Here is a 57245-nt window from a genome sequence, read left to right on the forward strand (position 1 = left end):
CGAGACCACGACCGCCAGCGCGAGCGCCGCCGCGATCAGGATGATCGCGGAATGCCGCAGCCGATCGGACCAGGGCTGGACCGAGGGAGAAGGGTGTGCGTCGATCGCCATCGGGGCAGGCTTCTCCTTGGGGATTGTCGGCCGGTCAGACGCTCTTGTCGCTGCGCTCTCTCACATAAGCGGCTTCGCGCGCGGGACCGGGATCGAGCTTGAGGGCAGCCTGCTGCAGGCGTTTCGATCGAGCGCCGATGATAACCTCCCGAAACGTCAGCAAGATTACAGATATGACAAAAGGCGAAAGATAATAGAGGACGCGGAACAGCAGCATTCCGCCGAGGAGTTCCTCGCGGTCCATCTGCCACAGCCCGACCAGCATGGCGGCGTCGAACACGCCGAGGCCTCCGGGCGAATGGCTGGCGAAGCCGAGCAGCGTGGCGGAGACGAAGATCACCGCAACGACGACAAAGCCGAGGTTGGGCTCGTCGGGGACCAGCACGTACATTGCGAGGGCACAGAAGCCGAGATCGACGATGCCGATCGCGATCTGGAGCAGCGTCAGCGGACCGCCCGGCAGCACCACCGTCCAGGGACCACGACCGACTACGCGCGGCTGGGTCCAGACCCAGACGACATAGGCGACCAGCGCCACGATGATGGCCATCGCGACCAGCCGGTTGAGCCAGGGCGGGAGTTGATCGATCGAGGCCGCAGCCTCGGGGTGATAGGTGATACCGAGACCGAGCACCGCGGCGTTGCCGAGCCAGAAGGTCAGGCCGGCGAGGAAGCAGATCTTGGCGACGTCGATCGCATTGAGGCCCCAGGCCGAGTAGATGCGATAACGCACCGCGCCGCCGGTGAAGACGCTGGCACCGACATTGTGGCCGATCGAGTAGCTGGTGAAGGCGGCGAGCGCATTGATGCGGTAGGGCACATGGGCGTGGCCGATCGCGCGCGTCGCAAACAGATCGTAGAAGGTCAGGGTGAAATAGCCGGCGGCCACGAACAGCGCCGCCATCGCGATCTGGCTCGGCTCGGTGCTCTTGATCGCCTCGACCACCTCGTTGAAGTCGATGCCGCGCAGCATGTGGTAGAGCACGTAGCAAGCGATGCCGATGACCGTTACGCTGATCACGACGCCAAGCTTATGCAGGATTTGCTTCTGGCGCAGAAACGTCATCGCCCTGCGTATGGCTTCCAGCATCTAGACCTCGAACTACGCTTCCGCGGCCGTGTCGGCCGGCGAATTGGCGGACGTGCAGGTGGTCGGCAACCCCTTGGCACCGGCTCCAGCTACGCGCATGCCCCCCGTCCCTCCAGTAGCGCGTTTTGGGCCGGAGTGGAATTCGCCAATAAGCACAAAAACGCGTTTCTTCAATATTTTAGGCGGGCGTCCGCGCTTGTCTTGCACCGTTTGGCTCTTTCTCGCCGCGGCCTCTGCCGAATCTCTATCGTGATCCTGCGTATGGGCCGTGAAGTTTTGATGATTTCAGGCCGGCAATGTTCCACCGCGGCTTAAGCCGGCGTCAATCTTTCGGCCCGCGATCGGCGGTGGAAAGGCAGGCGGGAGCGCTGGTTTGGCATGCGCCGAAGCGCCGCGGCCGTGTGCGGCGCCCAAGGTGCAGTCACCAGGGCAGTCAGCACTGCCTGGCGCATAGGCAGCGCGCAGTCGCAAGGCTCAAGCCGCGGGTGCGCTGCGAGAGACGACCCAGTCGCGCAGACATGCACCAATGGTGCAGCCGACGAGATAGCAGCCGAACATGACGAGGCCGAGGTCGAGCCAGTAGCCGAAACGGCCGGGGATCACGCGGGCGAGCGAGGCCGCGACGAGGGCGGCCACGAGGACAGCGAGCCAGCGCGCCAGCACTTTCGAGGTGCCGTTGCCGCGCTGGACCACCGAGATCCAGCCCATCGCCAACCCGAGCAGCAGCGATCCGACCAGCCAACCCCAATGGAACGACAACAGAAAGGACATGTCACCTCACCAGAAATTCGATGCGGCGGTTTTGCGCCTTGCCTTCGTCGGTATCGTTGCCGGCGACCGGCTGCGTGCTGCCATAGCCAACCGCGGTGAAGCGATCGGCCGGCAGGCCCGCCTTGACGAGATAGTCGATCACGGCTTGGGCGCGCTTTTCCGACAGCGCCTGGTTGAAGGCGTCCTCGCCGTCGGAATCGGTGTGGCCGGCGACTTCAATCGTGGTATTCGGGCAGCGCAGCGCCGTTTCGATGAGGTGATCGAGCAGGCCCGCGGAATCCGGGTCGATCGTGGCGCGCTTCGGCTCGAAGCGGATGTTGCCCTTGGTCAGCAGCTCGGAAAACAGCTGCTGGCAGACCGTGCCATCGACCGGGCCTGCGGCGGGCTTCACGGTGATTTCCGGCTTGTACTGCCAGGTCTTGGGAAAATCCTTGCCGAGGCCTGCGCGGATGTCGGCGGCCGCGCCCTCATAGAGCGCATCACCCGACAGTTTCACCTCGCGATCGGTCACCACCAGCGTACCGGTCGACAGCCGTGACAGGGCCCCAAGCGCGGCGACCACCGAATTGCCGAACGAAGCAGGCGCGCCGATGCTGGCCTTGAGATTGTCGACGACCTTCTCGCCGAAGAATTTTCGCCCAGCCGCCGTCGCGATGGCCGCATGGATATTGTTGTCGGGGACGTAGCCGGTCAGCGTCACGGTCGCGGCGACCGGATCCTTGTAGGCCTGGAAGATATAGGGCGGTGCCTTGATGTCGTTGGCGGCGACCGAAAAGCCCTCAGGCAAATTCTTCAGCGCCGCCGCAATGGCCTCGCGGCCGCCGAGCTCGCGCGCCATGCCGGACAGGCTGACCTGGCTGTCGGAGATCGTGATCTTTCCGTCCTTGAGCTTGCCGACCTGGTCGAGCAGGAGCATCGCGGCAGTCTCGAAGCGTGGTGGCGCGCCGCGCGCCAATCCCATCTGATCGGCGACCTCGATGCCGCCGAGGTCTTTGCGGGCGGCCTCCACCAGGCGGCCCTTGACCCCCGGTAGCGGCGCGCTGCCGGACAGCGTGACCCGAACGACGTCCCGCTCGGCGTTCCAGACGAAGGGCTTGGCCTCGGGAACCAGCCGCGTCTGGTCATCGACCAGGCGCACGCCCGGCACGGTTTCGACCGCCATGACGGCGTCGCGGCGGCCCTCCTCCGAGAACGCTTCGGCGGCAAAGCCGACGTCGCGGCCGGCCACGGCAATCCGGGCCTTGTCCAGGACGGTATTCTTGAGCGCGGCGGCCGAGCGGGCGGACAAATCGGCTTCCAGCGGCAAGGTGTTATTCCAGGCCGCAATTCCCCACATGACGGCCAGGGGGATCAACCCCGGCCACCATTTGCTGGCCCACCTGAAAAGCTTCTGCATTCGACGACCCGAACTCTGGAACCGGAGACAAAACAAACCCTTGGCGGGCTGTCAAACCGGAAATGGCGGCCATGTGAAGGCTCCGGGTAAGCAACCGGACTAACTTTTTCTTCAAGGGTTCCCCCCTAGGTTGACCACGGACTGCCGGGGGTCGACCAGCCTTCAATGAAACAACTGCGCAACAACGTCATCCGCGTCGGGCTGGAAGCACTCTATTTCAGCGGGGCGCACCATCTGCTGCGGCCGCTGCTCGCCGGCGTCGGTGCCATTTTCATGCTGCACCATGTGCGGCCGCCCCGGGAGGATGCGTTCCAGCCCAACCGGCATCTCGAAGTCACGCCGGACTTTCTGCGCGCCACGCTGCGCCATCTGCGCTCGCACGACATCGACATCGTCTCGATGGACGAATTGCACGCGCGGCTGGCGCAGGGGCGGTTCACCCGCCGCTTCGCTGCCTTCACGTTCGACGACGGCTATCGCGACAACCGGGATTTTGCGCTTCCCCTGCTGCGCGAATTCGGCGCACCTTCGACCATCTATGTCGCGAGCGATTTCGCCGAGGGCACCGGCCGTCTCTGGTGGATCGCGCTTGAGACCATCATCGCCAAGGCGAGCGATATCGAGGTGCAGATCGGCAACGCCGCATTACGGCTCGATGCCACGACCGCACCTGCAAAGCAGGCGGCATTCGACCGCCTGCATGACTGGCTGCGCGCGTTGCCGGGCGAGCACGACCTCGAGCGCGAGATCACGGCGCTCTGTGCGAAGTACGATGTCGACATGCCGGCGCTCTGTCGCGACCTCTGTCTGTCCTGGGACGAGCTAAAGGCGCTGGCCGCGGATCAGCAGGTCGCGATCGGCGCCCATACCATCAGCCATTGCAACCTCGCGAGGCAGACCGAGGAGATCGCAGCGCAGGAGATGGCGGTGAGCCGCGTGCGGATCGAGAACGCAATCGGCCGCCCTGTGCAGCACTTCGCCTATCCCTATGGCGACCGTCATGCCGCCGGCGAACGCGAATTCGCGCTGGCCGCGGCCAGCGGCTTCAAGACTGCGGTGACGACGCGCCCCGGCATGCTGTTCGCCGAGAATGCCGGCCACCCGACCGCACTGCCGCGCGTTTCGCTCAACGGCAACTACCAGGACGCCCGCATCCTGCCGGTGCTGACCTCGGGCGCTGCCACCGCAATGTGGAACGGCTTCCGCCGGTTTGCGGCGGCGTAACTGTCGTCCTGGCTTTCGCCGGGACGACATCGCGGGGGTTCCTTGACTCCCCTTCCCGCCCCGCCCACAACGAGCGGCAACCAAGGGAGGCGTCATGTTCACGGATCTGTTCTCACTCAAGGGCCGCGTTGCGCTCGTCACCGGCGGGTCGCGTGGCATCGGCAAGATGATCGCGGCAGGCTTCCTCAGCCAGGGCGCGGCGAAGGTCTACATCACGGCGCGCAAGGCGGCGGCGTGCGAAGCGACTGCCAACGAGCTGTCCGCGCAATATGACGGCGAATGCATCGCGCTGCCGATCGACATCTCGACCGTCGAAGGCTGCAACAAGCTCGCCGGCGAAATCATCAAGCTGGAGCCGAAGCTCGACATCCTCGTCAACAATGCCGGCGCCGCCTGGGGCGCGGAATTCGACGATTTCCCCGAGAGCGGCTGGGACAAGGTGATGGACCTCAACGTCAAGTCGCTTTTCTTCCTGACCAAGGCGCTGGCGAAACCGCTGCGCGCGTCGGCCTCGCACGAGCGTCCCGCCAAGGTCATCAACATCGCCTCGGTCGACGGCATCTTCGTCAATCCGAGCGAGACCTATTCCTACGCCGCCAGCAAGGCCGCCGTGATCCACCTGACGCGTCGCATGGCGACGAAGTTGATCAAGGACAATATCAACGTCACTGCGATCGCACCGGGCGCGTTCAAGTCCGACATGAACCGGGCCGCGCGCGACCATTCCGAGGATGTCGCCAAGCGCATTCCGTCACGGCGTATCGGGACCGACGAGGACATGGCAGGCGTAGCGATCTATCTCGCCTCGCGTGCGGGCGATTACGTGGTCGGCAACACCATCGCGGTCGATGGCGGCGTGGTGTACGCCAATGCGGGGCTGGAGATCGCGGGATAAGGCGGGGCAGTTCGGCAAATAACCGCCTCACACTCCGCCGTCATGCCCCGGCTTGGCCGGGGCATCCAGTACGCCGCGGCGTCTCGATTTATCTCTGCCGTCTCTGGAATACTGGATCACCCGCTTTCGCGGGTGATGACCCCATTCGTGCTGCGCGGTCGTCGCGCCTCGGTGGCAGTCCCTACGACTCGATCTTCACGTACTCGAAATCGCCGGGCTTGTTGTCGATGCCGACTTTCGGCGGCGAGATCCAGGAGGCGAACTGGCCGATCTCGGTGACGGGCTTCATCAGGGACGCGATGAAGTCGCCATCGTTCGCCGACGGCAGCCAGTCGTCCTTGCGCTTGGCCCAGTTGGCGTCGTCGATCAGGATGCCCTCGGGCGTCGCCTGCACGTCCTTGAACTCGCCAATGTGGCGATTGAAGGCAACGTGGGGCACCGTCAGCCTGAAGTCATAGCCGGCCGTCGAGATCACCTTGTTCCAGCGCAGCATGCCCTTGACGCAGTCCTGGGTGTAGTCGTCGCGCAGGCGCATGTTGAGCGCGGTGAGCGCGGGCTCGTCGACCATCTTGATCTGGCCGTCGACGTACTTCATGACCGGGTAGGTCGCACTCTTGAGCTGGTGATCGTCCTCGATCGAGGTTTCCTTGTAGCGGCCCTTGATGCCGGCGTTGAACGCGTTGGCGGCGTTGGTCGACACTTCCGAGCCGAACAGGTCGAGCGACAGCGAATAGTGCAGGTTCAGCTTCTTCTGGATGGTCGGCAGGTCGATGACGCCGAGCGCTCGCACCTTGGCGATCTCGGTGGGATCGGAGATGCCGGCCTCGCGCATCGCCTCGCAGGTCCGCTGCACGACGCGGGTGATGCCGGTCTCGCCGACGAACATGTGGTGCGCTTCTTCGGTCAGCATGAAGCGGCAGGTGCGCGACAACGGATCGAAGCCCGACTGTGCGAGGCTGTGCAGCTGCATCTTGCCGTCACGGTCGGTAAAATAGGTGAACATGAAGAAAGACAGCCAGTCCGGCGTCGCCTCGTTGAAGGCGCCCAGCATGCGCGGCGCATCCGCATCGCCCGAGCGACGGCGCAACAATTCGTCCGCCTCCTCGCGGCCGTCGCGGCCGAAATATTTCTGCAGCAGGTACACCATCGCCCAGAGGTGACGGCCTTCCTCGACATTGACCTGGAACAGGTTGCGCATGTCGTAAAGCGAGGGCGCGGTCTTGCCAAGATGTCGCTGCTGCTCGACGGAGGCGGGCTCGGTGTCGCCCTGGATCACGATCAGGCGGCGCAGCATCGCGCGATGCTCGCCTGGGACCTCCTGCCAGGCCGGCTCGCCATAGTGCTCGCCGAACGGCACGACGCGATTTTCTTCCTGCGGAGCAAGCAGAATGCCCCAGCGATAGTCGGGCATGCGCACATAGTCGAACTTGGCCCAGCCGCGCGGATCGACCGAATAGGCGGTGCGCAAGTAAACGAGCGATTCCTGGAAGCCCTCCGGGCCCATGTCACTCCACCAGTCCATGTAGCCGGGATGCCAGCCCTCCAGCGCCTTGAGCACCTGGCGATCTTCGGCGAGATTCACGTTGTTGGGAATCTTGGTCGAGTAGTCGACGTTCATGATGTTCATGTTCATGGCCGTGCTCCTTGCGATCTCTTTCCGTCATGCCCGGCCTTGTGCCGGGCACCACGTTCTTGCTTCCTTGAGCCAAGCACGTGGATGGCCGGGACAAGCCCGGCCATGACGCAGCAAATTCGTTACACCCGCGTCATATCGAATTTCGGCTTCTGGCCGCTGCCGTAGCGGCGCAGCGCGCCTTCCTCACCGACCGCGTTCGGGCGCTGGAAGATCCAGTTCTGCCACGCGGTCAGGCGCGCGAAGATTTTTGACTCCATCGTCTCCGGACCAACGAAGCGCAGGCTCGCTTCCATGCCCGTGAGGCTGTCGGGCGAGAAGCTCGCGCGCTCCTCGAGGAAGACGCGAACCTCGTCGTCCCAGTCGATGTCATCGAGCGCGAAGGTGACGAGGCCGAGCTCCTCGGCCGCCTCGGCGTCGAGGCTGGTACCGACGGTGGCTTCCGCGCGCTCCACATCGGACGGATCGGCCTGGAAGCGCGATTGCAGGCGGGTCAGCCCGTGGCTCATCGGATAGGGCCCGAAATTCATCGCGGAGAGCTCGATCGACGGAGGCGGACGGTTGTCACCCTGGCGCGCGCCGATCAGCATGTAGGAGCGGTCGGCAGCGAAGACGAGCTCGGCGAGCGTGCCGGCAAAGCAGGAACCCGGCTCGACCAGTGTCACCAGCGTGCGCGAGGTGACGTCGATTCGCTTGAGCACGCGCTTCCAGTAATGCCTGACCTCGTTGACCAGCCAGTGCGCCTTGTTGGCTTCGAGGAAGGCATCGGACGCAAGCACATGGGCGCGCTCGCCGTGGCTCTTGAACACGAGCATCGCGATCTCGAGTTCGTTGATGCGCAGGTGCAGGATCGCATCGTCGAGCTCGCGCGCCACCTGGAGCGGCCAGAAGGACGGGCCCTGCGCCATCATGCCGTCGATATCGCCCGGCGGCGCGGCCTCCGGCGCCTTGATCGAGATGGTCGCAATGCGTGCGGCGCGGTCGATATCGACGCTGACGAAGCCGTAGCGGATACTGGTCTCATCGATGATGCGCTCGAGCGGCGTCAGTGCGATGCCCTTGCCGCTGCCCTTGCGTTTCGAGGCGACAGCAAATTCCTTGGCTCGCTCGGTGATCTTCGCCTCGAGCTTGGAGTTCGGCGCGATCTCGTCGACCAGCCGCCAGGCGACGGCGCGCTTGCCCTTCACGCCTTCCTCGATGGTACAGAAGAAGTCGGCGTGATCGCGGCGCACCTTGCGCTTGTCGACGACGCGCGTAAGCCCGCCGGTGCCCGGCAGCACCGCGAGCAACGGCACTTCGGGCAGCGCCACGGCAGAGGAGCCGTCATCGGCGAGGATGATGTGGTCGGTGGCGAGCGCCAGCTCGTAGCCGCCGCCGGCAGCCGAGCCGTTCACGACGGTAATGAAGCGCTGGCCGGAATTCTCCGAAGAGTCCTCCATGCCGTTGCGGGTCTCGTTGGTGAATTTGCAGAAGTTGACCTTGTGGGCGTGGGTCGAGCCGGCGAGCATGCGGATGTTGGCGCCGGCGCAGAACACGCGGTTCTTGGCCGAGCGCATCACGACGACCTTCACGTCCGGGTGCTCGAAGCGCAGCCGCTGGATCGCATCGGCAAGCTCGATGTCGACGCCGAGATCGTAGGAATTGAGCTTGAGCTGGTAGCCCTCGAACAGGCCGCCATTCTCGTCGACATCCATGGTCAGCGTCGCGACGTCGCCCTCGACCGCGAGCTTCCAGTGCCGGTAGCGCGATGGATCGGTCTGGAAATCGATGAATGTCGCACCGCCTGCGAGGCGACGATCTTCCCCGGCCATGAGCCACCCTTGAGTTTTGATTATGCGCGTCTGTTTTTAACCGTTATATGCACAATAATGCATATTTTGGCGCGCGTCTAGTCCTTGATGGATCTTACATGCATTTTGCTTCATGATGGTCGCTCAGGCGCGCGGGATCGTCTCGAGCGGGACCCAATCGGCCTTGGAGAGCAGGGGACGACCGAGCTTGGCCTGGAGAAGAGCGACCAGCGCCTCCGTCGGAAAACGGTCGACGAAGCCGCCGCCTGCGGACGCCTTGCGCGTCCGCAGCTCCCGCAGCTCCTCCAGCGCCTCACCGAACAGGCGCGAGGCCGAATGCGGCCTGACGATGCGCAGCCGCAGGTTCGCATTGGCGACATAGATGCACGCGCGAAGCAGGATGCGCTCGCGGCCACGCTGGGGAGCCGCCGCCCACACCGCTTCCAGGATCTCCTGCGATTCCCAGAAATAGCCGCGATCGTTCAGCGCGAGCCCATAGCGCAGCGCCGGATGCCGTGCCGGCACATGGCCCCGGAACGCCGGCGGCACCAGCGCCTTGACCACGTCAAGCGTTTCGCAATCGGCGTCGAGATCGGTTTCACCGGGCACATAGGCCCATTGCGGCCACGGCAAGGAGCCGGCCACGAATGGTCGCGCAATCATCGGAGCGGAGCCTCCGATGATTCATGCGGCATGTCCCTCAAGGCCCCGGTCGGCGCGCAACGCCGCCTGGGCAAATTCTGCAATAGCGTCAAGCGTCGCCCTCGGCGCTTCACGATGCGGAGCGTGCCCCGCCTCTGAAATGACTTTCAAATCTACCGGACAATAACACTCTTCCTGCGCAATCTCGACCTGTCGCATGGTCCCGTATTGGTCATCCACACCTTGCACGATCAGGATGGGCACGCGGATATAAGCGAGGTACTCGGAAATATCCCAGTTGCGGAATTTTGGATCGAGCCAGGCGCCGTTCCAGCCGTAGAAGGCATTGTCGGCGTCCTTGTGCCAGCGCTCCAGTTTTGCCTTGAGATCGGTGGTCTCGTAAATCGTCTTGATCTCGGCGATCGACTTCACCGAGATGTCCTCGACGATGAAGTGCGGCGCGACCAGCGCGATGCCTTGCAGGCGATGGTCCTGATGTGAACCGGCGTAAATAGTCGCGATCGATGCGCCGTCGGAATGGCCGAGCAACAGGCCCCGGTTGAAGGGAATCGTGTCGAGCAGCTTCGGCAGCACATCCAGCGCCTCGCGATGCATGTAGTCGAGCGGCCGCGGCAGGGTCACAGGGCTCGACTGGCCATAGCCCGCGCGGGAATAGACGAAGATGCCGGCGCCGGTCGCCGCTTGCAGCTTTTCCGGAAAGTCTCCCCACAAGCCGACCGAGCCGAGCCCCTCATGCAGCAAGACGATGGTGGGCGCATCAGCGGATTTCGGCGCAAGCCATTTGTATTCGAGGCTGGCGTCGCCGACGGTGAGGAAGCCTGTTGCGGTGAGGTTGGTCATGCTGTCACTCTTCTCCGTCGTCATGCCCGGGCTTGACGACCTGTAGCTAGTTCGCCCCTTCGCGCAGCTTGAACCGCTGGATCTTGCCGGTTGCCGTCTTCGGCAAGGACTCCACGACGTCGATCCAGCGCGGATATTTCCAGGGGCCGATCTTCTGCTTGACGTGCTCTTTCAGCATCTCCTGCAAACCCACCGTTTTCGTACCCGGACGCAGCACGACGAATGCCTTTGGCTTCAACAAGCCTTCGGGATCGGCTTCGGGCACGACGGCGGCTTCCAGCACGGCCGGGTGCGTGATCAGCGCACTCTCGACCTCGAAGGGCGAGACCCAGATGCCGGAAACCTTGAACATGTCGTCGGAGCGTCCGCAGAAGGTGTAGCGGCCGTCGGCGTCGCGGACATATTTGTCGCCAGTGCGCGTCCACGGACCTTCGAAGGTGCGACGGCTCTTGTGGCGCTGGTTCCAGTAGCCTTCACCGGCCGAGGGTGCATCGACCAGCAGTTCGCCAACCTCGCCGTCGGGCACATCCTGGCCGGCTTCATTCACCAGCCGCACTGCATAGCCCGGCACGGGCTTGCCGGATGATCCGTATTTGATGTCGCCGGGCGCGTTCGACAGGAAGATATGCAACAGCTCGGTCGAGCCGACACCGTCGAGGATGTCGACGCCGAAGCGCGCCTTCCAGGCATTGCCCACCGACTCAGGTAGTGCCTCGCCGGCGGAGGTGCAGATGCGCAGGGCCTTGCCGCCGCGCTCCTGCTTGCCGGCTTCGTCATTGAGCATGGCTGCAAATAGCGTCGGCACACCATAGAAGATGGTCGGGTTGTATTTGTTCATCAGCTCGAACATGCGCGCTGGCGTCGGCCGCTCGGTGTTCAGCACAGTGGTGGCGCCGACCGACATCGGAAAGGTCAGCGCATTGCCGAGGCCATAGGCGAAGAACAGCTTTGCAGCCGACAAGCACACGTCGTCCTCGCGGATGCCCAGCACCTTCTTGGCATAGGTATCGGCGGTCGCCTGCAAGTTCGCGTGCAGATGACGCACGCCCTTGGGCATGCCGGTCGAGCCGGACGAATAGAGCCAGAACGCCGGCTCGTCCGGATGCGTTGCCGCGGTCGCGAAATCGTCGCTCTCGCCCGTGAGTTCTTCAGCAAGTTGCTTGTGACCGTTCTGCTTCTGACCCGACACGACGACATGCTCGAGATCCGGCATCCGGCCGACGATGTCCTTGATGACGGGATAGAGCGCCTCGGAGACGAACAGCACACGTGCGCGGCAGTCGGCGAGGATGTAGGCGTATTGCTCCGCGGTCAGCAGCGTATTGAGTGGCACCGGCACGATGCCGGCGCGGATCCCGCCCAAAAACACGATCGGAAAATCGATCGTGTCCAGCATGATCATCGCCACGCGCTCCTCGCGGCGGACGCCGAGACGGCGCAGCATGTTCGCCGCGCGCCGGGTCTGTTGCTGAAGCTCGGCATAGGTCAGACGGGAGACGGTGTCGTCGAAGACGAGCTTGCTACCCCTGCCCTCGCTGACGTTACGGTCGAGCAGCCAGGTCACCGCGTTGTAGGATGCCTCGCTCACGGACTTCTCCCCCGATTTTTGAATTATAATTCATAGAAAGACACTCTGTCGGCTTGCTGTCAATGCCATCAGGCATTATGTTTCCGATAATTGCGCCGCCGGACATCCGCTAAAGAAAGCAAATGACCGAAAGTCCCGACGCCGAATCCCAATTCCTCGAACAGCTTGGCCAGCGCGTGCGCACTATGCGCGCACTGCGTGGCATGTCGCGCAAGGTGCTCGCCAAGGTCTCAGGCATTTCCGAACGCTACATCGCCCAGCTCGAGAGCGGCAAAGGCAATGTCTCGATCGTGCTGCTCAGGCGCGTGTCGAATGCGATGGGCGCGCATCTGGAAGATTTGTTGCCGACAATCGAGCCTACGCCGGACTGGCAGATGTTCCGCGATCTCCTGCGCAAGGCGACGCCCGGCCAGATCGCGCAGGCCAAGGACCTGCTCGCCGGCGGCAGCGCGTCGGCGCCGCGGCGCGCGCCGTTCTGCGGCATCGCGCTGATCGGCCTGCGCGGCGCCGGCAAGTCCACGCTCGGAAAGATCCTGGCGAAGAAGATCGGCTGGAGCTTCGTCGAGCTCAACAAGGCGATCGAGGAGCAGAACGGGCTGTCGATCGCCGAGATCATCGCGCTCTACGGCCAGGAAGGCTTTCGCCGCATGGAGCAGGCGGCGCTGCAACAGCTCCTTGCGCGCAACGAGCTGATGGTGCTCGCCACCGGCGGCGGCATCGTCTCGGAGCCACTGACCTTCGACCAGATCCTGTCCTCGTTCTACACGATCTGGCTGAAAGCCGAGCCCGAAGAGCACATGGCCCGCGTGCGCCGCCAGGGCGACCTGCGCCCGATGGCCGACGACCGCTCCGCAATGACGGAGCTGCGTAACATCCTGCTCAGTCGCGAGCCGCTCTATTCGCGGGCGACGGCGGTGGTGGATACGGCAGGGCTGAGTGTCGACGCCGCAGCAGCGCGGCTGATCGATGCGGTGCGGCCCGTGCTTCAGAACGAAGCGCGGTCATTTGGGCTGCGCAGCGTGGCGCTGTAGGGTGCGCGACGACGAAGGTCTCGCTGACGCCATATCGTCATTGCGAGCGCAGCGAAGCAATCCAGAATCTTTCCGCGGAGACAGTCTGGATTGCTTCGCTGCGCTCGCAATGACGGAGATGAGTAGACTGCGTACGTCATACAAGCGCCGTCGATTGCGTCCCGGGCCTAATCCACCTCGAGATAATCCACACCCGGCAATTCCGGGAACGGGGCCGTCGGCAGTGTCTGGTACCAGAACGCGACTGAGGCGACGTCGTCCTGCAACGGCAGGTATTTCGGCTCCTTCACGCCGGAGCGCCAGCCGAGCGCCTGCATCGTCACGCGCAGATCGCTCTGGAAGCGCACGGGATCGGGGATGTGCCAGCGGTACATGCCAAAGCGCTGTTGCGATTTGTAGACGCCGTCGGGACGGATCACCTGCGGCAGGCCGGCATAAGGCGTGGTGAATTCGAGATAGCGCGACGCTGGCCCGCTGCTCGCGCCGGGATTGGCGAGCTGCCACGGCACGCGCGGATCGAAATTATAGGCGCCGCCAAAATAATCCTCGGTGCCGGTGCCGCAAATGGTCGGGAATTCACCGTCGCCGTCGATGAAGAATTTTATCTCGCCCTCGCCCCACCAGCCATTGTTGTTCGAACCCCAGGCCATGTAGGTGCCGATATAGTGGCCGTGCCCGGCGACACCATCGAGCAGCGTGTGGACCTCCTTGTACGGCACCGGATTGCTGCGGCGGAACTGGGCGTGGAAGTAGGCGCAATCTTCCGGCACGTCCGTCAGCGTGTAGTTGATCTGGTAGTAGATGGTCTGCGCCTCCTCGTTGCGATTCTCCAGCGTGATGCGGGCGCGCCTGCGAAACGGCATTTCCCAATAGCAGTTGAAGCCGCGGCCCGGATTGACGCAGACCGCAAGCGAGGAGACCTGCGCAAATTCCTCCCAGCCACAGGCAAAGAAATCGCCGACCGGGCATTCGACGCTGGGTTGCGTTTGGTCATCCCAATAGATGCGCAGGATGGAGCGGCGCAGACGGCCGCGCGAAATCGTCATCCAGATCTGCTGGATCGCGCCCGCGCCTTCGATATCGGCAAGCGCGAAGGTCGCGCCAGGCTCGATGACGACATAGGGCGAGATCTTCCAGCCTCGTCCGAGGTCACGCGCCTGCGGCGCCGCCGGGCCATCGACGGCCATGCCGCCCTTGCCTTTCTCGCCGGTGAAATTTTCCGGGCTGATCGAGCGCGACTGCGCGTTCGACAGCCGCGAGAGGTTGCCGAGATGGAGGCCTAGTCCGGAGAATGTCATTGTGGGTCTTACCTTGCTGCACGTCGGTCGGTCATCGAGGCACGAAACTAGCCTAGTCAGTGCGGCAGCATGCAAACAGGTCGTAGGGTGGGTTAGCGAAGCGTAACCCACCTCTTTCGTTTCCGCGTTTACAGAAGTGGTGGGTTACGCCTTCGGCTAACCCACCCGACACAGCCCAGCTACACCGACCAGTAGTTCGGGTGCTGATAGGCTCGCGACCGGTCGCCCCAGTCGAACTCCTCGCCGTCGAACTCGCACGGGCCGGCGCTCAGCTCATCCAGCGTCACCTCGACCTGGAAGGCCTGGCGACGCGGATCGTATTTCAGCGCGCTCCACTGGACGGGGTAATGGTGATGCGTGCCGAGCAGTCCGCCGGTCTTGATCACGGCGTAGGCGACCGTTCCGCTCAGCTTGTCGAGCATCAGGCGCTCGATCGTGCCGAGCTTTGCGCCGTCGCGTCCGAAGACGGCGACATGCTCGACGCGATCGCTGGGAACCATGGTATGCATGGCATGCTCCCTGGGGTTCTTGTGTCGTGCGCATTATAGCACAGGCAGCGGGAATGCAGGGTGGGTTAGCGCCAGCGTAACCCGCCTCTTTTTGCATTCAACCGGGAGAGGAGCAGTTTGCGAGGACCCGTTGGGTAGTGCTTGCTGCCAAGCCAGGGCGTGCCATAATTCACCCATTCGTTCAACAGGCGAGCATTAGAGTTCGGTTAGGCGGGCGTGCTCGCGCACTCCCACCCCGCACGCGGGGAGAGGTAAGGAAAAGTGCACCCACCGGACTTGCTTGCTCGAGCAAAGAGGACGCGAACGCCATGATCAGCCAGGAGCAGAACGACCTGATCACCCGCACCGGGCCGAAAGACCCCTGCGGCAGACTGATGCGGAGCTACTGGCAACCGGCGGCGCTGGTGGATGAGCTGGAGGGCGCACGACCGGTGCGGCCAGTCAAGCTGCTTGGCGAAAACCTCGTGCTGTTCCGCGACGAGAGCGGCCGCTACGGCCTGATCGACCGACACTGCGCGCATCGCGGCGCCGACCTCGCTTTCGGACGGCTCGAGAATGGCGGTCTGCGCTGCGCCTTCCATGGCTGGCTGTTCGATGCGGCGGGGCAGTGCATCGAGACGCCGGCCGAGCCGAAGGATTCAAAGCTCTGCCAGAACATCCGCCAGCGCTCTTATCCCGTGGTGGAGAAGAGCGGCATCCTCTGGGCTTTTCTCGGCGAGGGCGCCCCGCCCGCTTTTCCGGAGCTCGACTGCTTCGTCGCGCCGGGCACGCACACTTTTGCCTTCAAGGGCCACATGGCCTGCAACTGGCTCCAGGCGCTGGAGGTCGGCATCGATCCCGCGCACGCCTCCTATCTGCACCGCTTCTTCGAGGACGAGGACACCTCGACCGCCTACGGCAAGCAGTTCCGCGGCGCATCTGCCGGCAGCGACCTGCCGATGACCAAAATCCTGCGCGAATACGACCGCCCGATCATCAATGTCGAGCACACCGAGTACGGGCTGCGGTTGATTGCGCTGCGCGAGATCGACGACGAGCGCACCCATGTGCGCGTCACCAACCAGCTTTTCCCGCACGGCTTCGTTATCCCGATGAGCACGGAGATGACGATCACGCAGTGGCACGTGCCGGTCGATGACGAGAACTGCTACTGGTACGCGATCTTCACCAGCTACACGAATCCGGTCGACAAGCAGAAGATGCGCGACCAGCGGCTCGAACTCTATGAGCTGCCGGATTACAAATCACGCAAGAACAAGGCCAACGATTACGGATTTGATCCGCACGAACAGCAGACCGCGACCTATACCGGCATGGGCACCGACATCAACGTCCACGACCAGTGGGCGGTGGAATCGATGGGCGCGATCCAGGATCGCACCAAGGAGCATCTCGGGCAGAGCGACAAGGCGATCGCGCAATATCGCCGCCTGCTGCGGCAGGAGATCGAGAAAGTTATGGGCGGCGAGAAGCCGATGCTGTTTCTCGACGACGGCAACGCACGCAGCATCCCGGGGCCGGCGACCATGGACGGCATCGGGCCGACCCAGGGCTGGGAGACCTACTGGATGGAAGTCGACGTCAAGCGCAGGCGCGGCGCCCCCTGGATGGCCCCGGTGCCGAAGGACATTGCCGATAACGTGCACCGGCTGACGGCGGCGGAGTGACGATGCCGTTTCGCGTCGGCGGGACACGACGGAGGCTCCACGTTCTCCGCTGGCATGCACCGCGAAAGCGGGGCATCCAGTATGCCGCGGCTTCTCGTGGACACACGACCGTCTCTGGAATACTGGATCGTCCGCTTTCGCGGACGATGACAGCGCGGGCTATACTTTCGCCGAGCGAGAAGGAACTATCAAAGTGACTTTCGTCGCGCGTCACGGGCTTTGGTCGGCTGAGCAGAAGGACGCCGCGCTGCGTGTGCGGCGGATGATCGAGGAGAAGAACCTCGAAGTCGTCCGCCTCGCTTTCCCCGACCAGCACGGCATCCTGCGCGGCAAGACCATCATCGCGGCCGAGGCGATCGCGTCGCTGGAGAGCGGCTGCTCCATCACCACGACCATGCTCGCCAAGGACACCTCGCACCGCACGGTGTTTCCGGTGTTCACATCGGGCGGCGGCTTCGGCATGAAGGAGATGGAGGGCGCGGCCGACGTGCTGATGGTCGCCGATCCCACCACGTTCCGCGTGCTGCCCTGGGCGCCGACTACGGGCTGGCTGCTGTGCGATCTCCATTTCAATGACGGGCGGCCGGTGCCGTTCGCAACGCGCGGGCTTTACAAGCGCGTGCTCGACGAGCTCGGCGCGCGCGGTCATGATTTCGTCGCCGGCCTCGAAGTGGAATTCCACATCTTCAAGCTCGACGACGCACATATGCGCGCTGAAGATGCCGGCCAGCCCGGCACGCCGCCCTCGGTGAGCCTGCTCAGCCACGGCTATCAATACCTCACCGAACAACGTTTCGATCAGATGGAGCCGGTGCTGGAGATCCTGCGCCGCGATATCGTCGCGCTCGGGCTTCCCTTGCGCTCCGTCGAGGTCGAGTTCGGGCCGAGCCAGTGCGAGTTCACCTTCCAGCCGAAGAAGGGCATCGAGCCTGCCGACAACATGGTGCTGTTCCGCTCTGCCGTGAAGCAGATCGCGCGCCGTCACGGCTATCACGCCACCTTCATGTGCCGGCCAAAACTGCCGAACGTGTTCGCGAGCGGCTGGCATCTGCACCAGTCGATCGTCTCGCGCGCGACGGCCGAGAACCAGTTCATGGCGGAAGAGACCGGTCAGCCGCTGAGCGAATTCGGCCGCGCTTGGCTCGCTGGCCTGCTCGATCATGCCCGCGCCTCCGCCGTTTTCACCACGCCGACCATCAATGGCTACAAGCGCTATCGCTCCTATTCGCTGGCGCCGGACCGCGCGATCTGGGGCCGCGACAATCGCGGCGTGATGATCCGCGTGCTCGGCGGTGCAAATGATCCGGCGACCCGGCTGGAGAACCGCATCGGCGAACCCGCCGCCAATCCCTATCTCTACATGGCATCGCAAATCCTCTCGGGGCTGGATGGTGTCGACCGCAAGCTCGATCCCGGCCCGTCGGCTGACACGCCCTATGAGACCAAGGCGCCACCGTTGCCAAAATCCCTGCGCGACGCCGTCGGCGCGCTGAAGGACGACCCATTCTTCCGCGAGAAGCTGGGGGCCGAGTTCATCGACTACTACACCCACATCAAGAATGCCGAGATCGACCGCTTCCTGGCCGAGGTGACCGACTGGGAGCATCGCGAATATTTCGAGATGTTCTAGCCTAGTGACCGTCATTCGTGGCGGTCCCCAGGACCGAACCCGGAAAGAGGGGACGGAGAGCGCCAAGCCTCACACGCCTGTGAAGCGACTTCGTCCCGACTGTTCCGACGACATCACGTCGCCGCCGGACGAAGCCATTTTCCGCATCCCTCGAAAACCGGCTGAAAGACTGTAGCGCTAGCCTGCGATCATGTGATCAGACCATGGAGTTCGGTCATGTGGGGTCAATTGTTCAGCCTGATTTACCGCCTGTCCTGCCGCACCACCCTGATCGAAATCGGCGTGCACCGCCTGTCGCGCTGAGGGCCACGAGCGTCCCTTAGGTAAGAGGGATTGACCCGATGTCAGGGTTTCGACCCGGAGGCTCATACTGGCCGCCGGACCGAAACGGTCCATTCACCAGCGGTAGCCGAGCGTCGCGATAACGGTCAGCGGCGCACCGCGGTAGCAATATCCGACCTGGCACGTAGTGTAGTGCAGGTTGAACAGGTTCTTGGCATTGACCTGGAATTGCACGCCCTTCAATTCCTTCGCCGTCTGGCCAAGATCATATTTCAACGCCGCATCGACCAGGGTGACCGCGCTGTTCTTGAAGGTATTCTCGTCGTCGCCAAAGCTCCAGGACATGTAGCGCACGCCTGCGCCGACGCTTAAGCCGGCGAACGGACCGGCCAACGGCAGGGCGTAGTTGCCCCACAACGTCGCGGTGTGCGGGGGGTTGCCGGATGGAAACTTACCGAGCGTCGAGCTGTCCGCAGCCTGCTTGGTGACCATGTCGAGATAGGTGTACGACGAGGTGATATCAAAACCACCGCCGAGACTCGCAAGCCCCTGCAATTCAAAGCCGCGGCTTTGAATCTCGCCGCGCTGGATCGTGACCCCCGTCCCCGTCGTCACGAGGCCGCCATCCTGGGTGAGGTCGAAGACGGCGGCGGTGATGAAGCTCCTGGTACCGGGCGGCTGATACTTCACACCGACCTCGGTCTGCCGGCCGGTGGTCGGCTTGAAGAAGGCGCCGGACGGATCGACGCCGAGATTGGGAAAGAACGACGTCGAATAGGCAACGTAGGACGCGACGCCGGAATCGAACACGTAGGTCAGCCCGGCTCGCCCGCTATAGGCCTGATCGGACTGCACTTGCCGGGTCACCGCGAACAAATCCTCGCCCGCGGTGCGCACCCAGTCACTGCGACCGCTCAGCGTCAGGATCCAGCGATCGAGCTTGGCCTGGTCCTGGACATAGACGCCGGACTGGATTTGCCGCTCTGCCGTCGAGGACGAGATCGCCGGATCAGGAATGGATTCGGGCGCATAGACCGGCGCGGCCAGATTGAGATCGGACACGCCGAAGCCGAATCCCTGCATGTCAGAGAATTTCGACCAGGTGTAATCGGTACCGATCAGGAGGGTATGCTGCACAGGTCCCGTAGCGACCTTGGCCTCGACCTGGTTGTCGACGATGGCGGATTGCAGCCTGTCGTGGACATAGCCGGTATAGCGCGAAACGACGTCGCCCACGGGAGCACCGAGAAATCCGACATAGCGGGTGACCGCGTCCACATCCGTGTAACGGAACTTCTGCCGGACGGTGACGCTGTTGTCGAACGCATGCTCGAAGATGTAGCCGACGCGCCCCTGCTCCTGATCCAGCGAATTGTAGGAGGGACTGCCAGTGTAGATGTCGGTGGTCGTCCCGGTCCCCGAAGAGTAGGTGAACATCGACCCCGGCGTCTTCGATTTCTGGTAGGCACCGAGGACCGTGAAGGACGTCGATTGATCGGGCTTCCAGGTGACGGCTGGCGCCACATAGACGCGATCATCCTTGCCGCCAGGCACGAACACGTCGGCGTCGCGAACGACCCCGGTCAACCGATAGAGAAACTGGCCGCTGGCATCGAGTGGCCCGGAAAGATCGAAATTGCCCTGAAAGCGACTGCGGTCGCCGAACAGGGTCTGCACCTCGTGAAACGGCTGGCTGGTCGGCAGCTTGCTCTGCAGATCGATCAGTCCACCGGGAGAGCCGAGGCCATAAAGCGCTGAGCTCGGCCCGCGAACGACGGTGATGCTGTCAACGCCATAAGGCTCCGTCTTGAACACGCCGAGACCGGCACCGACGAGGCGCAGTCCGTCGAGATAGGTGCCGTTATAGGTGATGTCGAAACCGCGGATTGAGACCGAATCGAAGCGGGGATCATAGCCGGCAGCATCGATACGGACGCCCGGCTCGTAGCCGACCGCCTCCGTCAGCGTCTGCACGGCGCGATCGTTGAGCTCCTTGCGCGTCACGACCGAGATCGACTGCGGCGTTTCGAGCAATGGCGTGTTCGTCTTCGTCCCTGCCGAGCTCGTGCCCGCAACGTAGCTGCTCTCGCTTGACACATTGCCGCGACCGGCGCCGGCCTCACGCGCGTTTGGATTTCTGGTATCCACGGGCCCGGCGTTGCGCTGCGTCGGGTTGCGCCCGCGCGGCGACTGCGAAGCTCGCTGGGCGCGCGGACGCGCCTGTCCGGGTGCATCCACCGTGACGGGAGGCAATGAGCTCCCCGCGCTCGGGCTGGATCTCGACTCGGCTATCTGCGCGATCGACGGCGTTGAATGCAGGAGCACTCCGAGGCCGGCCATCCCCAGGCCCAGGCCTGATCTCACCACCCGCTCCCAAGCCAACTTATGCCCGTCCTCGCGTCTCATCGTCGTCCCCGAGTTCCATCTTCGAACGACTGGGGAGTAATCAGATCGCGGCGCGCACCGCCTTTGCGGGCGCGCAAATCACCTTTGATTCCACGTGGAGCTTCTCAAGCCTGCGAACGGAAAGACCTTCGCTGCCGACGAGATGGATAGGTCGTGCAGACGCATGCAGGTGCGTGCAGAACGTCCGCGCGCTCAGTCGAACTCTGCTACTGGCAGCAGCTCGGCGAATAGCCGAAGCGTCTGCGGAAGGCGGTTGCGAAATTTGCCGGATGGGCATAGCCGACGCGATAGGCCGCTTCGGTGACTGACAATCGCTGATGAATCAGAAGGGCACGTGCGGCATCCAGCCGGCGCGCCCTCAAATATTCGATCGCGCTTTCGCCATACGCCATCTGGAATCTCTGGTTGAACGAACGGCGGCTCAGTCCGGCGTTCCGCGCCAGCTCGTCGATGCTCCAGGGGTGGGCCAGATCGGCGTCCATCCGCGCCTTGACCGACTGCAACCGCATCCGCTGGAGATCGGCTGCCGGATCGATCCGGCCACGCTCACCGACCAGCGCATGAACGATGATCTCCGCGGCGTGTGCCGACAGCAACAATCTTGCGGCGCTTCCGGCGATCGGCGGCGAGAACATTTCGGCCGCGATGGCCTGTATGCGCGGCGATGCCTTCAAGGAGACCGCGCGGGACTCGTCTTTCCCGAACAATGCCCGGACATCATGCTCGAGACCAAGGCCATCGATGGAAGCTTGGGGCAACGCCAGGCCTATCGCTGGCCTTTCATCACACGGGATCAGGCGCGCGACTGCAGTAGCTTCGCGGACGGCGATTGCCGTGATCTGCTTTCCGTAAGCCCGACCGTGCGCCAAATTGCCGCGGCCTTTCCCGTCGCCGAACGCCACCGAGACGAACAAGCCCGGCGTCGCGATCGCACGCCGGTCGACGCCGGCTGCGGCTTGAAACTCACCTCTCACAAACAGGCAGCCTGGGAAGTCCAGCCATTGCGTCGCCATCGAAGCGCCGGGCCGCGTGGCGTCAACGTCGTCCTCACGCCGCCCGACAATATGATCATCGAAGTCTTGCATCGAATTCGCTACGCCGCGAACTTTTACGGGCAGCGACGGCGCACTCAAGACCTCTGCGATCGATTTGGAGGACCTCGAAACTGGAATTCCTCGAAGACGTGCTGCCGGTCCGCGTAGGTGGCAGCACCGAGGAACGCTTCAAATTCCGAGATACCGGTGTTGCAGCTCCGGCTCGGCGGTCAGCTCGTCCGAGGTCCCGCTCCACACTGTCTTGCCGCGCTCGATGATGTAGTGGCGGTCGCAGATACGGGCGAGGTGGTCGACATTCTTGTCGACGACGAGGATGGACTGGCCGCGCTTCTTGAGCAGCGACAGGCAATTCCAGATTTCCTCACGGATCAGCGGAGCTAGCCCTTCGGTCGCTTCATCGAGGATCAGGAGCTTTGGATTCGTCATCAGCGCGCGGCCGATGGCGAGCATCTGCTGCTCGCCGCCGGAGAGCTGGTTGCCCATGTTGGATGCGCGCTCGGCAAGGCGCGGGAACAGAACGTAGATCGCAGCGAGCGTCCAGGGATTGCCGCTGCCGAAGCGATCGGCAGCGGCCGCGACTAGATTTTCGCGCACGGTGAGATTTGGAAAGATCTGGCGTCCCTCGGGCACGAGACCGACGCCAAGCTTTGCGATCCTGTAGGACGGAAGCTGGCGCACCTCCGAACCTGCAAAGCGGATCGCGCCGGCGCGCGCCGGCGTCAGGCCCATGATCGAGCGGATGGTGGTCGTCTTGCCCATGCCGTTGCGGCCCATCAACGAGACCATCTCTCCCGCCTTGATAGACAGCGACAGGCCGAACAGCACCTGGGAGAGCCCGTAGCAAGTCTCGATGGCGTCGACTTCGAGCAGGGTGCCACTATCAGCCATGGCGCGTCACCACATGCTGATCGCCGAGATAAGCGCGCTTGACCTCGTCGTTCCCGCGGATCGCGGCCGGATCGCCGGAGGCGATGACGCGGCCATAGACGAGCACCGAAATGCGATCGGCGAGCGCGAACACCGCCGGCATGTCATGCTCGACCAGCACGATTGAGACTTCTTTCCGCAGATCCTGAAGCAGCTTCACCATGCGCTGGGATTCGGTGACGCCGAGGCCGGCCATGGGCTCGTCGAGCAGCAGGATCTTCGGCTTGCTCGCGAGCGCCACCGCAAGCTCGAGCTCGCGCCGCTCGCCATGACTGAGCCTGCTCACCACGACGTCGGCGCGATGCGACAGGCCGACGCGATCGAGTGCGGCGTGTGCGGCATCGCGCAAGGATCGCTCCTGCCGCGCATTGGCAAAGAAGCGGAACGAGGTGCCGGCATGCGCCTGCGCCGCCAGCGCGACATTATCGGCGGCGGTGAAGTCGAGCAGCAGCGAGGTGATCTGGAACGAGCGCGCGAGTCCGAGCGCGCAGCGGCGATAGGCGGGCAAATAGGTAATGTCGCGGCCACCGAGCGAGACGCTGCCGGAATGCGGCTCGAGATGCCCGGTGAGCTGGCTGATCAGCGTGGTCTTGCCGGCGCCGTTCGGGCCGATGATGGCGTGAAGTTCGCCGGCCGCGACGTCGAGTGAGACGTTGTCCGTCGCGGTGATGCCGCCGAAGCGGCGTACCAGCTTTTCGACGCGGAGCAGCGGTTCAGCCACGGCCGGCCCTCCCCAGCACACCCATGATGCCGCCACGGCCGAACAGCACGATCAGCAATAGCAGCGGGCCCATGATCAGCGCCCAATATTCGGTGATCTGCGACAGGAATTCTTCCAGCAGCAGATACACCACCGCGCCCAGGACAGGGCCGAACAGCGTACCCATGCCCCCCAGGATCACCATCACCATGAGGTCGCCGGAGCGGGTCCAGTACATCACGGCCGGGCTGACGAAATCGGTGTTGTTGGCGAGCAGCGCCCCGGCGAGGCCGCACATGGTGCCGGATATGACGAAGCAGACGAGCTGGTAGCGCTTGGCCGGAAAGCCGATTGCCTGCATGCGCTGCTCATTCGAGCGCAGGCCCTGCACGACGAGCCCGAAGCGCGAATTGACGATGCGCCAGATCAACAAGATGACACCGAACAGGCAGGCGAGGCAGAGATAGTAGAACTGCACACGGCTGGAGAGATCGATCAGCCCGGAAAAATCGCTGCGCTTGTAGACGGTGAGTCCGTCGTCGCCGCCGTAGCGCGCAAGGCCGGAGGCCACGTAGTAGGCCATCTGCGCGAAGGCGAGCGTGATCATGATGAAATAGACGCCGCGGGTGCGCAGCGACAGCGCGCCGATGACGAGCGCATACAGCGCGGATGCGGCCAGCGCGACCGGAAACTGGATGAAGCCGCTTCCGACGCCTTCCTGCGCCAGGATGCCCACCGCATAGCCGCCGATGCCGAGATAGGCGGCGTGGCCGAAGCTCATCATGCCGCCATAGCCCATGATGAGGTTGAGGCTTGCGGCTGCCAGCGCAAGAATGACGATGCGGGTGAACACCGTCAGGATGAAGATGTTACCGGACAGTTGCGAATAGAGCGGCAGCAGCACGAGGCCTGCCAGCAACAGGGCCGTGACGGCCTTGCTCGCGCTCAAAGCCTTCATCGACGATTGGCCGGAAACAGCCCCTCCGGCCGCACCACCAGCACGATCGCCATCAAGAGATAGATCAGCATCGAGGACAGCGCGGGCGCGGCGGTGGAGGCCGCGGCGCCGCTCAGCACCTGCCGCAACAGATTGGGCAGGAAGGCGCGGCCGAGCGTATCGATCATGCCGACGAAGATTGCGGCGAGGAATGCGCCGCGGATCGAGCCGATGCCGCCGATCACGATGATGACGAAGGCGAGGATCAGGATGTTCTCGCCCATGCCGATCTGCACAGTGAGGATCGGCGCCTGCATCAGCCCGGCAAGGCCCGCAAGTGCAGCGCCCAAGCCGAACACCAGCGTGTAGAGCAGCTTGATGTTGATGCCGAGCGCGCCGATCATCTCGCGGTTGGAAGCGCCGGCGCGGATCAGCATGCCGATGCGTGTGCGCATCACGCCGAGATAAAGCAGCAGCGCGACCAGAAGTGCGACCATGATGATGGCGAGGCGATAGGCGGGATAGTGAATGCCGGGCAGAATCGGCACCGGCACCGTGAGCCACGCCGGCAGCGGCAACGCCAGGCCCGCCGGACCCCAGATCAGCCGCACCGCTTCATTGAAGAACAGGATGAGGCCGAAGGTCGCGAGCACATGGTCGAGATGGTCCCGTCCATAGAGATGCCGGAGCGCCACCACTTCGAGCACGATGCCGAGCAGGAGCGTCGCGCCCAGCGCGAGCAGCGCGCCCAGCAGGAAATTGCCGGTCCAGGCCACGAAGGTCGCGGCGAAATACGCGCCCATCATATAGAGCGAGCCGTGCGCAAGATTGACGAGATCCATGATCCCGAACACGAGCGTCAACCCGGCAGCCAGCAGGAAGAGAAGCAGCCCGAACTGCAATCCGTTGAGGAATTGTTCGACGACGAGCAGCATCGAGGCTCTTTCAGCCACGCATCACGTTGCGCCGATGTTCGAACACGGCCGCCATCAGTGAAAGAGCTCCCCCGCCTTTTCAAGGCAAAATCGGTAACGGCAGTATCGTTCCGACGCAAGAGCGATTCTGCGCCCGACATGCACTTTGTTGCATCTCGACCGATGCGCGCTGAACGCGCCTTGCCGGAAAGTGGCTGCAGAGGAATGGGACAACCTGCCGCATCTTGCGGACCGAGGCGTCGGCGATGAACGGTCAGGTTGCCGCTCGCGCACTCTTACAACTCATCGCTCTCCCCGCAGCTAGCGGAGAGAGCGAGAAGAGGTATCGAGCTAGACGATTCAGTGCGACGTCATCTGGTGTGCAAGATCGTCGGTGTCGGCGGTGGAGGCTTCGAGCGCCGCCATGCGGAACAGATAAGCAAGCGTGGCATGACCGGAATCGTCAGCCATCTGCGCGAGCTCGAGTGCCATGTCGGACATGTAGCCGAGATTCTTTTCCTTCGTCTTCATCTTCAGTTTCGCGATGATCTGGGCGTCTCGCATCATGTTCGACATCTCAGGCAATCTTTCGTTGCGCGGCTGCACCGCCGCAAATGTTGGCACGGGCGACGGCGTCAAGGCGTGGGCCGTCCTGGCGTACGATGGCGGTCGTCCCGATGCGCTCGTGGAGGGCATCGAGCGTCTCCTGGCGGATGTCGATCGTGGCCGCCATGGTCCAGGCGCCGTCGACAACCGCCGGCAGTCCCAGTGGCGTGATGACGAAGCCGGCTTCCTGGAACCGCGGCAGCCACCACGTCTCCATGATGGCGCTGACCTGGGCGATGCCCTGGTCGAGACAGAACTCCTGCACCGCCGCCATCAGTTGCAGATTGAGAACACCGTCACGGCGGTCGCGCACGACGAAGTAGCGCGACCACTCCCAGATCAGCGGATCGACGGGGTAGCCGCGCACCGCGGCCAGATGCGGGAACACCTCGCTCATCATCGACGGCTTGGTCGTTGGATAGAGCCGATGGCCGCCAACCACGCGGCGGTCTTCCAGCGCCAGCAAATAGACCGTGTCCTCGTCATCGTAGGAATCGATCTCGCGACCGTCGGGCTTGCGCAGCGTCTCCCACCTTCGTTCATCGACGAAGATGTCGTGGCGCAGGTGGAAGTGCTGCTCGACGACATCTTCGTAGAGGTGACGATTGACCGCAGAAATTGCGTGGATCATGAACGCCCCCCATCCTTCGGAGATGAGGGCAGAGTCCGCGAAAAGGTGGAGACCCGGTATTGGGAAATTTCCCAGTGCGGTGCTTACGGATTGATGATCTTGCTGCGAATTGCCAGCGCGACCGCATGCGTGCGGTTGACGGCACCGAGCTTGCGCGCAGCGGTTGCAAGATGCTCTTCCGCGGTGCGCTGCGTGATGTGCAGGATCTCGCCGATCTCCCAGGCGGACTTACCTTGCGACGCCCAGGCAAGTACCTCACGCTCGCGCGGCGTGAGCAGCGCGGGCGCCGCGGAGCGCGGATCGAGCAGACGACGGATGCGCTCGAATCCGTACATCGCCATCAGATGTAGCGCCGGCTTGCTGCGGGCATTGAGATCAAGATGGACACCGCCAAGCGAAACTGCGGCCTCGTAGCCCGTGAGCCCGTGGATCGGCACGACGAAGCCGCGCGACATCCGGAAATCTCCGGCACGGTTCATGACCTCGGCCGCGGCCGGCTCATCCTCGCTGTCATAGGGCGCTTCCGACCATTCGAACGGATTGACCGATTGCCGGCACATCCGCACCACAGGATCGACGCGGTCGTAGTTCTTTTCGGTGTAGAGCCTGAACCATTCCGGCGGCCAGCGCTTGGCGAGCACCATCTGAGCAAAGCGCTGATCGGGGTTCGGCAGTCCCGTCACGATGATGGTCTCGAAGCCGAACCGACCGAACGCCGTCTCGAGCGCGCCCATGGCATCCGGAACCTTGCTGTAGGCTTCCAGGCCTTCGATGAAATCGAGCGCTTCTCGGCCATAGTCCACGGCGGACATTGGTTCGTTCCTGCCCCCTGGCTGCGTCGATTGCTTTGTAGCCCGACTCGGCCATCGCCTCAATGCGTGCCCCCGTAGTTTCACGGCCGTAGCACGCTCTCAAAGATTCAATCTACTTGTGGAAGAGGGAGGGTCAAGATACAGCTCCATCGTCTGGAGCGGGAAAGCCACGATGGAAGATGAGAACATCGCCCTCAACAGCGTGCTCGGCCTGGAACTCAACCGCGTGTTCTTCGCTGTCCGCGAGACCGCGAACAAGCACAAGATCATCGAGTTCGCGCGCAAGGTGCTGGAAAGCGAACGCACCGAGCTGCCTGACAGCGTTTCGCCCGACGGGCCCGTGCGCTAGAACGCAGTTGCAGCAACCGCACGGTTGAGCGGCTCGCGCAAGCTACGGCCGCTTTTCAATTCGAGCGCACTAATTTTAATCGAAACAATCTCACCACGAATTTTGGCTTTCCCTTCTCGCTCGTGAGAGAGCATTACAGATTCCGAACTTGTGCACGTTGACAGGCATTTCCGCTGGATGACATGACGCCTGTCGTGAAATGATCGACACTCACGATCGTCGGTCGGGATTGTCCTAGAGCATGATGACGCTGCGCCAGGTTGAAGTGATCCGCGCCGTGATGGTGACGGGGACCATTGGCGGCGCGGCGAAGCTGTTGAACGTCTCGGCGCCCGGCATCAGCCGTCTCGTCAAATACACCGAACGCTCGCTCGGTATACGCTTCTTCCAGCGCCAGAACGGGCGCTACTTCCCGACGCCCGAGGCCGAAAACATCTTCGAGCAGATCAACGGCGTCTACAAGAAGGTCGACGATCTCTCCGAGATCATCTCCAAGATCGGCCGCGGCGGATTGTCGGAGCTGCGGATCGGCTCGGTACCGAGCATCTCGCAGGTGATGGTACCGCGCGCGATCGAGCGCGTCCGGCGGCGCTATCCGGATATCGGCATCGATATCAACATCCTGAAGCTCGAGGAGGCGATCGACTATCTCATGCTCGGCCGCGGCGAGTGCGTCGCGATGAGCTACCGCCTCGAACATTCCGGCCTCGATTTCATGCCGCTCGCTTCCGGTGAGCTCTATTGCATCGTGCCGCCCGGCCATGAGCTCGCCGGCCGCAAGCAGGTCTCGGCCGCCGAGATCACGCGCTATCCGCTGATCGGCATCGATCCGAACGATCCTTACGGGCGGATCATGGCCGAGATTTTCGCCCGGCACCGGCTCGACTACAACATCACGATCCGCGCCCGCTTCGGCACCACGGTGTGCGCGCTGGTGAAGGCGGGGCTCGGGATCGCGATCATCGACCAGTTCACGGTCGCCCATGGCGGCTATCCCGGCATCGAGCTGTTGAAGATCACCGAGCCGACGCGGTTCGACACCTATATCGCGGTCAAGCGCGGTGCGCCGCTTTCGCTCCACGTCGAATATTTCATCGAGCAGCTTCGCGCCGAGATGCGCGCGGTCGAGCCCTCGCGCAGTGGACAGAAAGGCACCGCGGCACGCGGGCGCAGAAAATAACATCATGTTAGGTTTGTAGGATGAATGGGTAATTGTGTTAGGCAGGGGACAGGCTATCGTCGGGCTTGAGCTTTGCCGATTTCCGCGCAACACCGCGTGGCAACACACACAAAGACCAATCCGGATCATGTCAACGCGCCGACCCGCCGCACCTCAGAAACTCCTCACCGGCCTGATCGGCGCGCCGATTAAGCATTCCGCCTCCCCCGCCATGCACGAGCGCGCCGCCGAGGCGCTGGGACTGCGCGGCCACTACCAGCTCATCGAGGTCGCCGGCGCGGATGCGGCCGGGCTCCGAATGATGCTCGAGGGGGTGCGGCGCCTCGGCTTTGCCGGCGTCAACGTCACCTATCCCTACAAGGAAGCGGTGGTGCCGCTGCTCGACGAGCTTGCGCCGGGCGCAGCCGCCATGGGTGCGGTCAATACCGTCGTCGTCCGGGATGACCGGCTGATCGGCCACAACACCGACACTACGGGGTTTGCCCGCGCGGTGGCGCCGCTGCTGGCGCAAGCGGGCAATGCGGTCGCCGTGATCGGTGCCGGCGGCGTCGGCAAGGCCATCGCCTTTGCGCTGGCGAGCCAGCAAGTCTCCGACATCCGCATCGTCGACAGCGAGCCGGCGCGGGCCGAGAAGCTCGCCTCGCTCCTGACCGCGAACGGCGCAAGGGTCGCATCGAGCATCGAGGACGCGCTCGAGGGCGCAACCGGCCTGATCAACGGCACGCCGGTCGGCATGCTGCCGAACCGGGACACGCCGGTGCCGACGGCGCTGCTGCGTGCAGACCTATGGGTCGCCGATGCCGTCTATTCACCACTGATCACCCCGCTGCTCGCGGCCGCGCAGGCCAAGGGTGCGCGGATCATGACCGGGCGCGAGCTCGCGATCTACCAGGCTGCGGACGCCTTCGAACTGTTCACCGGCCTTGCCCCATCGACCGAGGTCATGGGAGAGGCTTTTGACGCCGTGATGGCGGCGCGCAGTGCCGCCTATCAGGCAGCTTGACGGAAAGCGGCCGGACACAAGGCCGCTTGCATAACTGAAGAGAAACCGGAGGAGTGAGATGAAATCAACATTACTGGGCGCCCTGTTTGCGGTTGCCATGGCAACGAGCGCCTTCGCGCAGCCGATCAAGCTGGCCGACGTCGCCGAGCTGTCTGGCGGCGGCGCTACCGTCGGCACCAACTGGAAGAACGGCATCGATCTCGCGATCGAGGAGATCAACGCCAAAGGCGGCGTGCTCGGCCGCAAGCTCGAGGTCACGCATGCCGACTCGCAGTCCAACCCGGGCGTGGCGCGCGCGCAGGTGCAGAAGGCGCTCGACGCCGAGCCCTATGTGCTGCTCGGGCCCGGCTATTCCGGCTCGGTGAAGGTCACCGCGCCGCTCGCCGCCGAAGCCGGCATCGCGCAGATCATGGGCGGCGAGGCCGCCGAGCTGACGCAGGCAGGCAACAAGTTCCTGTTCCGCACCTCGTTCGGCCAGCAATCCTCGATGCCGAAGGTCGCAAAATACATCCACGACGACATGAAGGCGAAGACGGTCGCGGTGGTCTGGGTCAATAATGACTTCGGCCGCGGCGGACGTGACGTGATCGTCAAGGAGCTCGACCGCCTCGGCTCCAAGGTCGTCGCCGATCTCTCGACCGAAGCCGGCCAGGCCGACTTCGCCGCCGACGTCGGCAAGATCAAGGCCGCCAATCCGGACGCCGTGTTCGTCTATCTGAATGAAGAAGAGAGCGCGCGCATCCTCAAAGAGCTGAAGCGCCAGGGCGTCACCGCGCCGCTGATGGGCGAGACCACGCTGATCGGCCAGAAGGTGATCGAGCTTGCCGGCGATGCCGCCAACGGCGCGCGCGGCCATGTCGGCCTCACCACCGACGCGCCGGTCGACCTGATCAAGGGCTTCCGCGATCGGTTCTCCAAGAAGTACAATTATGTGCCCGACCACAACGGCCTGAAGGGCTACCTCGCCGTCTACATGGTGAAGGCCACCACCGAGAAGATGGGCAAGGTCGACTCCAAGGCGTTCGCCGACACGCTGCACGGCCTGACCATCAAGGCTTCCGAGGAGCCGGGCATCCTGATGGACGTCACCTTCGACCAGAACGGCGACATCGACCGCCAGAGCTTCCTGGTCGAGGTCGTGGAAGGCAAGCAGGTCGTGAAGCAGGTGCTGCCGAAGCTGAAGTGAGCTTGTGCCCTACCCCTCTCCCCGCGCAGAGCGGGGAGAGGGAGCGATGGACCTGAATTCGCGTCGATCCAGTTCAATCGGGCTCTAAACGATCCAAGAAAACTCATGTCCAATCTGTTCGATCTTCTGGTCGCAGGACTTGCAACAGGCGCCATCTACGCTTTGGTGGCGGTCGGCTTCACGCTGCTCTGGCAGACCTCGCAGACCATCAATTTCGCGCAGGGCGAATTCGTGATGCTGCCGGCGTTTCTGATGCTGGCGGCGATGCATGTGGGGGCGCCGTTCTGGCTCGCCATCATCCTCGGCATCCTGCTCTCGATGATCCTGCTCGGCCTCGCCTTCAAGATGCTGCTGGTCGATCCGATGATGCGCCATGGCGTGCTGCCGCTGGCGATCGCCACCATGGCCCTCGCAATCGGCATCAAGGAAGCCGTGAAGCAGTTCTTCAGCGCCGAGGCGTCGCCCTTCCCCTCGATCGTCCCGACCGGTGACATCTCTGTCTTTGGACATGCCGTCTCGTTGCAAAGCATCGGTGTGCTCGTCGTCGCCATTCTCGCGGTGGTCGGGCTGACCGCGCTTCTGAACCGCACTTCGCTCGGCCACCAGATGCAGGCAGCAGCGCAGAACCCGACGGTGGCGCGCATCATCGGCGTGCCGGTCGAGCGGATGATCCTCCTGACCTTCCTGATCAACGCCTTCCTGGTCGCGCTGGCTTCGCTCCTGATCACGCCGATCTATCTGGCGAAATTCTCCTCCGGCGAGGTGCTGGGCCAGGCCGCCTTCATCGCCGCGATCGTCGGCGGCTTCAACCAGGTGCGCGGCGCGATCGCCGGCGGCCTCCTGATCGGGGTGCTCGACAATCTCGCGGCTGCCTACGTCTCGACGCAATATCGCGCGGCAGTGCCGATGCTCGTTCTGATCATCGTCATTCTGTTCCGCCCCCAGGGCCTGCTCGGCCGCGCCGAGGAGCGCACGGTATGACCGGATTTGCCAAGCCTCTGAAGATTGCACTCGGGCTCATCGTCATCGCCGCGCTGATCGTCGTTCCCATGAACTTCAACCGCTACGGCCTGTTCATCCTGAGTCAGTGGGCCGTGATGACGATCGCGGCGATGGGGCTCAATCTCACGCTCGGCTACGCCGGCCAGGTCTCGCTGGCGCAGGGCGCCTTCGTCGGCATCGGCGCTTACGCCGCTGCGATCATGACGACCCATGGCTGGCCGTTGCCTGCCGCGATCGTGGTCGCCATTGCGCTTAGCTTTACGGTCGGCTGGGTGCTCGGCTATCCGGCGCTGCGCGTGCAGCACCATTACCTCGCCTTCGTCACGCTCGCCTTCTCCACCCTCGCCTTCCTGGTGTTCCGCAACGAGAGCTGGCTGACCGGCGGCATCTACGGCATCTCCAATATTCCGCGGCCACATATTTTCGGCATCGCAACCAACAAGCCGCTGCCGTTCTACTATGTCTGCCTCGGCTCGCTCGCGATCGTCTCGCTCGCCGTGTGGTGGCTGATCCGTTCGCCCTGGGGCCGCGCCTTCATCGCGCTGCGCGAGAATCCGCTTCGCGCGCAGTCGCTCGGCGTCGACACCCGCCGCTACACACTGATGGCGTTCGCCATCGGTTCGGCGCTCGGCGGCGTCGCCGGGGCGCTCTACGCGCCGCTGACGCAATATATCGATCCGGTGCCGTTCAACCTGTCGCTCTCGCTCGACCTGTTGATGATGGTGATCGTCGGCGGCGCCGGCTTCTATTTCGGTCCCTTCCTCGGCGCGATGATCGCGGTGCTGCTGCCGGAATGGCTGCGCTTCACCGAGGGCTATTACCTGATGCTCTACGCGATCGCGGTAATGCTGCTGCTGATCTGGTCGCCGACCGGCATCCTGGGGATCCTCGATCGCTACATGGCCGCGCGGCGCACCAAGGCTGCGTCTGCGCTCAGGGCCGTCGCAAAATCCCGCCTGGAGACGGCGCAATGAGTGCGGTGCTCGAAGTCGCTGACATCAAGAAGAATTTTGGCGGCATCAACGCGGTCGATGGCGTCAGCTTCGATGTTCGCGAGGGCGAGATCCTCGGCCTGATCGGGCCAAACGGCTGCGGCAAGTCGACGCTGTTCAACTGCATCCTCGGCCAGCTCACGCCGAGCAGCGGCGAGGTCAGGCTCGACGGCAGGACAGTCACGGGCCTGCGCCCGTCCGAGCTCAACAAGCTCGGGGTCAGCCGGACCTTTCAGCTCCTGCAAGTGTTTCCAAAGCTCTCGGTGCGCGAGAACCTGATCCTTGCCGGGCAGGAGCACCAGGGCAACATGGCATCGCGCCTGGTCGGCCGCTCCGACGCCGGGCTGACTGATGCCGCCAACCAGATGATCGGCTTCTTCAAGCTCGACCATCTCGCCGCCGAGCCGGCCGGCGGCCTGTCCTATGGCCAGCAGAAACTGCTCGACGCCGCCATGGCCTTCATGGGTGGACCACGCCTGGTGCTGCTCGACGAGCCCGCCGGCGGCGTCAACCCGACGATGCTGTCGGACCTGAAGGAGCGCCTGATCGCGATCAACCGCGAGAAGAACGCGACTTTCGTGGTGATCGAGCACAACATGGAATTCGTGATGTCGCTGTGCTCGCGCGTGATGGTGATGGCGGAAGGCAAGGTGCTGGCGATGGGGCGGCCGGACGAGGTGCGCAAAAACCCCGCCGTGATCGAAGCCTATTTGGGACACTAGACCATGAGCGATCCGATCCTCTCGGTTCACAATCTCGTCGGCGGCTACGGCAAGATGACGATCCTGAACGGCACGACGTTTTCTGTGCCGCCGGCCACCATCACCACGATCATCGGCCCCAACGGCGCCGGCAAATCCACCGTGTTCAAGGCGATCTTCGGCCTCTTGAAGCTGCGCGAGGGCAAGATCAGCTTCGCGAACCGCGACGTCACCAACTTGAGCCAGCGTGCGCTGCTCAATGCCGGCATCTGCTACGTACCGCAGGGCCGTAATATTTTTCCCGAACTGTCGGTGCGCCACAATATCGAGCTCGGCGGCGTCGCGGCGGAGAAGGGCATCGACCTGCCCAGCCGTATCGAAGCCGCGCTCGACCTGTTCCCCGCGCTGCGGCGCAAGTCGGCGCAGCAGGCCTCGACACTGTCGGGCGGCGAGCAGAAGCAGCTCGAGATCGCGCGCTCGCTCCTGCTCGAGCCAAAGCTCGTGCTGATCGACGAGCCCTCGATCGGCCTGTCGCCGCTGATGGTGCAGCAGACTTTCGATATCCTGAAATCCTTGCGCGACCGCGGCGTGACGATTTTGATGATCGAACAGAACGCGCGCTCGGCGCTGGAGATCTCCGATTTCGGCATCGTGCTCGAGCTCGGCCAGACCCGCATGGTCGACAAGGCGGAGACGATTCTGAACGATCCGCGCATCGGACAATTGTTCCTCGGCGGCGCCATGGAGGAGACGGCAGCATGAACAAGCGCTCGATCGCAACGGTCTCGCTCTCAGGCGCGCTGGACGAAAAGCTCCGCGCTATCGCGTCGGCCGGCTTCGACGCCGTCGAGATTTTCGAAAACGACCTGTTGTCGTTCGGCGCGAGCCCGCGCGAGGTGGCTCGCCTCTGCAAGGATCTCAACCTCGAGATCTGCGCTTTCCAGCCGTTCCGCGATTTCGAGGGCATGCCCGAGCCACAGCGCTCGCGCAACTTTGCCCGCGCCGAGCGCAAGTTCGATTTGATGCAGGAGCTTGGCACCGACCTCCTCCTGATCTGCAGCAACGTCTCGCCGGCTTCGCTCGGTGGCATTGACCGCGCCGCGGACGATTTCCGCGAGCTCGGCGACCGCGCGGCCAAGCGCTCCTTGCGCGTCGGCTACGAAGCGCTGGCCTGGGGACGCCACGTCAACGACTATCGCGATGCCTGGGAGATCGTGCGCCGCGCCGACCATCCCGCGATCGGAGTCATCCTCGACAGCTTTCACGCACTGGCCCCAAGCTTCCCGACGCGTGCGATGGCCTCGATCCCCGGCAACAAGATCTTTCTGGTGCAGCTTGCCGATGCGCCGAAGCTCGAGCTCGACATCCTCTCCTGGAGCCGGCACTTCCGCTCGTTCCCCGGCCAGGGCGATCTGCCGGTCGGCGAATTCATGGAGGCGATCGCGGCGACCGGCTATGCCGGACCGCTGTCGCTCGAAATCTTCAACGACCAATTCCGCGCCGGCTCCGCCGCGCAGACGGCGACCGACGGCCTGCGCTCGCTGATCCTGCTGCAGGACCAGCTCGCGGCAAAATGGCCGAAGCTCGCCGGCAAGCAGCTAGCACCGAAGGCGAAGACCCGCGGCACCGGTTTTATCGAATTCGCCGTCAACGAGACCAAGGCGGCGGAGCTCGCCGGCCTGTTCTCGCAGCTCGGCTTCCGCAAGACCGGCAACCATCGCAGCAAGGCGGTGGAGCGCTGGACGCAAGGCGAGGTAGAGCTCGTCATCAACTGCGAGACCGACGGCTTTGCGCATTCGCATTACGTCACGCACGGTCCCGGCGTCTGCGCCATCGCGCTCGACGTCGACGATTCCGGCCGCGCCATGGCCCGCGCGGAGGCACTGAAGGCGCGCACCTTCTATTCTCCGGTTGGTCCGGGCGAGCTGGAGATCCCCGCCATCCACGGCGTCGGCGGCAGCCTGCTCTATTTTCCCGACCAGGCCGGCAAGAACTGGGATACCGATTTCGAAGAGGTCGCCAGCAACGCCGGCACCGACCAGCTTCTCGCGGTCGACCACATCGCGCAGTCGATGCCCTATGACGAGATGCTGTCCTGGCTCTTGTTCTACACCGGCATCCTCGATCTGACCCGGCTGCCGCAGATGGAGATCGCGGACCCCCGTGGCCTCGTGCAGAGCCAGGCGATCATCAATGGCGACCTGAGCCTGCGCTTCGTGCTCAACGGCTCCTCGGCCAATCGCACGCTGCCGGCGCGCTTCATCTCGGAGTTTTTTGGCTCTGGCGTGCAGCACATCGCCTTCTCCTGCCAGGATATCTTCGCGACGGTTGCCGCCATGCGCAAACGTGGCGCGGGGTTTCTGGAAATCCCTGACAATTACTACGACGACATCGAGGCCAAATATGATCTCGCGCCCGAGGTGATGGCGCTGCTTCGCGAAAATCAGATCCTCTACGATCGCGAGGGCGACGGCGAGTTCTTCCAGGTCTACACTCACATCTTCGACGAGCGCTTCTTCTTCGAGATCGTCGAGCGCCGCAATTATCAGGGCTTTGGCGCGGCGAATGCCGCGATCAGGCTTGCTGCACAGGCCCGCGAAGTGCGCCCCTCAAGCATGCCGCGCATCTGAGTGAATGCAGTTTGCGTCTGAAATAGAACCGCGCGACATCTCGCGACGGGCCGATTGAATCAATCTGCGCTTGGTGCAACAGCAGGCGCGCAACCTCTGATGTGAAGAACGCTTAATGAGCGCTTAATGCTTTTGCGCAACTAATGGATCATCAGCGCGAAAGTACGTCTTAGTCACAAGTGCGAACCGAGCTCCGCCCCCGAGGAGGCGAATCGGATGGGACTGCTTTTCATTGGTGTGCTGGCCGGAATTTTGATCGGCTTTGGCTTCTTTGCGCCCTCTCAGGGTTACTTCCTGGGCTGCGGTCCGCAACCCTGTTTTGACAGAGTGTCAATGGCTCACCCGCCGGCAGCCAAGCCTGTTGCCCTCGGGCCGGATCCCTTGATTGCCAGAGCCAGTCCTGCGAGCGCGACGCGGTCGAGCAAGAGACCATCGGAGCAGCATCGCGGCCGCGCTAAACTGGCCAAGGCAGCGCCTCCGGCGACACGAATCCATGTCGCGTCATCCAATCCGGCAGCGGAAGCTTCCGATTCCGTATTGAATAAGGCAAAGGCTTCGATCGCAGCAAAGATGGAGGACCCGAACTCCGCCGAATTCAGCGATATGAAGCGGGCCATCAGGAAGAATACATTGGGGCGTTCCGTGGATACCATTTGCGGGCGCGTCAAAGGGAGGAATGCGTCAGGCGAGGAGACCGGGGAAAGGCCCTTTCTCTATCTCGTGAAGGAGAACGACGCCTATGTCGTCGACGGACCGGCAAGCTCGGCGGCGGCGATCGCTTATCGCAACATCTGTAACTAGAGCATGAGGTGGAAAGCGAACCAAAGATCGCAAAGGTTTGCGCGCGATCGAAGACCGGAAGGCCATCGCGAGGCGCGCGCCGTGCGATGAATTGCGTGGAAAGAATTGCGTGGAAAGAATTTCCTGGCAACTGAACTGACAGCTGCGCTCTGACCCAGAGTGCGCAGGCGGGACCGCAAGATGAATTGAAGCATCGGCTTTCCGATGTGCAACGTGTTGCGGTTACGGGAGTGAGGTGAGCTTACAGAGTTCTTTACATTCGAGGACATTATGCACGATAAGGTTCATTCCGCCGAGCGGCTCAACGAAACCCTCCAATTGCCCGTCCTGGTGCTGATCGAGCAACTCACGCTCACACGCACCAGCATTCTGAGCATTCTCAGGCGCGAACTGGCGTCACTTGAGATCGTCGACATCGCGACCACTCAGGGACTGGATTGCGTTCCCGCGCGGGACGTTCGTCTGGTCGCGCTGAGCATCGGGGACAAGGCGCCGGACGATCGCATCGTCGAGGACGACCTTGCGCTGATCGCGGAGTGCTGCCTGAACGCCTCCATCGCTCTCATCTCCAATCGTGACGACGAGGCCAGCGCACTGGCGGCAATGCAGCGGGGTGTGCGTGGTTTCTTCCCCACCTCGCTTCCCATTGAAGTCGCCGTTGCCGGCCTGCGCCTTGTTCTGGCCGGCGGGGTTTACAGGCCACTGCCGGTCATCGAGCTGGGCAAAGCACCCGGGCTCGACCAGCCATATCCTCGCGCACTTGGATCGGCGTACTCGAATGGTGACAGGAACACGCCCGACAGGAATGCGACCGAATTCACACCTCGCGAACAGCAAGTGCTGACGGAGCTGGAGCTCGGTCTGCCCAACAAATTGATTGCCGCCAAGCTGAACCTTTCCGAGAACACCGTCAAAATGCACATTCAGCACATCATGCGAAAATGCGCCGCCCGCAATCGCACCGAAGCCGTTCTTCGCTGGAGCGGTCGATTGTCGGCACACGGTCGCGATAGTGACACGAACGCCTCTTCAATTCCCGAGGCATAGATGCCCGCCCTGCGGCACTCAATCCTCGCGGAACGCGCCATGGAAACTGTCGAGCAGGGGTCTTAGCGCGTAAAGCGCGACTGAGCCACGCCCTGTCGTGATGAAAACCTGAACCGGCATCCCCGGAATGATCTGGATGTCGTTTGCGGCGATCTGCGCGTCGTCAATACGAATTCTCGTCGCGTAATATGGCAGGTCGGTCCGCTTATCGAGAAGCCGGTCGGCCGACACATGCGTCACGATTGCTTTCAGCCGCGGCACACGACGTTGATTGTACGGCAGGAGATGCACCTCGGCATTCAGGCCGGGATGAACCACGTCGATGTCCTCGGGCCTCAGGCGGGCTGTGACGATCAGGCGGTCCTGCCGGGGCACCAAGTCCATGAGCGGGGCACCCGCTCCGATCACGCCTCCCGGCGTATGTACCCGCAGATCGGTCACTACGCCGTCCTCAGGCGCCTTGATCTCTGTTCGTGACAACTGGTCCTGGGCCGCCGGCAACCGCTCGCGCAGCTGGAATATCTGGTTCTGTGCCTCGCGTAGTGCTTGTACGATCTCGCTCTGCCTGTCGCTCTCGAGCTTAACCAGATTTGCCTGCGACTCACTGATCACTTGCCCGGCGCGCGAGATCTGCGCGCCTATCTCGCCCCGACGCCCCTCGATATCCGCCAATTCCCGTTGAAGATTCAAAAGGCGCGGCCGCCGCTCGAGGCCCTTGCTGACGAGCGTGGCAACCATGTCGAGTTCCTCCCTGGCGATGTCGATTCGCTGCGCGACGGCAGCCTCCTGAGCCTTGAGGCCTTCGATCTCCTTTTCGACCTGCCCTCTCCTTTCCCGAAGCACCGCCACCTGCGACTGAAACACCTTCCGCCGCGCAGAAAAGACGGTCTGCTGCGCCGACAGAATGGTGGCAGCGGCCAGATTCGCGCTGGCAGCCTGCTCCAGCGTCTCCGAAAACGAGAGCTTCTCATATCCACGCTGCTCGGCCTCAAGCCGAGCTACACGTGCCATTGCATCCCACAGTTGGCCTTGAAGGCCTTGTACCTCGGCGCGAGCCCTCGTGTCGTCCAGCACGATCAATGCCTGACCGCGACGCACGACGTCGCCATCTGAAACCAGAATCCTCCCGATGATGCCGCCCTCCAGATGCTGGATGGTCTTGCGGCTCGATTCCGATTCCACGACGCCGGAAGCGATCGCCGCGCTCTCCAGCGGCGCAAGGCTCGACCATGTGCCGAGCCCCAGCATGAAGCCGAGCACGAGCAGATTGCCTGCCAGCGTCACGCCGCGGAGCTTCGTGCGTGGCGAGACCGGCGTCGGGGCCGTGCACCATGGAAACTCAAGAGGTTCGTAGTCGTCGATTGCGGTAATCACGATACCGAACCGCCGCCCGGCAGGTGGGGAGCTCAGCGGGGAGCGCGTGGCCTGTTTCCAGATCATGGGCGAACCGCTGGTCCCGGCACCTTGGCGGTCGCGGGTGCGCTCTCGCCCGGCACGACTTGCGATATCACCTGGGGCCTGCTCAGATGCCGCTCGAACATTTCCTCGCTTTCGCCGAACGCGACGACCGCGCCGCCTTCCATGATGGCAATCTTGTCCGTGGCTCCGAGGATTCCCATTCGATGAGTGACGACGACCACCATGGCATTGGCAATCTTCAATTGCTCGATGGCATCCAGCAGCATCCGCTCGCCAGCGTAGTCGAGACTGGCGTTCGGCTCGTCAAGAACGACGAGGCGCGGGCTGCGAAAAAAAGCCCGAGCTAGACCAAGGCGCTGGCGGTATCCGCGAGAAAAGGCCTCGCCCCCGCTGGCGACCACGGTGTCGTAAGCCTGCGGCAACCGCATGATCGCCTCATGTATGCCGACGAGCTTGGCAGTCTCGACGATCTCACGTGGATCGGCGTCTTCAAGCCGCGCGATGATCTCGTTGATCGTTTCGCCAAAAAGATTGATGTCTTGAGGCAGATATCCGAGATGGCGACCACCTCGCCCCTCCCGGAGCAGCGATACGTCGGCATTGTCGAGCAAGACACGACCGTGCGTCGGACTCGTGACTCCGGCAATGACCTGGCCAAGCAGCGACTTGCCCGAGCCGGATGGACCGATGATGCCAAGGCATTCGCCGGGCGCGAGATCGAACGAGACGCCTTGCAACAGAGATCTGTTGGTCCCGGGCAACCTCAGGCTGACGTTGTCGAGGACGAGACCACTCAGCGGCTGCTGGGCCGAGAATCCCGCATTCACTCCCGCGGCCGGGACTTGGGCGAGCATGGCGCCGAGCCGCCGATAGGCTTTCATGGCCGTCGCGAGCGATTTCCAGCTTGCAATCGCACCTTCGACCGGTGCGATGGCACGGCCGGACATCAGTGTCGCCACGAAAATAATCGCCGGGCTCTTGCCGTAGTCGAGCACGAGCCACGCTGCAGCTCCCATGATCACGACCTGAGACAGCGCACGCAACGGCTTGGTCACGAACATGATGAGCGCGTAGCGCGAGAGCGCAACATCGTGCTCTTTGCGTGCTTCTTGTGCATCGTTGTAGATCAGACGCGCCGTGCCATCCAACATCCCCATTGCGCGGATCAATTGAATATTGCCGAGCGCGGCTGCGAGCCGGCCGTAGCTCCTGGACAAGGCGGCGCCGGACCTGACCGTAGCCTCGTCCGTGAACAGGTCGCCTGCAAGCGTGAGGCCGAACAGCAGAACGACGCTGCAGGCCCCCACGACCCCAAGGAGGGGATGAACGAGAAAGAGGACACAGAGAAACAACGGCGTCCAGAGTGCATCGAACAGCAGCGGGCATGCGCTGGATTCAACGAACTGGCGCAGAGCGGTGAGATCACGATATGCGTCCGGCGACCGGACCCAATCGCCGCGAAAGGCGGATTCGAGGCACGCAGAAAGCACGCAGGGACGAAGTCTATCTTCAACCCACGCGCCGAGGCGGCCCAACAGGACGCGGCGCAATGCGTCAAACACTCCACCGACAGCGACCGTGAGCGCAACAATGAGGGTGAGCATCAGCAGCGTGTCGCCGCTCCGGCTCGACAAGACCCGATCGTAGATCTGAAGCAAGTAAATCGAGGGTGCAAACAGCAGAAGATTGTAGCTGCAGCTATACGCGAACACGAGACCAAGCGGGCCCGCGCAGGCCCAAAGCGCAGCCTCCAGGGGTGTCCGGGCTGGCGGCAGAAGCGGCGTTCGGAAGGGCGGCATCAGCATGTCTTGTCACCGCCGGAGATTGGGGTTGGTCCTCACGCCCGCCCATCGATCGACACGATGACGAACTCTTGGCGGAAAATCCGGGACCGGCGGCACGCGACGCCGGTCCCCGCGACACGACGAACAACCGATCAGAGCACGTCGAAGTGGAAGCCGACGTCTCCACCCTCCGCAGAATTGAGGCTTCCACCGTTACCACCGATACCGGCCACCACGTCCTGGTGCTGGTCAACCCAGAGCTTGTTGATCTGGGTCGCATCCGTATTCGCGTATACCTTGGAGGTATCGTTGCCGCTCTCCGAACTCTGGCTTCCGTTCGATGTGGCGGTTCCGCCATGCGCCTTTGCGAACCATGAGGCGGTCGCGTTCGCGCCGCCGGCGTCCCAGTCCGCCGTTTGCTTGACGTGATCGCCGGTGTTGACGTGCACGTCGGCACCTTCCGTCTTGTTGGTCGGGTCGAAGGTGAGCGTCGGCTTGTTGATGATGGCTCCCTTGAACGTGCCGTCACCGCCGTTTCCGACGTTTTGGCCGCCGGTGTCGATCGATTTGAATCCGATTGAATCTGAAATGTTTATCGCCTTGGGCATCATTTGAGGCTCCCTGCGTTTGTTGGCTTGCACGCATCATCCATCCCGATCAGACGGACACGCTCAGCGACTCTGATCCGCGCATGCCGGGCGGCGATAGATGCCAAATCGGGCACCATCCGGTTCGGTGGGCCTACGCACGAAAGTATGACCCCCCTGATGATAATTTGACGTCGCAGAGGTCATGATGCGTCCAGGTGCTTGCATGCGTAGCGCATCGACAAGCCTAAGCCGCGATGCGTTTGGGCGAGCGGCGCATCTCTCGCTACGCCATCAAGTGCAGATCTGACAAAACATGCGCAGCGAGATCGCCGCCCTGCGCGAGATTGCCATGGCCGCCGTCGCCGCCTACCCCCGCGATCTGGACCGCGCTCTGGTCGATGTGAACGTCGTTGGTCTGATCGGCCACTGCCGTCGAATGCGGACCGGCGATCGCGATATTGATGGGAGCATAGATCGCGACGCTGACATCGATCAGGCTCCCCGAAGAGTGGCCACTTCCGCCGTTGCCCGCACCATTTACCCCGGTCGCTATCGCGTCGGAGCCACCCCACAGACCATGGGAGACCAGGTTTCCGATGCCACCCATCGCAACGTTGCCGTTGCCACCGTTTCCTCCGATGCCGGCCAGCTGAAAGACGGACTGATCCACCTGCACGCTGTTGGTCTGGATCGCGTAAGCATTGGAATTGAAACCCGCGACCGCGATGTTGATCGGGTCGTACAGCACGAAGGACGTGTGAACGAGCTCTCCAGAGAAGGAACCATCTCCGCCGTTGCCTGATCCCCAGGCGGGATCGAGCGTCATGACGCTGCCGCCACCGGCGAAGTTGCCGTTTCCCCCGCTCCCGCCAACACCTGCGATCTGGACGACCGATTGATCGATATCGACCGCATTCGACTGACTTGCGTATGCGGCGCCGCCTGGGCCCGCCACCGCGATATTGACCGGGTGGTAGATCACGACTGGTGCGTCGACCAACGCGCCGGAGAAATAGCCGTCGCCTCCGATGCCGGCACTACTGCCGCCCGTCGCGATATTGCCGTTGCCGCCATCTCCTCCGATCCCCGCCACCTGAAAGGCGGATTGATCGACATTCACGTCGTTGGTTTGCTCGGCCAAGGCAACCGAGCCATATCCGACGGACACCGATATGTTGATCGGTTCATAGATCAGAATGGAGGCATGAACGATGCCTCCATAGGAATGACCATCTCCGCCATTACCGGCCACACTGTCTCCGCTTTGGATCGAACCGAGCGCCGGATTGCCCGATCCGGATCCGACTCCAGCGGATGGATTGGCGTGGTGAGACACGGCATCGTGCCGGCTCATCGTTTCGGCGGGAGAGTGCGTCTCCTGATCCGCAAACCAGAGCCGGCCATGGGCGCCAGCTCCATCTTCTCCGATGGTCGGCATGGAGGAAGGCGAAGAGTCCCTCGATGCGGAAGCGAACCTGTCATAGCCATCATCGCCAAGGTGATGGTGGTCGCGGTGAAGCGGTACGATCGCGTCCGACGGGTACCAGAAATTCATATCGCCTCCCTCGTCGCACAACCGGACGGGCCTCTTCCCGACGTCAAGGAGTGTCAGCCTGGGCAGGCCAAAAGCCGAGTCGTCAATTCGAGTGCAGCGTTTCGAATGGAGAGCGTCAGATCGTCTATACCCGTTTGGCTGCGGACAGCTTTTGCGGGAGGTCGTACGACGACGCGATGCGTGTGAGGGCCGTCTCCGCGAGCAGACCGCAGGTGCAGGTCTTCGCCTCGCTCCGCTTGCGACGAGAAGTCGCAGTTCATGCGCAGCGCGAATTGCGGGTGAGCAGACTTCTCCGCGAGTCGGGCTCTCACCGTGATTGTGGGGCAGCCCCCACCCCGACCCTCTCCCCGAAAAACGGAGAGAGGGCAGAACCCGGCCTCACTTCATTGGGCACTTGTCGTGGAAGCGGTCCTGGTCGTCCTTGACGATGGTGGCGACCGTCTTCAGCGCGAGCTGGCCGTCGGCGTCCTTCACCACGTCCTGGAGATAGAAGTTCTGGATCGGGACGTGGTTGTTGCCGTACTTGAACGAACCGCGCAGCGACTTGATGTTGGCCTTCTCCATCTCGGCCTTCATCGCGTCCTTCTTGCTGGTGTCGCCCTTCACCGCCACGACGGCGCTGTTGACGAGCTGGGCCGCATCGTAAGCCTGCGCGCCGTAATAGGTCGGGCGCAGGTTGGTGTACTTCTTGCGGTAGTCGGCGACGAAGCGCTTGTTCTCGTCGTTCGGGAGATCGTTGACCCATTCCTGTGCGCCGGGGATCCCGAGCGCATTCTCTTTCTGCAGCGGCAGTGAAAGCTCGTCGACGGTGAACACCGTGTAGAGCGGAATCTGGGTCTTCAGGCCTGCCTGCGCATACTGATTGAGGAACTGCACGCCGGCCGGGCCCGGATAGAACACGAAGATCGACTCGGCGCCGGACGCGCGGGCCTTCGACAGCTCGGCCGAGAAATCGAGCTGGCTCGGCCACACCGTGTATTCCTCGCCCTTGATCTCGCCCTTGAACGTGCTCTTGACGCCCGCGAGCATGTCCTTGCCCGCCGCGTAGTTCGGCCCGATCAGGAAGACGCTCTTGACGCCCTTTTGATTCATGTACTGGCCCATCGCTTGCGGCGTTTGGTCATTCTGCCAGGAGGTCGAGAACACGTAAGGCGAACACAGCTCGCCGGCGAGCTGCGACGGACCGGCATTGGCCGAGATCAGGAAGGTCTTGGAATCCACCGCGGTCTTGAGCGAGGCCAGCAGCACGTTGGACCAGATGTAGCCGACGATGAAATCGACCTTGTCGGACTGCACGAGTTTTTCGGTCTTCTGCTTGCCGACATCGGGCTTCTGCTGGTCGTCCTCGTAGATCACCTCGACCGGCTTGCCGTCCATCTTGCGGCCGAGATGGTCGAGCGCGAGCTCGAAGGAATTGCGCATGTCGTTGCCGATCACAGCGCCTGGGCCGCTGAAGGTCGAGACGAAACCGATCTTGATGGTGTCGCCGGCCGATGCCGGGCCTGCCAGCGCGAACGTAGCCACACCCGCCAGCCAGAATGCCGTCCTCATGTCCAATCCCCTCCTCATTTTCATTGCCCGGAAATGGCGGATGGCCCGCTTCCGGTTCATTCCGTGTAGGACGCAAAATCGTGAGAGCCGTCAATGGCTCAGCGCCCTCCCCTGCATCATAATTCGCCTCAAACCCGGCTGGCAAGAAATATAGTTCTACCTGCTTTGGCGAGGGCTGCGGCGCTTTTTCGCGGTCTCGTCGATATGCCGACGCTATTCCTCAATTGATGACGGCTATTGGACCAAGACCGCGTCTTCGCTCTTTAATGAGTGCGCACATCCAGCGAATCGAGGGCAGCTTTCATGACTGCAAAACCCCACCGCGTCGTCATCGTCGGAGCCGGCTTTGGCGGGCTTGAGACGACCTATCGGCTCAGTGGCGCGCCGGTCGAAATCACGCTGATCGACCGCCGCAACCATCATCTGTTTCAGCCGCTGCTCTACCAGGTCGCCACCGCCTCGCTTGCGACCAGCGACATCGCCTGGCCGATCCGCCATCTCATGCGCACGAGACCAGAGGTGACGACGCTGTTCGCGACCGTGAGCGGGGTCGATGCCGAACGGCGCGCCGTGCTGATCGATGACGGCAGCGAAGTCCCCTATGACACGCTGGTGCTCGCAACCGGCGTCCGCCACGCCTATTTCGGCCACGACGAATGGGAGCAATGGGCGCCCGGCCTGAAGACGCTGGAGGATGCGACCACGCTGCGTCGTCACATCCTGCTCGCGTTCGAGCGCGCTGAGCGCGAGACCGATCCGGAACGCCGCGCCGCACGCCTGACCTTCGTCATCATCGGCGCCGGTCCGACCGGCGTCGAGCTCGCCGGCACCATCGCCGAGATGGCGCACCACACGCTGCCGGGCGACTTCCGCAACATCGATACGCGCAAGGCACGCGTCGTTTTGATCGAGGCCGGCCCGCGCGTGCTCGCCGGCTTTGCCGATGATCTGTCGGCCTATGCGCAGGCTTCGCTGGAGAAGATCGGCGTCGAGGTCGTCCTCAACCAGCCTGTCACCGAGGTTGACCGCGACGCGGTTGTGTATGGCGGTCAACGGCTGAATGCGAAGACCCGGATCTGGGCGGCCGGCGTGCGCGCCTCGCCCGCCGCCGAATGGCTCAATGCGCCGGCCGACCGCGCCGGCCGCGTCGAGGTCGAAGGCGATCTGACCGTGCCCGGCCATCCGGACGTCTTTGCAATCGGCGACACCATCACGGTTCCCGCCTGGGACGGCAAGCCCGTGCCCGGCATCGCACCGGCCGCCAAGCAGCAGGGGCGTTACGTTGCAAATCTCATCAAGGCACGGCTGCGCGGCGAGAAGCTCGGCCCTTTCAGCTACAAGCACGCCGGCAGCCTCGCCCAGATCGGCAAGCGGCTCGCGGTGATCGATTTCGGTCGCATAAAACTGCGCGGCGCGATCGCGTGGTGGATCTGGGGCATCGCCCACATCTATTTCCTGATCGGCCTGCGCCACCGACTCGCGGTCGCGCTGACCTGGCTCTGGATCTACGTCCGCGATCAGCGCGCCGCGCGCCTGATCACGCAAGGCAGCAGCAAGGTGTCGGGGTGAGCGAACTCTCTTCCTTTCTCTCCTTGCGGGAGAAGGTGCCTTGCCGAAGACAGGGCGGATGAGGGGTTCTATCCGCACGCTCAACTGCATGAGATTTGCGCGGATAGCCCCCCTCACCCGGCTTTGCTTCGCAAAGCCACTCTCTTCCGCAAGGGGAGAGAGTACAGCGCTTGCGGCCCCGCTTACTTCACCAGCGAACACCCACCCTCCGCCAACGGGCGGAACGCCTGGTCCGCCGGGATCGTCGAAACCAGCTTGTAGTAGTCGTACGGGTATTTCGATTCTTCCGGCTTCTTCACCTCGAACAGATACATCGGGTGCACGACGCGGCCGTCCTGGCGGATCGCGGTGTCGCCAAACAGCTTGTCCTTGCCTTTGAGCTTCTTCATCTCCGGCACGACGTCCTTGGCGTTGTCGCTGCCCGTTGCTGCGACCGCGTTGAGATAGGCGAGCGTCGACGCATAGACACCGGCCTGGTTGCCGCTCGGCATCTTGCCGTTCATGCCGGGACGCGCCGCAAAGCGCTTTGCGAAGGCTCGGGTGTCGTCGTTCATGTCCCAGTAGAAGGCTTCCATGAGCTGGAGGCCTTGCGCGACCTTCAGGCCCATGCCGTGGACGTCGTTGATGAAGAGCAGGAAGGCGACGAGTTTCTGCCCGCTCTGCTGAATGCCGAACTCGGCGGCCTGCTTCACCGCATTGATGGTGTCGCCGCCGGCATTGGCAAGCCCGATCACCTGCGCCTTCGAGCCCTGCGCCTGCAACAGAAAGGAGGCGAAATCGGCGGTGCCGAGCGGATGCTTGGCCGAGCCGATCACCTTGCCGCCATGCGCCTCGATGTACTTTTGCGCTTCTGCCTCGATGCCCTTGCCGAGCGCGTAGTCCACCGTCAGGAAGTACCATTCCTTGCCGCCGTGCGAGATCATCGCAGCTGCCGTGGTGTTGCCGGTCGCCCAGGTGTCGTTGACCCACTGGATGGTGTTCGGCGAGCAGGCCTTGCCGGTGAGATCGGCGCTTGCGGTCGAGGACGCCAGAAACGTCATGCGACTGTCGCGCAGCAGCGTGTTGATGGAGAGGCCGACGGCCGAATTCGGCACGTCCACGATCGCGTCCACACCTTCGACGTCGAGCCACTTCCGTGCGATCGCCGCGCCAACGTCGGCCTTGTTCTGGTGGTCAGCGTAGACGATCTCGACCTTGATATTCCTGCCGCCGCCGCTGAAATCTTCCGCGGCCATGCGTGCGGCTTCCACCGAACCCATGCCGTTGGTATCCTGAAAAATCCCGGAAATGTCGTTGAGCACGCCGATGCGCACGACATTATCGGATATCTCGGCGCTGGCCGCGCCGGCGATCAGGCTCCCGGCGAGCGCAAGCGTCCACTTCAAATACCTCATCGTTTCCTCTCCTCACAGTTTTGGCGGCGCGGCCGGTCGTTGCCGGCGGCGGTCGGCCAATCAGATTTGCCGCTCGGGCAGGCGAAGCACCAGCCCGTCAAGCTCGGGCGTCATCTTGATCTGGCAGGACAGCCGGCTGTTGGCCGTGCGCTCGGCAGCGGCGCCGTCGAGCAGCGCGTCCTCGTCGTCTGCCATCGCGGGCAAGCGCGCGAGCCAGCCCTCATCGACATAGACATGGCAGGTCGCGCACATCGCGTTGCCGCCGCATTCGGCCAGAATGCCGTCGAGGCCGTGGCGGGTCGCGGCCTGCATGGCGCTCTCGCCGTCGCTCACGTCGATACGATCGTTCTTGCCGCCGGAATGGATGAAGGTGATCGCTGGCATCAGAGATCCTCAGGCCGGAGTGATGGTGACCGGCAGGCTGTCGAGCCCGCGCAGCGTGTTGTTGAAGCGGCGCTTCGGTTCGCCCGTGATCTCGATTTTCGCGATGCGCCGCGCCAACGCCGACAACATCACCTCGCCCTCGAGGCGCGCGACGAGCTGGCCGACGCACATGTGAATGCCGGAGCCGAAGCCGACATGGCCCGAAGTACGGCGCGTGATGTCGTAGGTGTCCGGCTTGTCCCAGCGCCGTGGATCGCGGTTGGCCGCGCCGAGGAACATCAGGACCTTTTCACCCTCGCCGATGACGGCGCCGCCAAGCTCGACCTCGCGTGTCGTGGTGCGGAAGAAGGTCTGCACGGGGCTCTCGAAGCGCACCGCTTCCTCGAAGGCATTGCGCGCGAGCGTCGGATCATCGCGCAGGCGCTGCCATTGATCGGGAAAGCGCGCGAGGCAGTAGACCGCCGCACCGATGCCGTTGACGGTGGTGTCGAGTCCCGCCGAGAGCAGCGAGCGCACCAGCAGCGGCGCCTCTGTCGCGGTGATCTCACCTTCGTCGACACGGGCGTGGATGCAGGCTCCGAAACCACCGGGCGCGAGGTTTTCGCGCTGGCATTGTTCGGCGATATAGGCCTGATGCGGCGCCGAGCGCTCGATCGCCTCCTGGCGCAACTGGTTCGGCGGGCCGAAGGCGTTGAACACCAGGCTCGCATAGGGGATGAGATGCTCGCGGCCTTCCGGCCTCAAGCCCAGCGCATCCGGAAAGATCGAGAGCGGATAGGCTTCGGCAAGATCGGCAATGGCATCAAAGCTGCGCTTCCCGAGCAGCACATCGACCCTTTCCTCGGCGGCGGCGGCAAAACGATCGCGCACCTGCTTCATCACCGTCGGCGACAGCACGCGCGAGAGCACGGCGCGGGTGCGGGTATGGGCGGGCGGATCGGCTTCCAGGATCAGGCTCGGCGGCCGCCACGGCTTCTCCTTCTTGAAGTCGCTGAGGCCTACGCCGCGGCTGGAGCAGAAGGTCATGGGATCGTTCAATACCGCATGGACCTCGGCATAGCGCGCGACGCCATAGACGTTCCACTTGTCGAGATAGACCACGGGACCGGCATCCCGCAGCACGTCATGAGTGGGGAAAGGATCGGCGAAGAAAGCGATCGCGAAGGGATCGACATCGAGATGCGGGATGGCGGGCGGGTCGCCGGAAGCGGAGCTGGCTGCACTCATTCACATCCTCCCAATTTTGCGCTTGTGGAGCGCGCGCGCATGTCCTTATTTCTGAGGCGCATGAAGCGAGCCTCGATGAGATGACTGCGCCCCCGACCAGAAGCGACAAGACGCCCACTGAGGCAGGGCCGACGCTCGACCTCGACCGTTACGTCCCGGCCTTCATCACCTTCATTGCCAACAAGCTCTCGAACAGCGCGACTGCATTCTATCAGCGCGAATTCGGCGTCAACGTCACGGAGTGGCGGATCATGTCGCTGCTGGCGATCGAGCCGGGCATCCCGGCCTCGCGCATCTGCCTCGTCATCGGGTTCGACAAGGGTCCGGTGAGCCGCACATTGGCGAGCCTGGAAAAGCGCGGGCTGGTGGCGATCCGCAGCGATCCGAACGACGGACGCACGCACTCGATCTCGCTCACCGCAAAAGGCCGCGCCACCCACGACAAGGTGATCGTCGCAGCCTTCGCGCGCGAGCGCCGGCTGCTGTCGTGCCTGTCCAGGGACGAGCAGGAGGTGCTGATAGATCTGTTGCGCCGGCTGCACGAAAATCTCGGCGCGGTCACAGGCGGCGGCGCGTAGGGCCACGCGCTCAACGCGCACCAGATCGCGTTCACCTGGCATGCACCGGCGATTGCCGGCGGCACTATTCCTGCCCAACATGAATCCTCCCGTTTGGGCGCAGCGGTTTTCCCGCCGTCATCCTCCGAAGGATTCTCATAAATTAGTTGCCTAGGCAACAAAATAATTGTGACAATGGCAGTGTGGCAGAACCGCTGGCCTATTGGCGCGCTGCTTCACACCCTCCCCGCTCTTCGCGGGGAGAGGCTAAAGCGTTACGGCGCCTTGCAGACGAAGTTCGCGGCGTCCTCGACGTCGCCCTGCCCCGAGTAGGCCGCATAGGACGGATACGGGCAGAGCGGCCGGGTACGGTTCGCGCTCCACGTCGCCGGAATTTCCTTGTTCGCCGGATTGACCGAGGCAACGATCCGCTCAGGCGCCTTGCCTTGCTCGACCCAGTCGGTCAACGCGGTCAGCGCGTCGAACTTGTCGAGCGTGACGCCGCCACCGCAATGCGTGCCGCCGGGCATGGTGAAGAGACGCGCAAAATTGTTGGCGTTGCCTTGCGCGTTCCTGTTCAACCGGTCGTACCAGCGGATGGTGTCGTTGACCGAGAACACCGGGTCGGCCTGACCGTGATAGATCAGGATCTTGTGGCCGGCCTTTTGAAGGCCGGCGAGCTTCGGATCGTCGACGTCAGGCGGCGTCATGAAGTCCATCGCCGACTCCGTGAACGTGCCGTCCTTGGCAAAGATCTTGGGGGCATCCTTATCGAAATCATAGGCCTTCAGCGAGTCGACGAGCTTATCGCTACTTCCCTCCACCGCGACTGGCGGGGTCGAAAAGATGTAATTCAGCGATGCCGCGCCCATGGTCGCGATGATCGGGAAATTATTCCAGGGCGCGACGGGGCTCTCGACCTTCCATGCGCGCCAGTTGCCGGTGCCGATGCCGCCATCGAGCGGCCAGTCCGAATAGAGTGCTTCACCCTTCGAATTCTTTGGCCCGGCAAGACTGGTCTTCAGCGCATCGACCTTGGCTTCCGAGAGGCAGGCATTGGTCTGGCCCGGCGCACAAACAAGGGTCTTGAGATCGAACGCCTTCTGGCAGGCTGCAAGATTCGACGTCAGGCCATCCTTGGCGCCGTCCAGCGCATCGCAGGCCTCGGTGATGCGCGAGGAGACGAGTTGCGCATCCTCCTTCGTGATCGACTTGCGAAGATCCGGATCGGCCTTCAGGAAAGCCTGCACGTCCCAGGCGTGCTGGACCGCAGCGCGCGGCAGATCAAATCCGGGATTGCCGACGAGGAAGCCGTCGTAATTTTCCGGCATGCGTGAAGCCGCGACCATCGCATGGCGCCCGCCGTTCGAGCAGCCGGCCATGTAGGAGCGATCCGGCTGGCGGCCGTAATGCAGCGCGATGATCTTCTTCGCAACCGGCGAGAGCGTGATGTCCGCGGCATAGCCGTAGTCGCGCCGCGCCTGCGGATCGAGCCCGAAGGCCGAACCTGCGGCGAGTCCGAGCGATTTGTTGGCGGGGTCAGAGCCGGAATGTCCACTGTCGGACGACAGCACCGCGAAGCCACGGGCGAGCGGCACCGTGCCGCCGGAGGTCCAGCCGTCCGGCTTGTCGCCGAGCGCGGGAATGACGACGCCGTCATTGCCGCCGTTCACCTGGTGGAGGAAGCGGCCGTTCCATTCGGCCGGCAGCCTGAGTTCGAACTGGATGGCGTAGGATTTTCCGTCCACACCGGCGCGCTGGTTGGCAAGGCCGGTCACTATGCAATGCCTGGGCAGGCCGTTGCCCGCCTCCTGAAGCTTGGAAGCGACGATCTCGACGCCGGGAATAGCCAGCGAGGCCGTGGTGGCAGGCGAACAGCCCTCGCCTTCGGCGCGGGCAAGCATGGTGGATCCAAGAAGGGCAGCCAACGCGGCTGCCGGTATCAAGCCAGACCTCACGGCGGCCTCCCTATTTGATTATATATCATAATTATTACTCAATATCTCAATTTTAACAAGACCCCCGTTGCACTGCCGCTTCGCACCCTCTTCCCCGTTATTACGGGGAGAGGGTCTGGCGAGGGGCTGCATCCACGAGTGACGGAGCGAGACGAACTCGCGGAGAGTCCCCCTCACCCGAATGCGAGCTCTCCGCGCAAGCGGGACGAGGTGAAGAATTGGCGACCCAGATTCTCAGCTACAGCCGATCCATTCGGCCGACGCACCATCATTCAGCCGCGCTACTGCCTCGGCACGACGCGTCAGCACGGCGCGCTGGTTGATGTAGCCCTTGTCGGTAATCTCGCCACCATCCACCGACGGCGGCTCGGCCAGCAGCAGCGCGCGCGTGGCGTGGCCGGAGGAATTTGCGCCTTGCGCCTTCAGCTTTGCGAGCCCCTGCGCGATCGCGCTTCTCACCTCGTCGTGGCCGAGCACCTCGCTCACGGCGGCGGTGTCTGCCAGCCCTGCATGCGCGCGGCAACCTGCAACGTTGGGGAAAACCAGGAAGCGCACCTCATCGCCGCCGTGACCGGTCACGACGATATCCTGCGCCAGCGGCGCGAGCGCCGCGATGCCGGCGACGCGCAGCGTGCCGACGCTGACCCAGGTGCCTGAGTTGAGCTTGAAATCTTCCGCAACGCGGCCATCGAAGAACAGGCCGCGCTCGGGGCACGCGCTGTCGGCGAATTTCACGGCGTCGCCGATGAGGTAAAATCCCTCCTCGTCGAAGGCCTGCTTCGTCAGATCCGGCGCCTTCCAATAGCCTGGCGTGACATTGGGCCCGCGCACGCGCACCTCCAGCTTGTCACCGGAGGTGACGAGCTTCAGCTCGGTGCCGGGGATCGGCACGCCGATATTGCCGGAGCGTTCGGCGAGGAAATGGCAATCGGTCGCGAGCGGCGACGTCTCCGTCGAGCCCCAGGCCGATACCATCGGCAGCGCGCGACCGACGGTCTCGAGCGAGAGCTCCTTGAGCGCATCCCAGAGATTCTGCGGCAGCGCCGCGCCGGCATAGAAGGCGAACTTGACCGCGCCGAAGAAGCGGCGTCGCAATTCCTCGTCGCTGCGCAGCGCCGTGATCAGCATGTCGAAGCCGCGGGGCACGTTGAAATAGACCGTCGGCATCACGCTTTTCAGATTGGCAAGCGAGGTCGCGAACAACCCGGGCGCCGGCTTGCCGCCGTCGATATAGAGCGAGCCGCCGTTGCGCAGCACCAGATTGAAATTGTGGTTGGCACCGAAGGTATGGCTCCAGGGTAGCCAGTCCAGGATCACGAGATCGCCGCCTTGCGCGAGGAAGGTCCAGGTCTGCGCCTTGGCCTGCTGGCTCGAGGTCAGCATGCGCTGGGTGTTGATCACGGCCTTCGGCGCGCCTGTTGAGCCCGAGGTGAATAGAAACTTTGCAATCGTGTCCGGCGTCACCGCGGCGAAAGCCTTGGCGACGTCCACCGATTCCGGCGTCGCCGCCAAAGCGCGGAAAGACAACGCCTCAGCGTCATCGACACTGCCGCTCACGATCTCCGCCTGATGCAGCGGTCTGATCGCCGCGAGCGCCGCAGCAAACGGTTTTGTGTCGCTGACATGGATCGCGCCGGGCTGAAGCAGGCTGATCATGCTCTTCAGCTTGTCGAAATCCCTGGACATCAGCGAATAGGCCGGCGAGATCGCGGCGGAAGGCACGCCGACATGCTGCGCAGCCAGCGCAAGCAGCGCATGATCGACGCTGTTGTCGGAGAGGATGACGAGCGGACGCTCCGTGCTCAGGCCTTCCGCAAGGATCCACGACGCCAGCGAGCGCACCTGCCGCAAGGCTTGCACGTAGGTGATGCTGGTCCAGGGCGCATCCGGCTTGCCGCGCTCTGCGAGGAAGATCCTCTCCGGCGCTTGCTGCGCCCATTGCTCCAGCCAGTCGCCGATGCAGCGCGCGGCCTCGTGCAACGGCTCGGGCGAGCGCAACAGGATGCTGCCGTCGGCGCGATGCTCGGCGACTGTCTTGGGCGTTGCGAACAGGCCGGAAGCCTCACCGCGTACGGCGGCCGTGGTCATGGGTCGTCCTCCCCGGGAGCGGCCTCATACGGGCCGCTTTGTCGATAATGTTGGACGGCACGAGCACCATGTCGAGGAGAAGATCAGGCAGGATGAAGCGGGAGCGGCTGCTGCCGATGCTCGTCGGTTTTAGCCAAGCTCTCACTGCACAAAAATTGAGCAGATGCACACATCCGGGCGCTACCCACGCACCGGCGCCGGTCAGCGTGGATTCTCGTAACCGACTGATCTTTCGGCTATATCCGGAGCAGACAGCGTGCATGGATTCTGTACACAATGGCACATCGCTTGCTTCACGCCTGGTGAAGATTCGTTGCCGGAGTTTTTGTTGCCATGGGGGCTGATCAGCCAGAGACGGTAGCCGCAATCGTCGCCGCGCACCGCGCTGGCACGACGACGCCGGCTCAGACGATCGCGCGCACCTATCAGCGCATCCGCGACCATGGCGATGATGCAGTCTTCATCAGCCTGCGCGAGGAGAAGGACGCGATCGCGGAAGCGGAGAAGCTTGCCGCGCGAAACGATGCAGCAAACCTGCCGCTCTTCGGCGTGCCTGTCGCGGTGAAGGACAATATCGACGCGCTGGGCTTTCCGACCACAGCCGCCTGTCCGGCTTTTTCCTACACGCCGGCGCATGACTCGACCGCGGTCGAACGTCTGCGCGCGGCCGGCGCCATCATCATCGGCAAGACCAATCTCGACCAGTTCGCAACCGGCCTCGTTGGCGTGCGCTCGCCCTATGGCATCCCCAAGAATCCGATCCGCGATGATCTCATTCCTGGCGGGTCGAGCTCGGGCTCGGCAACGGCCGTCGGCGCCGGCCTCGTGCCGCTATCGCTCGGAACCGACACCGCGGGAAGCGGCCGGGTGCCGGCGATGCTCAACAACATCGTCGGACTGAAGCCGAGCCTCGGCATGATCTCGACGGCAGGGCTCGTGCCCGCGTGCCGCACACTCGATTGCATTTCGGTATTCGCTCTGACGGTGGACGATGCTGCACTTGCCCTTTCCGTGATGGCGGGGCCGGACCAGGCCGATCCGTTCTCGCGCGATCGGCCGCTCGGCGCGATGACGCCGTTCCCGGCCAACCTTCGCCTGGGCGTGCCGCGCAACGGGCAACTGATCTTCTTCGGCGACAAGAAATCGGAGGCCGCGTACGGCGAGGCCTTGAAGCGCTGGACGGCGCTGGGCGCTGTTCTCGTCGAGTTCGACCTCGAGCCGTTCTACGAGACGGCACGGCTGCTCTATGAAGGGCCCTGGGTCGCCGAGCGCTATCTCGTGATCCGCAATCTCCTCGCTTCCGCGCCGGATGCGATCCACCCGGTGACGCGCGAGATCACCGCCGCCGGCGCGCGGCTCACCGCGGCGGAGACATTCTCCGCCCTCTATCGCCTGCAAGGGCTGCGCAAGATCGCCGAGCGCGCCTTCGCGCATCTGGACGCGGTGGTGCTGCCGACGGCGCCCACGATCTATTCGACCGCGCAGGTGCTCGCCAACCCGATCGAGCTCAACAGCCGGCTCGGCACCTACACCAACTTCGTCAACCTGCTCGATCTCTGCGGCCTGGCGCTGCCGGCATCGCTGCGATCCGACGGCGCGCCGTTCGGCATTACGCTGCTTGCGCCTGCCGGCCGCGATGGATTCCTTGCGAGCATCGGACGCGTATTCCATGCCGACACCAGGCTCAGCGTCGGCGCGAAGGGCGTTGCGCAAGCACCGCTCGCTCCGATGTCGGCCAGCAGCGCCGACGAGATTCCGATTGCTGTGGTTGGCGCGCATCTGTCCGGCATGGCGCTGAACGGCGAGTTGAAGGCGCTGAACGCACGCCTGATCGAAGCGACGAAGACAGCGGCCGATTACAGGCTCTATGCGCTCGACACGACACCGCCAAAACCCGGCATGCTGCGCGTCGAGGCCGGCAAGGGATCTGCGATCGAGCTGGAAATCTGGTCCTTGTCGGCGTCCGCCTTCGGCAAGTTCGTCAACGCGATCCCGCCGCCGCTGTCCATCGGCACCATCAAGCTCGCCGATGGCCGCAGCGTAAAAGGCTTCATCGTCGAGCCGGAAGCGCTGGGCGCAGCGCGCGACATCACCTCGTTCGGCGGCTGGCGCGCTTACATGGCGGAAGCTGCGACGGTGTAACCGAGGTTCACGCCGATTTGCGCCAGGCGGCTTCGTTCTTCTTCTCGTAGTCGTCGAAAGCCTTCACAAGGCCCGTCAGCACTTCGGCCGACGTCTCGAACATCGCCGCAAGCTGCGGCTCGTCCACCTTGCGGATGTCCTCGCGCAGATGCGTCACCATGTCCTGCAGACGCTGCTTCATTTTCTGAGTGTGGTGCCGGGGATCTTTTTCGGAAGACGCCATGGTGTTTCTCCTGATCGGATAGATCAGAGAAAACGACACGCACGATGGTGCGTTCCTGGGTGACTCCCTTGTCCCGGGCGCAGCGCATCACGAAGTGGTGCGCTGCCAAACCGGGCCCATGGAGCCAATCCTAATGTGAGTCTTGTACTACACAGACACCGCGTAGATCTCGTATTCCCCGCGCACCAGCTCGATATGCGCGCGCATCGCGGCGGCGGCGCCCTGCTTGTCGCCGCGCATGATGGCGACGACGACGCGGTCGTGCTCGGCTTGCGATTTGGCGAGCCGGCCGAGATTGCGGAACTGGGCGCGGCGGAACGGCTGCACGCGCACGCGCGTCGCTAGCGTGATCTCGGCAATGTAGCCGTTCTGCGAGCCGGCATAGATCGCATTGTGAAATCGCTCGTTGACCTCGTGGAAACGCTCCGGATTGCCGGTGTAGCTCAGCACCCTCAGTTCCTCGTGAATGGCTTCCAGCCCATGGCGCTCGGCCGCCGACATCCGTTC

Annotated in this window: 51 protein-coding genes (2 of these 51 running past the window's edge); 19 read left to right on the forward strand and 32 right to left on the reverse strand. The window is 63.5% G+C overall.

Annotated features, from left to right (window positions below):
- From ACV1FX_RS22020 to ACV1FX_RS22035, 4 genes are all read right to left on the reverse strand, one after another.
- Positions 1-111 carry the beginning of an ATP-binding protein gene (locus tag ACV1FX_RS22020; protein WP_473119649.1) on the reverse strand. 1188 nt of this gene lie to the left of the window's left edge, so only the first 111 of its 1299 coding nucleotides appear in the window; the start codon lies at positions 109-111; the stop codon falls past the left edge of the window.
- A 34-nt stretch (positions 112-145) separates the two neighbouring features.
- Complete coding sequence (locus tag ACV1FX_RS22025; RefSeq protein WP_473119650.1) at positions 146-1201, reverse strand: putative bifunctional lysylphosphatidylglycerol flippase/synthetase; 1056 nt, start codon at positions 1199-1201, stop codon at positions 146-148.
- A 474-nt stretch (positions 1202-1675) separates the two neighbouring features.
- Positions 1676-1972: a hypothetical protein gene (locus ACV1FX_RS22030; RefSeq protein WP_473119651.1), complete on the reverse strand. Its 297-nt coding sequence runs from the start codon at positions 1970-1972 to the stop codon at positions 1676-1678.
- A 1-nt stretch (position 1973) separates the two neighbouring features.
- Positions 1974-3368, reverse strand: a complete 1395-nt coding sequence (locus ACV1FX_RS22035; protein WP_473119652.1) for an OmpA family protein — start codon at positions 3366-3368, stop codon at positions 1974-1976.
- Between the two features lie 165 nt (positions 3369-3533).
- Between ACV1FX_RS22035 and ACV1FX_RS22040 the strand changes: the two genes are divergently transcribed.
- Entirely contained in the window at positions 3534-4592 is a 1059-nt protein-coding gene (locus ACV1FX_RS22040; protein ID WP_473119653.1) for a polysaccharide deacetylase family protein, read from the forward strand.
- A 94-nt stretch (positions 4593-4686) separates the two neighbouring features.
- A complete protein-coding gene (locus ACV1FX_RS22045; protein ID WP_473119654.1) occupies positions 4687-5487 on the forward strand; it encodes an SDR family oxidoreductase in 801 nt (266 codons plus the stop codon).
- A 181-nt stretch (positions 5488-5668) separates the two neighbouring features.
- Here ACV1FX_RS22045 and boxB read toward each other — a convergent pair whose 3' ends face one another.
- The 5 genes from boxB to ACV1FX_RS22070 all read right to left on the reverse strand — a co-directional run bounded on the left by boxB (position 5669) and on the right by ACV1FX_RS22070 (position 12001).
- Positions 5669-7120, reverse strand: coding sequence for a benzoyl-CoA 2,3-epoxidase subunit BoxB (boxB, locus tag ACV1FX_RS22050; protein ID WP_473119655.1), 1452 nt, complete (start codon positions 7118-7120; stop codon positions 5669-5671).
- 122 nt (positions 7121-7242) lie between these two features.
- Entirely contained in the window at positions 7243-8931 is a 1689-nt protein-coding gene (gene boxC / locus ACV1FX_RS22055) for a 2,3-epoxybenzoyl-CoA dihydrolase (protein ID WP_473119656.1), read from the reverse strand.
- Between the two features lie 123 nt (positions 8932-9054).
- Positions 9055-9573 (reverse strand): DUF309 domain-containing protein, encoded by a 519-nt coding sequence (locus tag ACV1FX_RS22060; protein ID WP_473119657.1) that lies wholly within the window; start codon positions 9571-9573, stop codon positions 9055-9057.
- 21 nt (positions 9574-9594) lie between these two features.
- Positions 9595-10413 carry an alpha/beta fold hydrolase gene (locus ACV1FX_RS22065; protein WP_473119658.1) on the reverse strand — a complete coding sequence of 273 codons (819 nt, stop codon included), beginning with the start codon at positions 10411-10413 and terminating at the stop codon, positions 9595-9597.
- 46 nt (positions 10414-10459) lie between these two features.
- On the reverse strand, positions 10460-12001 hold the full coding sequence (locus ACV1FX_RS22070) for a benzoate-CoA ligase family protein (RefSeq protein ID WP_473119659.1): 1542 nt from the start codon (positions 11999-12001) through the stop codon (positions 10460-10462).
- A 122-nt stretch (positions 12002-12123) separates the two neighbouring features.
- On the opposite strand from ACV1FX_RS22070, the gene ACV1FX_RS22075 reads away from it, so the two are divergent.
- Entirely contained in the window at positions 12124-13032 is a 909-nt protein-coding gene (locus ACV1FX_RS22075; RefSeq protein WP_473119660.1) for a helix-turn-helix transcriptional regulator, read from the forward strand.
- A 167-nt stretch (positions 13033-13199) separates the two neighbouring features.
- Here ACV1FX_RS22075 and ACV1FX_RS22080 read toward each other — a convergent pair whose 3' ends face one another.
- The gene (locus ACV1FX_RS22080; RefSeq protein ID WP_473119661.1) at positions 13200-14330 is read right to left on the reverse strand and encodes a glycoside hydrolase family 172 protein; all 1131 of its coding nucleotides are present in this window, start codon (positions 14328-14330) and stop codon (positions 13200-13202) included.
- Between the two features lie 179 nt (positions 14331-14509).
- Positions 14510-14839 carry a PRC-barrel domain-containing protein gene (locus ACV1FX_RS22085; protein WP_473119662.1) on the reverse strand — a complete coding sequence of 110 codons (330 nt, stop codon included), beginning with the start codon at positions 14837-14839 and terminating at the stop codon, positions 14510-14512.
- A 308-nt stretch (positions 14840-15147) separates the two neighbouring features.
- On the opposite strand from ACV1FX_RS22085, the gene ACV1FX_RS22090 reads away from it, so the two are divergent.
- Complete coding sequence (locus tag ACV1FX_RS22090; RefSeq protein ID WP_473119663.1) at positions 15148-16506, forward strand: aromatic ring-hydroxylating dioxygenase subunit alpha; 1359 nt, start codon at positions 15148-15150, stop codon at positions 16504-16506.
- Between the two features lie 193 nt (positions 16507-16699).
- Positions 16700-18136, forward strand: a complete 1437-nt coding sequence (locus tag ACV1FX_RS22095) for a glutamine synthetase family protein (RefSeq protein WP_473119664.1) — start codon at positions 16700-16702, stop codon at positions 18134-18136.
- Positions 18137-18532: 396 nt separating this feature from the next.
- Here ACV1FX_RS22095 and ACV1FX_RS22100 read toward each other — a convergent pair whose 3' ends face one another.
- The 9 genes from ACV1FX_RS22100 to ACV1FX_RS22140 all read right to left on the reverse strand — a co-directional run bounded on the left by ACV1FX_RS22100 (position 18533) and on the right by ACV1FX_RS22140 (position 27406).
- Positions 18533-20671 carry a TonB-dependent siderophore receptor gene (locus ACV1FX_RS22100; RefSeq protein WP_473119665.1) on the reverse strand — a complete coding sequence of 713 codons (2139 nt, stop codon included), beginning with the start codon at positions 20669-20671 and terminating at the stop codon, positions 18533-18535.
- A 359-nt stretch (positions 20672-21030) separates the two neighbouring features.
- Complete coding sequence (locus ACV1FX_RS22105) at positions 21031-21909, reverse strand: helix-turn-helix transcriptional regulator (protein WP_473119666.1); 879 nt, start codon at positions 21907-21909, stop codon at positions 21031-21033.
- Between the two features lie 138 nt (positions 21910-22047).
- On the reverse strand, positions 22048-22767 hold the full coding sequence (locus tag ACV1FX_RS22110) for an ABC transporter ATP-binding protein (RefSeq protein ID WP_473119667.1): 720 nt from the start codon (positions 22765-22767) through the stop codon (positions 22048-22050).
- The gene (locus tag ACV1FX_RS22115) at positions 22760-23527 is read right to left on the reverse strand and encodes an ABC transporter ATP-binding protein (protein ID WP_473119668.1); all 768 of its coding nucleotides are present in this window, start codon (positions 23525-23527) and stop codon (positions 22760-22762) included. Before ACV1FX_RS22115 ends, ACV1FX_RS22110 begins: the two co-directional genes overlap by 8 nt.
- The gene (locus tag ACV1FX_RS22120) at positions 23520-24464 is read right to left on the reverse strand and encodes a branched-chain amino acid ABC transporter permease (protein WP_473119669.1); all 945 of its coding nucleotides are present in this window, start codon (positions 24462-24464) and stop codon (positions 23520-23522) included. Before ACV1FX_RS22120 ends, ACV1FX_RS22115 begins: the two co-directional genes overlap by 8 nt.
- A complete protein-coding gene (locus ACV1FX_RS22125) occupies positions 24461-25378 on the reverse strand; it encodes a branched-chain amino acid ABC transporter permease (protein WP_473119670.1) in 918 nt (305 codons plus the stop codon). Before ACV1FX_RS22125 ends, ACV1FX_RS22120 begins: the two co-directional genes overlap by 4 nt.
- 339 nt (positions 25379-25717) lie before the next feature.
- Positions 25718-25924, reverse strand: coding sequence for a hypothetical protein (locus ACV1FX_RS22130; RefSeq protein WP_473119671.1), 207 nt, complete (start codon positions 25922-25924; stop codon positions 25718-25720).
- 10 nt (positions 25925-25934) lie between these two features.
- A complete protein-coding gene (locus tag ACV1FX_RS22135) occupies positions 25935-26594 on the reverse strand; it encodes an acyl-homoserine-lactone synthase (RefSeq protein WP_473119672.1) in 660 nt (219 codons plus the stop codon).
- Positions 26595-26677: 83 nt separating this feature from the next.
- Positions 26678-27406 (reverse strand): helix-turn-helix transcriptional regulator, encoded by a 729-nt coding sequence (locus ACV1FX_RS22140; protein ID WP_473119673.1) that lies wholly within the window; start codon positions 27404-27406, stop codon positions 26678-26680.
- Between the two features lie 172 nt (positions 27407-27578).
- Between ACV1FX_RS22140 and ACV1FX_RS22145 the strand changes: the two genes are divergently transcribed.
- The 11 genes from ACV1FX_RS22145 (at position 27579) to ACV1FX_RS22195 (ending at position 38297) form a co-directional block, all read left to right on the forward strand.
- The gene (locus ACV1FX_RS22145) at positions 27579-27755 is read left to right on the forward strand and encodes a hypothetical protein (protein ID WP_473119674.1); all 177 of its coding nucleotides are present in this window, start codon (positions 27579-27581) and stop codon (positions 27753-27755) included.
- A gap of 241 nt (positions 27756-27996) precedes the next feature.
- Complete coding sequence (locus ACV1FX_RS22150; protein ID WP_473119675.1) at positions 27997-28935, forward strand: LysR family transcriptional regulator; 939 nt, start codon at positions 27997-27999, stop codon at positions 28933-28935.
- A 127-nt stretch (positions 28936-29062) separates the two neighbouring features.
- Positions 29063-29938: a shikimate dehydrogenase gene (locus ACV1FX_RS22155; protein ID WP_473119676.1), complete on the forward strand. Its 876-nt coding sequence runs from the start codon at positions 29063-29065 to the stop codon at positions 29936-29938.
- Positions 29939-29996: 58 nt separating this feature from the next.
- On the forward strand, positions 29997-31124 hold the full coding sequence (locus ACV1FX_RS22160; RefSeq protein ID WP_473119677.1) for an ABC transporter substrate-binding protein: 1128 nt from the start codon (positions 29997-29999) through the stop codon (positions 31122-31124).
- A 105-nt stretch (positions 31125-31229) separates the two neighbouring features.
- On the forward strand, positions 31230-32105 hold the full coding sequence (locus ACV1FX_RS22165) for a branched-chain amino acid ABC transporter permease (protein ID WP_473119678.1): 876 nt from the start codon (positions 31230-31232) through the stop codon (positions 32103-32105).
- A complete protein-coding gene (locus ACV1FX_RS22170) occupies positions 32102-33100 on the forward strand; it encodes a branched-chain amino acid ABC transporter permease (RefSeq protein WP_473119679.1) in 999 nt (332 codons plus the stop codon). The genes ACV1FX_RS22165 and ACV1FX_RS22170 overlap by 4 nt, the downstream gene beginning before the upstream one ends.
- Entirely contained in the window at positions 33097-33840 is a 744-nt protein-coding gene (locus ACV1FX_RS22175) for an ABC transporter ATP-binding protein (RefSeq protein WP_473119680.1), read from the forward strand. Before ACV1FX_RS22170 ends, ACV1FX_RS22175 begins: the two co-directional genes overlap by 4 nt.
- Positions 33841-33843: 3 nt before the next feature.
- Positions 33844-34581: an ABC transporter ATP-binding protein gene (locus tag ACV1FX_RS22180; RefSeq protein WP_473119681.1), complete on the forward strand. Its 738-nt coding sequence runs from the start codon at positions 33844-33846 to the stop codon at positions 34579-34581.
- Positions 34578-36449 (forward strand): bifunctional sugar phosphate isomerase/epimerase/4-hydroxyphenylpyruvate dioxygenase family protein, encoded by a 1872-nt coding sequence (locus ACV1FX_RS22185; protein WP_473119682.1) that lies wholly within the window; start codon positions 34578-34580, stop codon positions 36447-36449. Before ACV1FX_RS22180 ends, ACV1FX_RS22185 begins: the two co-directional genes overlap by 4 nt.
- Before the next feature lie 216 nt (positions 36450-36665).
- Positions 36666-37250, forward strand: coding sequence for a hypothetical protein (locus tag ACV1FX_RS22190; protein ID WP_473119683.1), 585 nt, complete (start codon positions 36666-36668; stop codon positions 37248-37250).
- Between the two features lie 270 nt (positions 37251-37520).
- The gene (locus ACV1FX_RS22195) at positions 37521-38297 is read left to right on the forward strand and encodes a LuxR C-terminal-related transcriptional regulator (protein WP_473119684.1); all 777 of its coding nucleotides are present in this window, start codon (positions 37521-37523) and stop codon (positions 38295-38297) included.
- 18 nt (positions 38298-38315) lie between these two features.
- On the opposite strand, the gene ACV1FX_RS22200 is transcribed toward ACV1FX_RS22195, so the two are convergent.
- The 5 genes from ACV1FX_RS22200 to ACV1FX_RS22220 form a co-directional block, all read right to left on the reverse strand.
- Positions 38316-39737 carry an HlyD family type I secretion periplasmic adaptor subunit gene (locus ACV1FX_RS22200; protein ID WP_473119685.1) on the reverse strand — a complete coding sequence of 474 codons (1422 nt, stop codon included), beginning with the start codon at positions 39735-39737 and terminating at the stop codon, positions 38316-38318.
- Entirely contained in the window at positions 39734-41521 is a 1788-nt protein-coding gene (locus ACV1FX_RS22205) for a type I secretion system permease/ATPase (RefSeq protein WP_473119686.1), read from the reverse strand. Before ACV1FX_RS22205 ends, ACV1FX_RS22200 begins: the two co-directional genes overlap by 4 nt.
- A gap of 131 nt (positions 41522-41652) precedes the next feature.
- Complete coding sequence (locus ACV1FX_RS22210; protein WP_473119687.1) at positions 41653-42108, reverse strand: hypothetical protein; 456 nt, start codon at positions 42106-42108, stop codon at positions 41653-41655.
- Between the two features lie 265 nt (positions 42109-42373).
- A complete protein-coding gene (locus tag ACV1FX_RS22215; RefSeq protein ID WP_473119688.1) occupies positions 42374-43528 on the reverse strand; it encodes a hypothetical protein in 1155 nt (384 codons plus the stop codon).
- A gap of 495 nt (positions 43529-44023) precedes the next feature.
- Positions 44024-45196: an ABC transporter substrate-binding protein gene (locus ACV1FX_RS22220; protein WP_473119689.1), complete on the reverse strand. Its 1173-nt coding sequence runs from the start codon at positions 45194-45196 to the stop codon at positions 44024-44026.
- Positions 45197-45499: 303 nt separating this feature from the next.
- Here ACV1FX_RS22220 and ACV1FX_RS22225 point away from each other — a divergent pair, with 303 nt between their 5' ends.
- Positions 45500-46765, forward strand: a complete 1266-nt coding sequence (locus tag ACV1FX_RS22225; RefSeq protein WP_473119690.1) for an NAD(P)/FAD-dependent oxidoreductase — start codon at positions 45500-45502, stop codon at positions 46763-46765.
- A 182-nt stretch (positions 46766-46947) separates the two neighbouring features.
- Here ACV1FX_RS22225 and ACV1FX_RS22230 read toward each other — a convergent pair whose 3' ends face one another.
- The 3 genes from ACV1FX_RS22230 to ACV1FX_RS22240 are packed head-to-tail and all read right to left on the reverse strand — an operon-like array spanning position 46948 to position 49770.
- On the reverse strand, positions 46948-48159 hold the full coding sequence (locus ACV1FX_RS22230; RefSeq protein ID WP_473119691.1) for an ABC transporter substrate-binding protein: 1212 nt from the start codon (positions 48157-48159) through the stop codon (positions 46948-46950).
- Positions 48160-48219: 60 nt separating this feature from the next.
- Complete coding sequence (locus tag ACV1FX_RS22235; RefSeq protein WP_473119692.1) at positions 48220-48543, reverse strand: 2Fe-2S iron-sulfur cluster-binding protein; 324 nt, start codon at positions 48541-48543, stop codon at positions 48220-48222.
- Positions 48544-48552: 9 nt separating this feature from the next.
- Entirely contained in the window at positions 48553-49770 is a 1218-nt protein-coding gene (locus ACV1FX_RS22240) for a cytochrome P450 (RefSeq protein WP_473119693.1), read from the reverse strand.
- Between the two features lie 80 nt (positions 49771-49850).
- On the opposite strand from ACV1FX_RS22240, the gene ACV1FX_RS22245 reads away from it, so the two are divergent.
- The gene (locus tag ACV1FX_RS22245) at positions 49851-50348 is read left to right on the forward strand and encodes a MarR family winged helix-turn-helix transcriptional regulator (RefSeq protein ID WP_473119694.1); all 498 of its coding nucleotides are present in this window, start codon (positions 49851-49853) and stop codon (positions 50346-50348) included.
- A 254-nt stretch (positions 50349-50602) separates the two neighbouring features.
- Here ACV1FX_RS22245 and ACV1FX_RS22250 read toward each other — a convergent pair whose 3' ends face one another.
- Complete coding sequence (locus tag ACV1FX_RS22250; protein WP_473119695.1) at positions 50603-52231, reverse strand: tannase/feruloyl esterase family alpha/beta hydrolase; 1629 nt, start codon at positions 52229-52231, stop codon at positions 50603-50605.
- A gap of 288 nt (positions 52232-52519) precedes the next feature.
- A complete protein-coding gene (locus tag ACV1FX_RS22255) occupies positions 52520-54373 on the reverse strand; it encodes a feruloyl-CoA synthase (protein WP_473119696.1) in 1854 nt (617 codons plus the stop codon).
- A gap of 333 nt (positions 54374-54706) precedes the next feature.
- On the opposite strand from ACV1FX_RS22255, the gene atzF reads away from it, so the two are divergent.
- Positions 54707-56515, forward strand: coding sequence for an allophanate hydrolase (gene atzF / locus ACV1FX_RS22260; RefSeq protein WP_473119697.1), 1809 nt, complete (start codon positions 54707-54709; stop codon positions 56513-56515).
- Positions 56516-56522: 7 nt separating this feature from the next.
- On the opposite strand, the gene ACV1FX_RS22265 is transcribed toward atzF, so the two are convergent.
- Positions 56523-56738, reverse strand: a complete 216-nt coding sequence (locus tag ACV1FX_RS22265; RefSeq protein WP_473119698.1) for a hypothetical protein — start codon at positions 56736-56738, stop codon at positions 56523-56525.
- A 147-nt stretch (positions 56739-56885) separates the two neighbouring features.
- On the reverse strand, positions 56886-57245 hold the end of the coding sequence (locus ACV1FX_RS22270) for a GntR family transcriptional regulator (protein WP_473119699.1). The gene runs 363 nt beyond the window's last position; only the last 360 of its 723 coding nucleotides appear in the window; the start codon falls outside the window, past its right edge; it ends in the stop codon at positions 56886-56888.

The organism is Bradyrhizobium ingae (assembly GCF_055791185.1).

Coding starts and splice junctions, on each gene's coding strand:
- ACV1FX_RS22025 (WP_473119650.1), bottom strand. CDS start 1,201: ATGCTGGAAGCCATACGCAGGGCGATGACGTTTCTGCGCCAGAAGCAA.
- ACV1FX_RS22030 (WP_473119651.1), bottom strand. CDS start 1,972: ATGTCCTTTCTGTTGTCGTTCCATTGGGGTTGGCTGGTCGGATCGCTG.
- ACV1FX_RS22035 (WP_473119652.1), bottom strand. CDS start 3,368: ATGCAGAAGCTTTTCAGGTGGGCCAGCAAATGGTGGCCGGGGTTGATC.
- ACV1FX_RS22040 (WP_473119653.1), top strand. CDS start 3,534: ATGAAACAACTGCGCAACAACGTCATCCGCGTCGGGCTGGAAGCACTC.
- ACV1FX_RS22045 (WP_473119654.1), top strand. CDS start 4,687: ATGTTCACGGATCTGTTCTCACTCAAGGGCCGCGTTGCGCTCGTCACC.
- boxB (WP_473119655.1), bottom strand. CDS start 7,120: ATGAACATGAACATCATGAACGTCGACTACTCGACCAAGATTCCCAAC.
- boxC (WP_473119656.1), bottom strand. CDS start 8,931: ATGGCCGGGGAAGATCGTCGCCTCGCAGGCGGTGCGACATTCATCGAT.
- ACV1FX_RS22060 (WP_473119657.1), bottom strand. CDS start 9,573: ATGATTGCGCGACCATTCGTGGCCGGCTCCTTGCCGTGGCCGCAATGG.
- ACV1FX_RS22065 (WP_473119658.1), bottom strand. CDS start 10,413: ATGACCAACCTCACCGCAACAGGCTTCCTCACCGTCGGCGACGCCAGC.
- ACV1FX_RS22075 (WP_473119660.1), top strand. CDS start 12,124: ATGACCGAAAGTCCCGACGCCGAATCCCAATTCCTCGAACAGCTTGGC.
- ACV1FX_RS22080 (WP_473119661.1), bottom strand. CDS start 14,330: ATGACATTCTCCGGACTAGGCCTCCATCTCGGCAACCTCTCGCGGCTG.
- ACV1FX_RS22085 (WP_473119662.1), bottom strand. CDS start 14,839: ATGCATACCATGGTTCCCAGCGATCGCGTCGAGCATGTCGCCGTCTTC.
- ACV1FX_RS22090 (WP_473119663.1), top strand. CDS start 15,148: ATGATCAGCCAGGAGCAGAACGACCTGATCACCCGCACCGGGCCGAAA.
- ACV1FX_RS22105 (WP_473119666.1), bottom strand. CDS start 21,909: ATGCAAGACTTCGATGATCATATTGTCGGGCGGCGTGAGGACGACGTT.
- ACV1FX_RS22110 (WP_473119667.1), bottom strand. CDS start 22,767: ATGGCTGATAGTGGCACCCTGCTCGAAGTCGACGCCATCGAGACTTGC.
- ACV1FX_RS22120 (WP_473119669.1), bottom strand. CDS start 24,464: ATGAAGGCTTTGAGCGCGAGCAAGGCCGTCACGGCCCTGTTGCTGGCA.
- ACV1FX_RS22125 (WP_473119670.1), bottom strand. CDS start 25,378: ATGCTGCTCGTCGTCGAACAATTCCTCAACGGATTGCAGTTCGGGCTG.
- ACV1FX_RS22130 (WP_473119671.1), bottom strand. CDS start 25,924: ATGATGCGAGACGCCCAGATCATCGCGAAACTGAAGATGAAGACGAAG.
- ACV1FX_RS22135 (WP_473119672.1), bottom strand. CDS start 26,594: ATGATCCACGCAATTTCTGCGGTCAATCGTCACCTCTACGAAGATGTC.
- ACV1FX_RS22140 (WP_473119673.1), bottom strand. CDS start 27,406: ATGTCCGCCGTGGACTATGGCCGAGAAGCGCTCGATTTCATCGAAGGC.
- ACV1FX_RS22145 (WP_473119674.1), top strand. CDS start 27,579: ATGGAAGATGAGAACATCGCCCTCAACAGCGTGCTCGGCCTGGAACTC.
- ACV1FX_RS22150 (WP_473119675.1), top strand. CDS start 27,997: ATGATGACGCTGCGCCAGGTTGAAGTGATCCGCGCCGTGATGGTGACG.
- ACV1FX_RS22155 (WP_473119676.1), top strand. CDS start 29,063: ATGTCAACGCGCCGACCCGCCGCACCTCAGAAACTCCTCACCGGCCTG.
- ACV1FX_RS22160 (WP_473119677.1), top strand. CDS start 29,997: ATGAAATCAACATTACTGGGCGCCCTGTTTGCGGTTGCCATGGCAACG.
- ACV1FX_RS22165 (WP_473119678.1), top strand. CDS start 31,230: ATGTCCAATCTGTTCGATCTTCTGGTCGCAGGACTTGCAACAGGCGCC.
- ACV1FX_RS22170 (WP_473119679.1), top strand. CDS start 32,102: ATGACCGGATTTGCCAAGCCTCTGAAGATTGCACTCGGGCTCATCGTC.
- ACV1FX_RS22175 (WP_473119680.1), top strand. CDS start 33,097: ATGAGTGCGGTGCTCGAAGTCGCTGACATCAAGAAGAATTTTGGCGGC.
- ACV1FX_RS22180 (WP_473119681.1), top strand. CDS start 33,844: ATGAGCGATCCGATCCTCTCGGTTCACAATCTCGTCGGCGGCTACGGC.
- ACV1FX_RS22185 (WP_473119682.1), top strand. CDS start 34,578: ATGAACAAGCGCTCGATCGCAACGGTCTCGCTCTCAGGCGCGCTGGAC.
- ACV1FX_RS22190 (WP_473119683.1), top strand. CDS start 36,666: ATGGGACTGCTTTTCATTGGTGTGCTGGCCGGAATTTTGATCGGCTTT.
- ACV1FX_RS22195 (WP_473119684.1), top strand. CDS start 37,521: ATGCACGATAAGGTTCATTCCGCCGAGCGGCTCAACGAAACCCTCCAA.
- ACV1FX_RS22200 (WP_473119685.1), bottom strand. CDS start 39,737: ATGATCTGGAAACAGGCCACGCGCTCCCCGCTGAGCTCCCCACCTGCC.
- ACV1FX_RS22205 (WP_473119686.1), bottom strand. CDS start 41,521: ATGCTGATGCCGCCCTTCCGAACGCCGCTTCTGCCGCCAGCCCGGACA.
- ACV1FX_RS22210 (WP_473119687.1), bottom strand. CDS start 42,108: ATGCCCAAGGCGATAAACATTTCAGATTCAATCGGATTCAAATCGATC.
- ACV1FX_RS22215 (WP_473119688.1), bottom strand. CDS start 43,528: ATGCCGACCATCGGAGAAGATGGAGCTGGCGCCCATGGCCGGCTCTGG.
- ACV1FX_RS22220 (WP_473119689.1), bottom strand. CDS start 45,196: ATGAGGACGGCATTCTGGCTGGCGGGTGTGGCTACGTTCGCGCTGGCA.
- ACV1FX_RS22225 (WP_473119690.1), top strand. CDS start 45,500: ATGACTGCAAAACCCCACCGCGTCGTCATCGTCGGAGCCGGCTTTGGC.
- ACV1FX_RS22230 (WP_473119691.1), bottom strand. CDS start 48,159: ATGAGGTATTTGAAGTGGACGCTTGCGCTCGCCGGGAGCCTGATCGCC.
- ACV1FX_RS22235 (WP_473119692.1), bottom strand. CDS start 48,543: ATGCCAGCGATCACCTTCATCCATTCCGGCGGCAAGAACGATCGTATC.
- ACV1FX_RS22240 (WP_473119693.1), bottom strand. CDS start 49,770: ATGAGTGCAGCCAGCTCCGCTTCCGGCGACCCGCCCGCCATCCCGCAT.
- ACV1FX_RS22245 (WP_473119694.1), top strand. CDS start 49,851: ATGACTGCGCCCCCGACCAGAAGCGACAAGACGCCCACTGAGGCAGGG.
- ACV1FX_RS22250 (WP_473119695.1), bottom strand. CDS start 52,231: ATGCTTGCCCGCGCCGAAGGCGAGGGCTGTTCGCCTGCCACCACGGCC.
- ACV1FX_RS22255 (WP_473119696.1), bottom strand. CDS start 54,373: ATGACCACGGCCGCCGTACGCGGTGAGGCTTCCGGCCTGTTCGCAACG.
- atzF (WP_473119697.1), top strand. CDS start 54,707: ATGGGGGCTGATCAGCCAGAGACGGTAGCCGCAATCGTCGCCGCGCAC.
- ACV1FX_RS22265 (WP_473119698.1), bottom strand. CDS start 56,738: ATGGCGTCTTCCGAAAAAGATCCCCGGCACCACACTCAGAAAATGAAG.